Annotated in this window: 48 protein-coding genes (2 of these 48 running past the window's edge); 5 read left to right on the top strand and 43 right to left on the bottom strand. The window is 50.0% G+C overall.

Annotation, left to right across the window (positions count from 1 at the left end; all coding sequences use genetic code 11):
- The 15 genes from D3P09_RS00850 to D3P09_RS00920 form a co-directional block, all read right to left on the bottom strand.
- Positions 1-354, bottom strand: partial view of a GNAT family N-acetyltransferase gene (locus D3P09_RS00850; RefSeq protein WP_120106311.1) — the 5' portion only. Its footprint begins 96 nt before the window's first position; only the first 354 of its 450 coding nucleotides appear in the window; it begins with the start codon at positions 352-354; its stop codon lies beyond the left edge, outside the window.
- Between the two features lie 115 nt (positions 355-469).
- A complete protein-coding gene (locus D3P09_RS00855; protein WP_120106314.1) occupies positions 470-703 on the bottom strand; it encodes a hypothetical protein in 234 nt (77 codons plus the stop codon).
- Positions 681-1,100, bottom strand: coding sequence for a hypothetical protein (locus tag D3P09_RS00860; protein WP_120106317.1), 420 nt, complete (start codon positions 1,098-1,100; stop codon positions 681-683). Before D3P09_RS00860 ends, D3P09_RS00855 begins: the two co-directional genes overlap by 23 nt.
- A 63-nt stretch (positions 1,101-1,163) precedes the next feature.
- Positions 1,164-1,670 carry a hypothetical protein gene (locus D3P09_RS00865; protein ID WP_120106319.1) on the bottom strand — a complete coding sequence of 169 codons (507 nt, stop codon included), beginning with the start codon at positions 1,668-1,670 and terminating at the stop codon, positions 1,164-1,166.
- 758 nt (positions 1,671-2,428) lie between these two features.
- Positions 2,429-3,346, bottom strand: coding sequence for an ABC transporter permease (locus D3P09_RS00870; protein ID WP_120106322.1), 918 nt, complete (start codon positions 3,344-3,346; stop codon positions 2,429-2,431).
- Entirely contained in the window at positions 3,343-4,233 is an 891-nt protein-coding gene (locus tag D3P09_RS00875; protein ID WP_165867265.1) for an ABC transporter permease subunit, read from the bottom strand. Before D3P09_RS00875 ends, D3P09_RS00870 begins: the two co-directional genes overlap by 4 nt.
- Before the next feature lie 152 nt (positions 4,234-4,385).
- The gene (locus D3P09_RS00880) at positions 4,386-4,835 is read right to left on the bottom strand and encodes an acetyltransferase (RefSeq protein WP_120106328.1); all 450 of its coding nucleotides are present in this window, start codon (positions 4,833-4,835) and stop codon (positions 4,386-4,388) included.
- Positions 4,832-5,944 (bottom strand): DUF3626 domain-containing protein, encoded by a 1,113-nt coding sequence (locus D3P09_RS00885; RefSeq protein WP_120106331.1) that lies wholly within the window; start codon positions 5,942-5,944, stop codon positions 4,832-4,834. The genes D3P09_RS00880 and D3P09_RS00885 overlap by 4 nt, the downstream gene beginning before the upstream one ends.
- Before the next feature lie 210 nt (positions 5,945-6,154).
- A complete protein-coding gene (metE, locus tag D3P09_RS00890) occupies positions 6,155-8,440 on the bottom strand; it encodes a 5-methyltetrahydropteroyltriglutamate--homocysteine S-methyltransferase (protein ID WP_120106334.1) in 2,286 nt (761 codons plus the stop codon).
- 141 nt (positions 8,441-8,581) lie between these two features.
- Positions 8,582-9,484 carry a LysR family transcriptional regulator gene (locus D3P09_RS00895; RefSeq protein WP_120106337.1) on the bottom strand — a complete coding sequence of 301 codons (903 nt, stop codon included), beginning with the start codon at positions 9,482-9,484 and terminating at the stop codon, positions 8,582-8,584.
- 170 nt (positions 9,485-9,654) lie between these two features.
- Entirely contained in the window at positions 9,655-11,382 is a 1,728-nt protein-coding gene (locus D3P09_RS00900; protein ID WP_120106340.1) for a proline--tRNA ligase, read from the bottom strand.
- Positions 11,383-11,748: 366 nt separating this feature from the next.
- Complete coding sequence (locus D3P09_RS00905) at positions 11,749-12,819, bottom strand: undecaprenyldiphospho-muramoylpentapeptide beta-N-acetylglucosaminyltransferase (protein WP_120106342.1); 1,071 nt, start codon at positions 12,817-12,819, stop codon at positions 11,749-11,751.
- Between the two features lie 159 nt (positions 12,820-12,978).
- Positions 12,979-14,247, bottom strand: a complete 1,269-nt coding sequence (ligD, locus tag D3P09_RS00910) for a DNA ligase D (protein ID WP_120106345.1) — start codon at positions 14,245-14,247, stop codon at positions 12,979-12,981.
- Positions 14,248-14,380: 133 nt separating this feature from the next.
- Complete coding sequence (locus D3P09_RS00915; protein ID WP_120106348.1) at positions 14,381-15,160, bottom strand: GNAT family N-acetyltransferase; 780 nt, start codon at positions 15,158-15,160, stop codon at positions 14,381-14,383.
- Between the two features lie 201 nt (positions 15,161-15,361).
- On the bottom strand, positions 15,362-19,213 hold the full coding sequence (locus D3P09_RS00920) for a CARDB domain-containing protein (protein WP_120106351.1): 3,852 nt from the start codon (positions 19,211-19,213) through the stop codon (positions 15,362-15,364).
- Positions 19,214-19,626: 413 nt separating this feature from the next.
- Here D3P09_RS00920 and D3P09_RS00925 point away from each other — a divergent pair, with 413 nt between their 5' ends.
- Entirely contained in the window at positions 19,627-20,064 is a 438-nt protein-coding gene (locus D3P09_RS00925) for a CBS domain-containing protein (RefSeq protein ID WP_120106353.1), read from the top strand.
- Between the two features lie 85 nt (positions 20,065-20,149).
- Here the strand turns inward: D3P09_RS00925 and D3P09_RS00930 are convergent, their stop codons facing one another.
- The 16 genes from D3P09_RS00930 to D3P09_RS01005 all read right to left on the bottom strand — a co-directional run bounded on the left by D3P09_RS00930 (position 20,150) and on the right by D3P09_RS01005 (position 42,174).
- The gene (locus D3P09_RS00930) at positions 20,150-20,491 is read right to left on the bottom strand and encodes a hypothetical protein (RefSeq protein WP_133304952.1); all 342 of its coding nucleotides are present in this window, start codon (positions 20,489-20,491) and stop codon (positions 20,150-20,152) included.
- 154 nt (positions 20,492-20,645) lie between these two features.
- Positions 20,646-21,341, bottom strand: coding sequence for a rhomboid family intramembrane serine protease (locus D3P09_RS00935; protein ID WP_243643866.1), 696 nt, complete (start codon positions 21,339-21,341; stop codon positions 20,646-20,648).
- 192 nt (positions 21,342-21,533) lie between these two features.
- A complete protein-coding gene (locus tag D3P09_RS00940; RefSeq protein WP_133304953.1) occupies positions 21,534-25,145 on the bottom strand; it encodes a glycoside hydrolase family 78 protein in 3,612 nt (1,203 codons plus the stop codon).
- Between the two features lie 1,235 nt (positions 25,146-26,380).
- On the bottom strand, positions 26,381-28,594 hold the full coding sequence (locus D3P09_RS00945) for a hypothetical protein (RefSeq protein ID WP_133304954.1): 2,214 nt from the start codon (positions 28,592-28,594) through the stop codon (positions 26,381-26,383).
- 5 nt (positions 28,595-28,599) lie between these two features.
- Complete coding sequence (locus D3P09_RS00950) at positions 28,600-29,559, bottom strand: copper amine oxidase N-terminal domain-containing protein (RefSeq protein ID WP_120106364.1); 960 nt, start codon at positions 29,557-29,559, stop codon at positions 28,600-28,602.
- Between the two features lie 301 nt (positions 29,560-29,860).
- Entirely contained in the window at positions 29,861-30,364 is a 504-nt protein-coding gene (locus D3P09_RS00955) for a hypothetical protein (protein WP_133304955.1), read from the bottom strand.
- A gap of 126 nt (positions 30,365-30,490) precedes the next feature.
- On the bottom strand, positions 30,491-32,179 hold the full coding sequence (locus tag D3P09_RS00960) for a sigma-70 family RNA polymerase sigma factor (RefSeq protein WP_165867266.1): 1,689 nt from the start codon (positions 32,177-32,179) through the stop codon (positions 30,491-30,493).
- Between the two features lie 138 nt (positions 32,180-32,317).
- Positions 32,318-33,427, bottom strand: coding sequence for a ribosome small subunit-dependent GTPase A (gene rsgA, locus D3P09_RS00965; RefSeq protein ID WP_120106373.1), 1,110 nt, complete (start codon positions 33,425-33,427; stop codon positions 32,318-32,320).
- Positions 33,428-33,851: 424 nt separating this feature from the next.
- Positions 33,852-34,475 carry an FMN-dependent NADH-azoreductase gene (locus tag D3P09_RS00970; protein WP_120106375.1) on the bottom strand — a complete coding sequence of 208 codons (624 nt, stop codon included), beginning with the start codon at positions 34,473-34,475 and terminating at the stop codon, positions 33,852-33,854.
- A gap of 211 nt (positions 34,476-34,686) precedes the next feature.
- Positions 34,687-35,124, bottom strand: coding sequence for an RrF2 family transcriptional regulator (locus tag D3P09_RS00975; RefSeq protein WP_120106377.1), 438 nt, complete (start codon positions 35,122-35,124; stop codon positions 34,687-34,689).
- Positions 35,125-35,326: 202 nt separating this feature from the next.
- Complete coding sequence (locus D3P09_RS00980) at positions 35,327-36,412, bottom strand: efflux RND transporter periplasmic adaptor subunit (RefSeq protein WP_120106379.1); 1,086 nt, start codon at positions 36,410-36,412, stop codon at positions 35,327-35,329.
- Positions 36,413-36,456: 44 nt separating this feature from the next.
- Positions 36,457-37,803: an ABC transporter permease gene (locus tag D3P09_RS00985; protein WP_120106381.1), complete on the bottom strand. Its 1,347-nt coding sequence runs from the start codon at positions 37,801-37,803 to the stop codon at positions 36,457-36,459.
- A gap of 12 nt (positions 37,804-37,815) precedes the next feature.
- Positions 37,816-38,505 (bottom strand): ABC transporter ATP-binding protein, encoded by a 690-nt coding sequence (locus tag D3P09_RS00990; RefSeq protein ID WP_120106382.1) that lies wholly within the window; start codon positions 38,503-38,505, stop codon positions 37,816-37,818.
- 321 nt (positions 38,506-38,826) lie between these two features.
- Complete coding sequence (locus tag D3P09_RS00995; RefSeq protein WP_133304956.1) at positions 38,827-40,014, bottom strand: hypothetical protein; 1,188 nt, start codon at positions 40,012-40,014, stop codon at positions 38,827-38,829.
- Entirely contained in the window at positions 40,007-41,461 is a 1,455-nt protein-coding gene (locus D3P09_RS01000) for a sensor histidine kinase (RefSeq protein WP_120106386.1), read from the bottom strand. Before D3P09_RS01000 ends, D3P09_RS00995 begins: the two co-directional genes overlap by 8 nt.
- The gene (locus tag D3P09_RS01005) at positions 41,458-42,174 is read right to left on the bottom strand and encodes a response regulator transcription factor (RefSeq protein ID WP_120106388.1); all 717 of its coding nucleotides are present in this window, start codon (positions 42,172-42,174) and stop codon (positions 41,458-41,460) included. Before D3P09_RS01005 ends, D3P09_RS01000 begins: the two co-directional genes overlap by 4 nt.
- Before the next feature lie 163 nt (positions 42,175-42,337).
- On the opposite strand from D3P09_RS01005, the gene D3P09_RS01010 reads away from it, so the two are divergent.
- Positions 42,338-42,889 (top strand): RNA polymerase sigma factor, encoded by a 552-nt coding sequence (locus D3P09_RS01010; protein ID WP_165867267.1) that lies wholly within the window; start codon positions 42,338-42,340, stop codon positions 42,887-42,889.
- Positions 42,890-43,309: 420 nt separating this feature from the next.
- On the opposite strand, the gene fabI is transcribed toward D3P09_RS01010, so the two are convergent.
- The 3 genes from fabI to D3P09_RS01030 all read right to left on the bottom strand — a co-directional run bounded on the left by fabI (position 43,310) and on the right by D3P09_RS01030 (position 46,222).
- Positions 43,310-44,086 carry an enoyl-ACP reductase FabI gene (fabI, locus tag D3P09_RS01015; protein ID WP_120106392.1) on the bottom strand — a complete coding sequence of 259 codons (777 nt, stop codon included), beginning with the start codon at positions 44,084-44,086 and terminating at the stop codon, positions 43,310-43,312.
- 319 nt (positions 44,087-44,405) lie between these two features.
- Complete coding sequence (locus D3P09_RS01025) at positions 44,406-44,747, bottom strand: DUF2512 family protein (RefSeq protein WP_120106394.1); 342 nt, start codon at positions 44,745-44,747, stop codon at positions 44,406-44,408.
- A gap of 143 nt (positions 44,748-44,890) precedes the next feature.
- Entirely contained in the window at positions 44,891-46,222 is a 1,332-nt protein-coding gene (locus tag D3P09_RS01030) for a protoglobin domain-containing protein (protein WP_165867268.1), read from the bottom strand.
- On the opposite strand from D3P09_RS01030, the gene D3P09_RS27475 reads away from it, so the two are divergent.
- Together D3P09_RS27475 and D3P09_RS01035 are read left to right on the top strand one after the other, a co-directional pair.
- Positions 46,197-46,451: a hypothetical protein gene (locus tag D3P09_RS27475; protein WP_165867269.1), complete on the top strand. Its 255-nt coding sequence runs from the start codon at positions 46,197-46,199 to the stop codon at positions 46,449-46,451. The genes D3P09_RS01030 and D3P09_RS27475 overlap by 26 nt on opposite strands.
- An 83-nt stretch (positions 46,452-46,534) precedes the next feature.
- Positions 46,535-47,074, top strand: coding sequence for an AAA family ATPase (locus D3P09_RS01035; RefSeq protein WP_120106398.1), 540 nt, complete (start codon positions 46,535-46,537; stop codon positions 47,072-47,074).
- On the opposite strand, the gene D3P09_RS01040 is transcribed toward D3P09_RS01035, so the two are convergent.
- Complete coding sequence (locus D3P09_RS01040; RefSeq protein WP_243643867.1) at positions 47,071-48,216, bottom strand: MGDG synthase family glycosyltransferase; 1,146 nt, start codon at positions 48,214-48,216, stop codon at positions 47,071-47,073. The genes D3P09_RS01035 and D3P09_RS01040 overlap by 4 nt on opposite strands.
- A 199-nt stretch (positions 48,217-48,415) precedes the next feature.
- A complete protein-coding gene (locus D3P09_RS01045) occupies positions 48,416-49,039 on the bottom strand; it encodes a YqaA family protein (RefSeq protein WP_120106400.1) in 624 nt (207 codons plus the stop codon).
- Positions 49,040-49,335: 296 nt separating this feature from the next.
- Here D3P09_RS01045 and D3P09_RS01050 point away from each other — a divergent pair, with 296 nt between their 5' ends.
- Entirely contained in the window at positions 49,336-49,971 is a 636-nt protein-coding gene (locus D3P09_RS01050) for a DedA family protein (RefSeq protein ID WP_120106402.1), read from the top strand.
- Positions 49,972-50,225: 254 nt separating this feature from the next.
- On the opposite strand, the gene D3P09_RS01055 is transcribed toward D3P09_RS01050, so the two are convergent.
- The 7 genes from D3P09_RS01055 to D3P09_RS01085 all read right to left on the bottom strand — a co-directional run.
- Complete coding sequence (locus D3P09_RS01055; protein WP_120106404.1) at positions 50,226-51,302, bottom strand: ABC transporter permease; 1,077 nt, start codon at positions 51,300-51,302, stop codon at positions 50,226-50,228.
- 22 nt (positions 51,303-51,324) lie between these two features.
- A complete protein-coding gene (locus D3P09_RS01060; RefSeq protein ID WP_120106406.1) occupies positions 51,325-52,323 on the bottom strand; it encodes an ABC transporter permease in 999 nt (332 codons plus the stop codon).
- Positions 52,320-53,852, bottom strand: a complete 1,533-nt coding sequence (locus D3P09_RS01065; RefSeq protein ID WP_120106407.1) for a sugar ABC transporter ATP-binding protein — start codon at positions 53,850-53,852, stop codon at positions 52,320-52,322. Before D3P09_RS01065 ends, D3P09_RS01060 begins: the two co-directional genes overlap by 4 nt.
- 18 nt (positions 53,853-53,870) lie before the next feature.
- The gene (locus tag D3P09_RS01070; RefSeq protein WP_120106409.1) at positions 53,871-54,926 is read right to left on the bottom strand and encodes an autoinducer 2 ABC transporter substrate-binding protein; all 1,056 of its coding nucleotides are present in this window, start codon (positions 54,924-54,926) and stop codon (positions 53,871-53,873) included.
- A gap of 57 nt (positions 54,927-54,983) precedes the next feature.
- Positions 54,984-55,793: a BtpA/SgcQ family protein gene (locus D3P09_RS01075; protein WP_120106410.1), complete on the bottom strand. Its 810-nt coding sequence runs from the start codon at positions 55,791-55,793 to the stop codon at positions 54,984-54,986.
- A gap of 73 nt (positions 55,794-55,866) precedes the next feature.
- Complete coding sequence (locus D3P09_RS01080) at positions 55,867-56,967, bottom strand: M42 family metallopeptidase (protein ID WP_120106412.1); 1,101 nt, start codon at positions 56,965-56,967, stop codon at positions 55,867-55,869.
- A 54-nt stretch (positions 56,968-57,021) separates the two neighbouring features.
- Positions 57,022-57,671 carry the end of an FGGY-family carbohydrate kinase gene (locus tag D3P09_RS01085; protein WP_120106414.1) on the bottom strand. It continues 883 nt past the right edge of the window, so the window shows 650 of its 1,533 coding nt (coding positions 884-1,533); the start codon falls outside the window, past its right edge; the stop codon is at positions 57,022-57,024.

Below are 57,671 nucleotides of genomic sequence, written 5' to 3' on the forward strand. Positions count from 1 at the left end.
TACCATCTGGCAATTCTCTGCCCTTGCCAGCTCAATGGCTTCCTTTATCATTACTTGGCCGATGCCTTCCCCGCGATAAGCCCGGTCTACCCGGACAGACTCTATAATGGCCCGTCTCATGCCAAGTCTTCCAAGCCCGGGTATAAAAACAAGCTGGAGACAGCCCCGCACTGCATCCCCTTCCACAGCCAGCAATATCTGGTTGCCTCTCTGTGCTTCCATATCTGCAAACGCCTCATAATACACCTCAGGAAGCGGTTCTTCGTACCGTTCCCGAGCAGCTCCCAGCTCATCATCAGCCAGCATCCGCACAATCTCCCGCACATCTTCCTTCACAGCTTTGCGGAATATCATCGTCATCTCTCCTTCTTCTCGTTGCATATCCGTCTCGGTGACTTCTACTTGGAACTCTATCGTATCATAAAGGAGACGCTGCTGCCGCCATGCGTATCAATCGGCCACCTCTCGACTAATAAGCCGCAATCAAATAAAACGTATAGTGAGTCATGATATCCTCTTCAAAAAAAATTCTCAGAAATGGAAACCCTCCTTCAACAACCAGCGATATTTCTTTTCCAGCTTCGTATTCCGACACATACTCGGTTAATGCATACTCCAATGGATCATATTCATTCTCAATATCACCATAAATAAAGCCATGCGGATTTGATTTCCAATCCTTATCCTGAGGGAACTTGCTCAAAGGAGTCCCCCACACGCATCCCCCGCGGACCAGGAACTTCTCCAAAAACGTTGACCACTGCTGGAGTCAGCGTGTTGTACCAATCGAAGTAAATATAAGTCATGTCTTCATTGGAACAGGTCGTTTGATCACCATTCCCTTCCTTCTCCACCCCTTCCTCCTCCATATGTTCCTTGGTCCAATCCGCTCTGAGCAGGCCGAAATGAAACATCTCTACTTCAGTAAAAACGGGAAGTTCAGGCAAGTGGCTTGGCGATGGTGCAACTGATGCTAGAGGTGTCGTTATATGAGATGGAATAAGCGTGTCTTCTATTTCAATCTCCATTACTGGCTTAGGGTTCGAGCATCCTGCCAATAGAATACATAATAAAGGAATTAGCCATATATCCTTCTTCATCCCATCCTCTCCCTATACTCTCCGCCAGCCCTTGATAAGTTCCCGAGATTGAAATGCTGGACTTCAATGTATGACCACTGTATAGCTCTCTATGTTCTCCATGCCGCTCAAGTTATGAAGGTAATAGATAAGGCCGTCGTCGTTGTACATCATTTGAAGCTCCGGCTCAATGAGCTCCTCTCCTAGTTGAAGCGATAAGCTTTGCACGTCTCGAACAAATCCGTAACCCCCTGCAACGAGCGAAGCTCGGGGCACTCCTCCTGGCAAAATAGTTAAATATGGCGCTGTCAACATTATCGCTTGATTGCTCATATCCGACTTCTCATGCTTCAACTCCACATAACGCTGACCTGATTTTCCGATCAGCATAAGCCCCGTATGCTGCGCTTTTCTATGTAATACGGCACTGACATCAGCTTCGTTGATCGGATGTTGGAGAACGATCTGCTTCCCCGTAACACCTCGCGAGAACAGGAAACCGTTTAAGTTATATTGAAACAAGTAGACGCCAAACGCAATTACCATAATGAGTAATAAACCCATGCCTAACATTGCTTTTTTCCTATGCATAAATTCCTCCTGCATACTGATGATAAAAGGAGAACATCTCGAATATGGAAAAAGTTGCATTTTAAATTAACAAATTCCTAAATAGATATAAAAAGAGGCTGTCTCAAAGCCGAAACAGCAGTACCACCCGCAGCTAATTGCGCCTGAAAGACGGAATCACGTATTTAGTGTTGTGCAGCACCGTTACACGTTTGAATTCGCCCAAAAACCGATATAGCAACGCCACACACCGTTACACGCAAGAAAAGGACGGAATCACGTTTGTAGCGGTGTGCAGCACCGTTACACGCTGAGGTTCGCCCCATAAACCGATATAGCAACGCCACACACCGTTACACGCAAGAAAAGGGCGGAATCACGTTTGTAGCGGTGTGCAGCACCGTTACACGCTGAGGTTCGCCCCAAAAACCGATATAGCAACGCCACACACCGTTACACGCGAGAAAAGGGCGAAATCACGTTTATAGCGGTGTGCAGCACCGTTACACGTTTGGATTCGCCCCAAAAACCGATATAGCAACGCCACACACCGTTACACGCGAGAAAAGGGCGAAATCACGTTTATAGCGGTGTGCAGCACCGTTACACGTTTGGATTCACCCGAAGGTCATTTGCAACACAAAGCCACAGCCAGCCGCAACCCGATGCAGGAATAACACACTGACACAGCTATTTTGTCATTTCCCCCAGTTCATTCATCAAGCGAGATGTCTCCTCTTGTCAACTTGCTGTTGAGAGACTTCTTTGTCAAAAATCGATTACAGATGAGAAAACTTGGAGAACATCTTGCCATATCGTTTCTCAAGCCCTTTGGCTACGAGATGGAAGCCCAGAATCAATACAACATATGCAGCTAAAGGCACATAGAAAATCCACTGATTGACATAGAAGTTCATGCGGTTCTGCCCGATCAGCCCGCCCCATTCGTTCGTGCGGCTATAATATTCCGTAGGATCCGGATACATCGTCGTGCCGCCGACGAAGATATGGAAGATCGCCAGCTGTCCGAACAACGTCAGAATAAGAATAACCTCTTGTACCATAAGGATCAGAAAGCTTTCCTTCAAATGCGGCAGCAGATGGGAGCGGATAATCTTCCAGCCCCCTGCCCCAAGCGATTCTGATGCCTGCACGAATTGCTTCTCGCGAATGACCGCCGTCTTTTCTTTCACGGTCGAAGCCACGGATGGAATACCGATGACAAGCAGCACGATCGCTAGCAGCAGAGACATCATGAACGGTGATGCATTCGGATTAATGGAAATGCCAATCATGATAAGCCATACAATAAGAAAAATAGGGATGCCGTTCAGCATGCCCCAGAACGAATTGCCTTTCTTGTCCGTCCCCTGCTTGCCATAATAGCCCAGCATCAAACCGATTAATCCTCCGATAATAACTCGCGCGACCGCTATGCCGATCGCCAGAAAGATCGTATATTTGGCGCCATACAGCAGCTTCGTCAACAGATCATAGCCGTTCTTGTCCGTTCCCAGCGGATAATCAGCGCCTGGAGCAACCGGAGGAGCGATGACCGTGCCTTCCCCGTCCTCGCCCACAATATATTCAATCTTGATCTGGTCGTCCAGACTGTACGGAGCGAATAGCGGGCCAAATAAGGCGATGACAACCATCATGCCTGTAACGATCAGACCTGCCAGCAATGTCTTGTTCATCGTTGGAACACCTTCCCTAACGCGAATAAAAAGAGCCTGACCAAGCCGTATCCTAGTCCATACAGAATTAGGAACGACAGCAGTCCGTTGACTACGATGTCATATTGATATTCTCCGCCCACGAAAGCATGCGCGAAGATAAGAATCGATACGCCTTTGTTATTGAACAGATATTCCACAATAAACAGATTGCCCATTACGATTCCCATCAGCTTATGCAGATCGCCTTTCACATAAGGCAGCACATTCGGGAGGGCGTGATAAAAAATAATGTACAGCTTGCCCATGCCTTTCGCTTTGGCATTGCTGATGTAGTCCTCCGTCAGCGTCAGCTTCATCTGCATGGATACATTGCGGAGCATATAGTTCGCCGGAATAATAATCATCGCCAGTAGAGGAAGCACGACTGCCGGATCGTCTGCGCTTAAGGTTGCAACCTCGAACAGCACGACTCCGGTTTCTTTGGCAATCAGCACAATCATAAACTGCAAGAGCAATACAATTACAAAATCGGGAAGCGCTCCGATAAAATCAGCCACGCTTTTGGCCCAGCCCGCCTTTGATATCGCAAAATAGATCCCTATGAATATACCGATCGCCGAGCCTAGTATGCCTGCTGCCGTTACATAATAAAATGATGTTAGAAAGTAGATGCCGATGCGTTCCCAGAAGTGATGCAAGTTCTTGCCCGAATAATAAGTGAACGACTCCCCTGATCCAAGTCCCGCTATGTAGGCTTTCAAGCTTTGAAAGCCTTGCCCCCATGAGAATTGCAGCCCTCCGTCGCCGGGACCAAAGTGGAGCACCACCGGCATCATCGCGAATAAAAATACGAATAGCAGAATGCCAGGAATAATTAACGCCATCTGTGCCGATCTCGGCATCATGAATGTCCCTTCTCTCTCTTCTAGCATTTGGATGCATTCATTATAGCTGGAACGCCCGTCGTTTCATAAGTCCAAAATTTTACAAATATAAATAACCGCCTATGCTTAAGCGCATGCGGCGGCTATCTGACAAACCATTACGAAATTTCTCCTTAGCGGGAGCGCAGCTTCAGATGGAGCAGCGGATAAGGCTTGCCCGATCCGTCCAGCGGAGAGCGGCCGACTTGCTCGAAGCCGAATTTGAGATAAAACGCATGCGCGCCTTCATTCTGCTCGTTGACATCGACTTCTAGCTCGCTGCCTTTCAATTCAACGGCATACGCAAGCAAAGCCTTGCCGACTCCTTGCCCATGGCTCAGCGGATCGACGAACAGCATTTCGACTTTAGGGCCATCTAAGCCGATAAAGCCCAACGGCTTCCCTTCCTGGTCTGCGGCTGTCCAAATTTCCACACCGGCCAGCGCTCCTCCGCTCACCATCGAATAAAAGAACGCAATATCTTCTTCCGTCAGGAAATGATGCGTTGCGCGTACGGAACGGTGCCAAATGCCTACCAGTTGGTCGTGCATCTCGTCATTATAAGCTGCAATATGAAAAGTCATTTGTTGTTGCTCCTTAAGTTTATGTTGTAGGGTGTACCATAACGAACAAGTACATGCCACAGCAGCTTCAGCTCTTGCAGCATATCTTTGGCGCTTCCCCGATCGCTCCACGCATCGGGATTCCTCGCGACCTCCGCTGCAGCCGCTCCAATCGCATACGCATCGATTCTGCCGTTCACCGCAATCCTCCGGGCCAAAGATGGCATTGCCGGCCCCCGGAAATCGGACGGCACCTCGGCTGCATCCAGCGCGAACCCTGCATGCCAATACAATCGGATGTCATAGCGACGGCATAACTGCTCCAGCGCTTCCCCCGTCTTCGTCTCTTGGAAGGACGGATCGGCGACAAGCGCTTCTGTATCTTCTTTGAGCGACACTACGCTGTGTACCTGCGCTTCAATATAATGATTCAAATTACGCCTCACAAGCCGATCTGACGGGTCTTGCAACGGAAAGCTGAGCTTGCTGGTTAAATGCTTCATTAACTTGCCTGGCGTCAGCTCCCGCTCTCCTAGCGCATACTCGTTCTGAAAAGCGTCTTGCAGCAAGGCAGCCAGAACCAGGCTGAACTCTTCCAAAGTCCCTTTCTCTTCCGGCCCTTGATGAGAATCCATGTAGGTGAACGTGCAGCGGCTTGTCATGTGCGGCCGCAGCAGCAAATAACACGAGCCGAATCGCGGGGCAGGACCGTCCGGATGCAGCATAAGGTTTAGCGCCCCGTACTTAGGCCGCTCGGCATTCGTCGTACCCTCCGTCTGGTAAGCCCCGCCGAACAATTGCTCCTCCCATACGTCTCTTTGGCCGCCGGGATAGGCGGACACGCTGCCATTCGAGAGCAGAGTCTCGAACTGGCTCTTGTAGACGCCTTCCTCCAGCAGAGCTTCTGCGATGCTCTTCTTGGCGGAATTGAGACGATCTGGATGAAAATGCAAGGCGACCCTAGCATGATCGTTAATGCTCTTAATTGCTTGTCCCAGCGTAACGTCGGCTATATTGGACATCGCGAGAACTTCTTGTATGATCGACTCGGCGTCGTCTTTGCGAGCGCGAGCGTATGATCCAATATGCTGGATCGCAAGCTGTTGAGCATTCGTCAATGGATGGGACATGCTGGACTCTCCTTCTCTTTGGTCTGCCGCGTCATTTCCAAGAAATAGATTTCATCATCGTACCATATTCACTCATTCCATGTGAAGGTTGAGAATGGATTATAGCTATTTTCGGCTGGCGGAATGTAAAAGAGAGCAGAACGCCTAAGCGTCTGCCCTCTATATAAACCCTATCCAACGGTTATCTATTTATGTTGAATAGACGTTGTTTTACGCCTTGACGGCATATTTGTCGCGGGCGATCTTCGTCGCCTCTACCATGTTGCGCAAGGATGCGACGGTCTCTTCTTGGCCGCGTGTCTTCAGGCCGCAGTCCGGGTTGATCCAGAACAGCTTCGGATCCAGAACGCGGAGCGCGCGGTCGATCATATTCGTCATCTCGCCAACGCCAGGAACGCGCGGGCTGTGGATGTCGTATACGCCAAGGCCAATGCCCAGCTCATACGTATTCTCCTCGAAGCTGTGAATCAGCTCGCCGTGGCTCCGGGAAGTCTCGATGGAGATCACGTCCGCATCCATCGCTTCGATGGAACCGATCATGTCATGGAATTCGCAGTAGCACATATGCGTGTGAATTTGCGTTGTCGGCTGTACGGTAGCCGTCGTCAAGCGGAATGCCTTGACCGACCAGGCCAGGTATGAGGCTTGATCCTCTTCCTTCAGCGGCAACCCTTCACGGACAGCCGGCTCATCCACCTGGATCATGCCGATGCCTGCTTGCTCAAGCGCTTCTACTTCTTGTCTAAGGGCATAAGCCAGCTGATAAGCAATCTGCTCGCGGGAAATATCATCACGCACGAACGACCAGTTCATAATGGTAATCGGTCCTGTCAGCATGCCTTTCACCGGACGCGAAGTTTTGGATTGCGCATATTTGGTCTCTTCTACCGTCATGGCCTGCTCGAATGCCACGTCGCCGAAAATAACCGGCGGCTTCACGCAACGGGAGCCATACGATTGAACCCATCCGAATTGTGTAAATGCAAATCCTTCCAGCTTCTCGCCGAAAAATTCTACCATATCTGTACGCTCGAACTCGCCGTGTACAAGAACGTCGATGCCGATCTCTTCTTGAAGCTTGATCCACAGATCGATCTGCTCTTGGATGAAGGCTTCGTATTGGGCTTCGTTCCACTCGCCCTTGCGCCATAGCTGACGCGCTTTGCGCACCTCTGCCGATTGCGGGAAGCTGCCGATGGTTGTTGTCGGCAGGATCGGAAGCTGCCATTTCTCCTGCTGCGCCACATGACGCTCTGCGAATGGCAAGCGGCTTGGCTCGCCTGCGCTGATAGCAGCAACAGCTTGCTTCACGTCATTGCGGTTGCGTTGACTGGATTCGCTAAGAGCAAGTAGATCTTTGTCGCATTGTGCGATTTCCCCGGCAATTGAAGCTTCGCCGGAAGTCAGTGCTTTCGTCAGCAATACAAGCTCGGCAAGCTTCTCATCTGCAAATGCAAGCGCGCCTTTCAGCTCAGGCAGTAGCTTTGCTTCCTTGCTTACCGTTACCGGCACATGCAGCAGGCTGCAGGAGGATTGAACGATCAGGCGGTCTGGAGATACCAACCCGGCCAGCTCTTGCACCAGCGCCAGCTTCTCGCGCAGGGATGCTTTCCAAATGCCGCGGCCGTCGATGATGCCTGCGCCCAGCACCTTGTCCGACGGGAAACCGTACTTTTTGATTGCAGCAAGGTTGCCGTTCAGGCCGTGAACGAAGTCAAGGCCAATGCCTTGAACCGGAAGCTGCACAACAGCTTCATAGTTGTCGGCAGATTCAAAATACGTTTGCAGCAAGATGTTCAGGCCAGGAACAGCCTTGTTAAGAGTCTCATAGATGCTGCGCAGACGTTTCATATCCGCCTCGTCTACTTTTGTCACCAGAATCGGCTCATCGATCTGAACCCACTGGACGCCTTCTTGCGCCAGCTCTGTCAGCACTTGCACGTATAGCGGAACCAGACGGTCCAGCCATGCGTCTGTCTCGGACGCGTCATAGCCCTTGGACAGCTTCAGGAACGTAAGCGGACCGACAATAACCGGCTTGCCTTCGATGCCCAGCTTCTCCTTCGCTTCGCGGTAAGCGTTCAGCGGCTTGTTCTCTGTCAATGCAGGAGCAGCGCCGTCCAGCTCAGGCACAATATAGTGATAGTTCGTATTGAACCATTTTGTCATTTCGCTTGCTGTTGCTTCCTTCGTGCCGCGAGCCATGCCATAGTACACCGAAAGCGGAACAGCGCCGCCTTCATATGGGAACCGCTTGGGCACGATGCCGAACATAGCGGCAGTATCCAAGATTTGATCGTAATAGCTAAAGTCATTGACTGGAATCAAGTCGATGCCTTGCTCCTTCTGCTTGCGCAAATGATTCAGACGAATCTCTTGAAGCTGGCTCTCGAATGCCGACTCCTCCAGCTTGCCGCTCCAGAATGCCTCAAGCGCCTTCTTCCACTCGCGGTCCGCACCGATGCGCGGGTAACCCAATACACTGCTCTTCACCATTCTCGCAACACTCCTAAATGAATTGTTACAAGAAAGATAACACGGATTCGTGGATATAGCGTAACTGGATTATGCTATATCTAGTTATAGCCATTAGCTATACCCAAGCACAAAGGTGGGGACAGCCCGATAGACTGCCGGTTATTGCCCGATTGCTTGCTTCAACGCCTCGACATATGCCGCGCCAAGCTTGGACAAAGCTACGTTCTTATGTGAAATCCAGCCCACATTGATGCTTTCATTCACATCCAGAGGAACAGGAATAATCTCGTTGCCGTTCAGATCGGAGCTAAGCACGCCTGTAGAGATCGTATACCCGTTCAAGCCGATCAGCAGGTTGAACAGCGTTGCTCTGTCATTGACCCGTATGCTCTTCTTATGGATGAGGGTGCTTAGAATTTCTTCGGAAAAGTGGAACGAATTATACTCGCCTTGGTCGAACGATAAATTCGGATAGGGCTGCAAATCCTCAATCTTCACTCTGGATAGCTTGGCGAGCGGGTTTTTGATGCTGACAAATATATGCGGTTTAGCCGTGAACAAGCTGGTGAACTGGAGGCTGGCGGACTTCAGAAGTTTATTGATTACCTTCCCGTTGAACTCATTCAAGTACAGGATGCCGATCTCGCTTCGCATGCTTTTGACGTCTTCGATGATTTCATAGGTCTTGGTCTCGCGCAGCGCCAGCTCGTATTCATCCTGACCGTACTCCTGGACCAATGTGACGAATGCGTTAACCGCGAATGCATAATGCTGAGTCGATACCGAAAAATGCTGCGGAGAAGGCTTGGCATTCAAGTACCGGCTCTCCAGCAGCTCCGCTTGCTCTACCACTTGCCGCGCATAGCTGAGAAACTCCGCGCCTTCCTTGGAAAGCGAGATGCCTTTATTGGTACGTTCAAAGATCGAAATGCTCATCTCTTCTTCCAAATCCTTGATCGCATTGGACAAGCTCGGTTGCGAGATGAACAGCCGCTTGGCAGCCTCGTTGATGGAGCCGCGATTGGCCACCTCGATCACATATTTCAACTGTTGAAGCGTCAAAGAAAATGCCTCCTCCTCCGGTGCACTTGCGTAACTAGCATACATGTCTCTTATTATACCTAATAAATGCGGCGGCGGACGATTTCCTTTCCTATGCAACAGGAGAAACCGCGATCGCTCGCGGTTTCTCCCATTAATGGGCTTATCCATTATTTTGTTGCGAACAGCATCTAATTGGCATTCCCGCTGAATAGTGTGAAGCGTTGCCGTATACGCTCCAGCGCTTCTTCCGCTCGGATCGCCTCTTTGCGAAGCGTCCTCCGTTCCGTATATTCTACCGTGCCTTGCTCGGCATCCTTCCCGATGATTACTCTCACAGGTATGCCTATCAAATCGGCATCCTTGAATTTGACGCCTGGCCGCTCATCCCGGTCATCCAGCAGCACATCTATCCCCATCTTTTGCAGCTGTTCATACAAGTGCCGGGCCACCCCGGTTTGATGCTCGTTCTTGACCGAAATCGGAATCAGATGCACATGATACGGCGCGATCGCCTCCGGCCAAATGATGCCCGATTCATCATAATGCTGCTCAACAACGGCCGATAGAATGCGGGATACGCCAATGCCGTAACAACCCATCACGAATGGCTGCTCCTGACCTGACGGATTCAGGAACTTCGCTCCCAGCTTCTCGCTGTACTTGGTTCCCAGCTTGAATACATGACCCGTCTCTATCCCCCGGTGGAACGTCAAAGATCCCTCTGCGCATCGCGGACACGGCTCCCCTTCCGTCACATTGCGGAAATCACCGATTGTACAGCCTGCCAAATCCCGCTGCGGACTTACGTTGCGGATATGATAATCCGCTTCATTCCCCCCAGCGACAGCGGTCGCCATCTCCGCTGCTGCCCGATCGACGAACAGCGGTACTGACAGATTGACAGGACCGAGGAAACCGACGGGAACGCCGGAGGCGGACCGTATTTCATCCGGCTCTGCGAACGTTATCTCGCTTGCCTGTAGCGCATGCTTGACCTTCAGCTCATTAAGCTCATGATCGCCACGCAGAACAACAGCAACCAACTTCTGATCCGCCTTCAGCAGGAGGGTCTTCATCATTTCGTCCGGCCGTATGTTCAAGAAGGCTGTAAGCTCGTCGATCGTCCGGATGCCAGGCGTGTGCACCTTCTCTATGTCTGGAACCTCTGACAAAATGGATGGCGAATGCTTGGGCTGTCCTGAATCCGCCTTCTCCAGGTTGGCAGCGTAATCGCAGTGCGTACATACGGCAATGGTGTCCTCGCCGATCTCGGCAAGCGCCATAAATTCATGTGTCCCGCCTTCGCCGCCAATCGTTCCCGCGTCAGCTTCTACTGCGCGGAACCGGAGGCCGCATCTGCTGAATATCCGCTTATAGGCTTCGTACATCGCCCAATAAGATTGATCTAAGCCTTCCTCATCGATATCAAATGAGTAAGCATCCTTCATCAGAAACTCACGGCCGCGCAGCAAGCCGAATCGCGGACGGCGCTCATCGCGAAACTTCGTCTGAATCTGATAAAGGGTTACCGGCAGCCTCCGGTAGGAGTTGATCTCAGAACGAACAAGCGTCGTAATAACTTCTTCATGCGTTGGGCCCAGCGCAAACTCACGGTTATGCCGGTCCTGGAATCGGATCAGCTCGGGGCCATAAGCCGAATATCTCCCCGATTCCTGCCAGAGCTCTGCAGGCTGCATAGCCGGCATAAGCAGTTCTTGCGCCCCTGTCTGGTCCATCTCATCCCTAATGATGTGCTCAACCTTCCGCAACACTCTTCTGCCAAGCGGCATATACGTATAGATTCCCGCAGCCAGCTGGCGTATGAATCCTGCGCGCAGCATAAGCTGGTGGCTGACAGCTTCGGCATCGGCCGGCGCCTCTCTCCATGTCGTGGATACTAATCGGCTTTGACGCATAATCAGAACCTCCTTTAAATTGGCTGACAAACGCAAAAAGACACATTCGCCAGGGACGAATGTGTCGTGGTACCACCCTTAATTTGACCGCATGATTATCTCAGCGGTCCTTCTTCGTATAACGGCAAATGCCGGCAATCGTCCATGTACGGCACGATTGCAGCTCACAAGACAGGTCGGCGTTGCTTCGCGGATGGGATAACCTTTCAGCCTGCGGGTTTCCTCTCTGTACTGCGAATGGTTGGAACGCGTTGATCTTGATCTACGCTATTGGACTATTCTTAATTCACATTACTTTACATGAAAAGAGCATGCCCGTCAATCAGTTCGATAATGTTTCTAACCGCAAGAAGCCGTTCTGCACCGTTACCCCTTTGCAGTCTCCGTTATGATCCCATAAACGGCTGCAAGCGCGTCCTTGGCATCATATTCGTTCATGCTGCGAAGGTAGGCTTGCTTATTGCGCGTGAGGTCCTGAACGGAGGCGAGCAGCGACTTAGGCGTAAGATGCTCCTCATGCAGCACCTTGCAATAGCCGCTTCGCTCGAACGACGCGGCGTTCAGCAGCTGATCGCCCCTGCTCTGCTGTCTGGTAAGGGGAATAAGCAGCATTGGCTTCCTCAAGGATAAGAACTCAAAGATAGAATTAGAGCCTGCCCTCGAAATGATATAATCGCTCATGGCCAGCAAATCCGGCAGCTGCTCGTTCACATATTCATATTGACGGTAACCGGAATGCTCGATTCCTTGATCCAGTTGGCCCTTGCCGCACAGATGCACGATCTGATAAGACTTGCTCAGCTCCGGCAGAGCTTGCCGAACAGCTTCGTTGATCCGCCTTGCCCCCAGACTTCCGCCCATAATAAGAAGCACCGGCTTTCCGTTACTCGGCAGTCCAGTGAATGCTCGGCCTTGCGCTGGGTCGCCTTGCCCCAGATTCTCGCGAATCACTGCTCCTACGAACCGGCATTTCTTGTCGCCGATCGCCTGCGCTGTCTCAGGAAATGTCGTGCAGATAACAGTGGCGAACGGGCTTGCCAGCCGGTTAGCCAGTCCCGGAGTGATATCGGATTCATGAATAATAACGGGCACCCTGTTCATCCACGCAGCCATGACGACCGGAACAGATACAAAACCGCCCTTGGAAAAAACAACATCCGGCTTCTGCGTTCTGATGATCCGGTACGCTTGGAAGATGCCTTTCACAACACGGAAAGGGTCCTTCAGGTTTTGCCAAGAGAAGTACCGTCTAAGCTTGCCCGTCGAGATGGGATGATAGCTCACCTGACGAAGCTCGGAGACAAGCCCTCTCTCGATGCCGTCGCTAGAGCCGATATAGGTTGAAGTCCAGCCCTTCTCCGCAAGCTTCGGTATTAATGCGAGATTCACGGTTACGTGGCCCGCGGACCCGCCCCCTGTAAACACAATATTTTTCATACCGTCACCCGACTATCCGTTTTTTACCCATTATACTCGATAGGCGACCTTTGTTGCACAGAAGTCCAATTCTGACCGTAGCAAGCCATGCCAACAAAGCGCGATGCCCGCGGCTGATTGGCGGATTGGACAAAAAGTTGCAGGCGGCTCTGCCACGCTTCAAGCCCGAACTGAGCTTTGCTCCTTCAGCTTGGCAATGACCTGCTCAAGGCCCTTGTTCTCCTGCTTGAAGAAGTCGCTCATCGGACAAGCGACACGAGCCAGCCTCTCCAGCACGTACGGGATATTGAAGGTTTGAACAGTCAGCCGTTCATTCACTTCCTCCCAATAAAGCGGTGTAGCAACTGTAGCATCCTCGTTCCCTCGCGCCGAATACGGGCTGATGATCGTTTTGCCTGCCGCATGCTGAATATAATCAATGTACAGCCTGCCCCCGCGGTTTTTCTTCAATCTCTCGATCGTAAAATCATTTGGAAACTGCTCAACCAAATAATTGGCCAGGAATGATGTGAACACTCGGGCATCCTCGTAAGTCAAAGGGCTTTGCGAACCTATCGGAATATGGATCTGCAGCCCTTTGCCGCCCGAAATCTTGGGGTAGCTGACGATGCCGAAGGAGTCGAAGATTCGTTTCATCTCGATCGCCGCTTTCACTGCCAGCTGGAATTGCTCACGGCTCGGAGGATCCAGATCCAGCACGATTTCGAGCGGGCGGTCGGTTCTGATGAGCTGGAACGGAACGTGCAGCTCAATTGCCAGCTGATTGCCCAGCCAGCACAGCGTTGACAGATCGTTGCAGACGATATACGACTTGTCGCCTTCACTTTCAGTGGCAATGAACGATGGCGCATAGTCGGGACAGTCCTTCTGAAAAAACGACTCTCCAGGTATACCTTGCGGGCAACGGATAAGCGTCAATGCCCGATTACGCAGAAATGGCAGCATATAGGGCGAAATTTGAATGAGATAGGCGAGATAGCCCGCTTTGTCAATCTGGAGGCCCTTCCAAACCAGCTTCTCAGGATGCGTGATCCGCACATCAGGATGAAGGGCTGCATTGTCTCTAATGAGCCGATCCCAAGTGCATTCTGCAGCGGGTACAGCTAACTGAAACGAACCAAACGCCGGATCAGCCAATTCACGCCCTTCAATGGATTGGAAGGACAATTCGACGCAAATCGCTGGGGCGACCGCCACATACGATTGGTCGGAATGGATCTGATTATGCAGAATCGTCTGCCGAAGGGTCTCCCGATCTTTGACGTTCAACCCGCGTTGGAACGCGCCCATCCTTATGATTTCACCACGCTCATATACGCCTACTGCAAAGGAATCCAGCTCTGGATTCAGTCCCGTTATGAAAAAAACGCCTTTGTACCTCTCCCTTTGCCGCCGCTTGGGAAATGGTTGAAGAAGCCCGCTGCCCATCCCACCCCTCCGCCTTTCATCTGGGTTGTTTTGGCAATAGCATGTCCATTCCCGCAGCGATTATCCGGCTGGCCTTGTCAAAGAGGATGCCTATGGCATCGATATTGCAGTTGGTTGCAGCTTCGATAGAAGCCTATAGCTTAAACTGCAAGATATGTTGACGGCAGATCGTTTCGAATCCAAGCGACCGATACAACCGAATAGCGCTGGCATTATGCTCCACCACATTCAAATATACCTGATCGCTAATGGCATAACCGGACCGCGTCAGCTGTGCGCTGATTTTCCTTCCATAGCCCCGGTTCCGCCAGTCCGCATCCGTGCCGATATTGCCGAGCTCCACATACTCTTTCGAATAAATATGATAGCCGCCCAGCGCGACTAGCTCATTCTCTGCCCATATGCCATAGAACGGATTGTGCAGCTCTTCCTTGGAAAAAGCCATCATGTTCCACTCTGTCAGCCTGGACTTAATCCGTTGATAACTCTCCTGCTCAAGGCGAACGACTTGCGCATCAACGGGAGGAAGATTCGTCAAGGGCTGGTGCTTCATGAGCATAATGGGAATCGGCAGGCTATCCGTCTCCAGCTGCCGGACAAGCAAATCCTTGACTTCCGTATTCACCATACAGCTTCCGACGGCCCCTGTCGGCAGCGCCAGACATTCTTGCAGAAATCGTTGAACACGCTTCGCTTGGAAGCCCGTATGGATCGGATAGACTGAGAAAGCATGAAACGGCAGTCCCCGGCAATATGCCATCACACCCAGCAGCTCTCCGTCCGCAGTGAATTGCCCGGCATGTATGGTATGAGGCCGGCGTGAGGTCAAATAAGAGTAATAAAGAAAATGCCCCTCCCTCTCAATGGCAGACAAGAGGCCGTCCATTTCCTCCGTTTTTAATAAGCGAATCATTAGGGTTCTCCTTCTATGCTGCATCTAAAATAGGAACGCGCAGTGCTGCTTGTGGGTTTACACAGTTGCATGATGCATGATTGCCAGCACGGCCGCTTTCTCCATTTAACCATAGCGTGCATTCAGGGCAAATAGCTTTTTTTCGCAAAAAAGAAGAAGGGCTCCCGGGAGCCCTTCCTCTGCTGGTCTGACTTAACGTCATTACTGGATTGTAAGATTAAAGCCATTCTGAATAAAGTACAGGTTCGGATGTGCAATATCATTGGTTGTCAAATTATTGAAGGTGGCAGAACCGTTGCCTGTATACGTGTAGATCGCAGCGCCAGGATGCGGTGACGAGAAGCGTGAAGTCAGAACGCCGTCTTTGCCGGTGCCGTTAATGTTGATGTTGTTGAAGACGATATTTTCGAAGCCGCCGCCGTAGCCGAACTGAATGGCGCTCCGCTGCGTGTTGATGATATCGATATTGGTGAACGTGACGTTTTTGATCGGATCATTGGATGCTTCCAGATCGATCGCACCGCGCTCGCCGTTGTACAGATCTCGGCTGGTGCCGCTGTTAATGATCGTGGTATCCGAGAATACGATGCCGGTGTTGTTCTGGAAGTGGTAGCCTGGGAATACCGTGTTCATCCGGATTGCGGAGCCGCCGACCGTATCCACGATGAGATTATGCATCGCTTTGTGGCCGCTGCCGCCGAAGAAGGCGATGCCGGCTGCACGCCAGTTGTTCTCAATCGTATTGTAGGAGAACGTGTTGTTCACTCCTGCAGGAGCGCCATTCACGTTGCTGGTCCAGACAGCCAAGCCGTCGTCGCCGTTATTGCGGATGCTGCTGTTGCGTACTGTGGAGTTGCTCGTGCCTTGCGCGAAGTTGACACCGTCGGCAAGGTTGTTGCGGATCCGGCTGTTCTCAATGACAAGCCCGTTCGCAATAATGGCTGGCGTATGAGCATAGTCGCCTACCCAGAAGCCGCATTCGAAATGCTCCACCCATACATTGTGGACCTTGGAGTTAGTCCCGAAGTTATCCATAAACCCTTTGTACACAGCCTGCTCGCCATAGCGGGAGCGCAGGTTGGAATTCATGTAGATATGGCTGAAATCCAGCTGGCCCGTCACGCGGAACGAAATGCCGCCGGAAGCTTGATTCGGATTCGTAAACTGGATGTTGGTATGCCAGATGCCGGCACCCATAATGGTAATGTTGTTGATTTTGTTCGCTACGCTGCCGATTTTCCACATGTTGCCGAGGTGGAATGTGCCAGCTGGGATATACAAAATCTTGCCGGAGGAAACTGCCGCATTAACAGCTGCCTCGAACGCTGCAAGGTCGTCTTGGCCGTCATTCGCTACTGCCCCGAAATCGGTTACGGAGACCGAGTTCGCCGGACGCGCAATGGCGGCAGGCACAGCTTCAATCTCCAGGAAGTCTACGCCATATTCCAGGCTGTCGGCACCCGACTTCTGAATGCGGATCGTGTCTCCAGGCTGCAGCGGCGTATCCATCTTCCAGTGGACTTCGTCGAAGCGGAAGAGAGGACGTCCGCCAGCCGGCGTATCAGCCGGATGGTCGCTGGAGAAGTACTGCCAGCTGTAATAGGATGTAAGCGGCACGGTCTTGGCTTTTACTCCGTTGACATAGACATCAAGCGAGCCATTAAGGCCCATGCCATTAGCGGAATCCGGCATCGTGAATCTCATCGTCACACCGTCCCCGCCCTCACCCGGACGAATGGTCCATTGCGCGTAGGAGCCATTCGAAGGAAGCGCGATATAACGCTGTCCGGATGCTTCCGAAGCAGTCAGCGCTTGATCGAAGTTAGGCGCAGATTGCAGGGTAGCTCCGCCGCCTCTTGCAGCGTCATCCGTATCGTAGCGGGTATACGGCATGCTGGCTCCTCGCTGGGCATAGACAACCAGATTCGTATTGCTCACATTGTTGGACTGCTTGATCGGCAATTCGTTCCCATCCGCTGCGATCGTCGTCGTCAGCGTATAAGTGCCCGGCGAAGCCGTCCAAGTGCCCGGAAGCGTTACGTTGACCGAAGCTCCTGCGGCGAGTACGCCCGTGTATGAGCCGCTGAACGATTGGAGCGTGGAGCCTGCCGGATTTTTCAGAGCGACTGTTACACCGTGAGCGCCGCCCGCAGATGCGATATTGCCTTGGTTTTTCAAGTTAACTGTCAATGCGACTGCATTGCCCGCCACCGGATTGCTTGGCGTCCAGGATACAGTTCCGACGAGGTCGGAGCTGGACACAGCCGCAACAACAAGCGGCGTCGCATGGGTATAGCTGTTATTGGATTCATTCAATTCGATAACGGAATTGTTCTCATCCACTTTCGCGTTAACGGTATAAGAAGCTGCAGTTCGGGTACCTGCGTTCAGCGATACCGTAGTCGAAGCGCCCGCTGCCAGACCGTTGACAGGAGCGGAGCCCGCCAGCGTATTGTTCAGATAGAAGTTGACCGTTGTAGCGCCGGAAGGAGCAGTTCCGTTGTTTTTGACCGTGGCATTCAGCGTGATGGCATTGGTCTCGATTGGCGATGCCGGCGACCAAGACATATCTGTAATGATCAGATCCGGATTAGCAGAAGGCGTGCCGAATACTTGGAATTCCGCCACTTGTCCTGCCGATGCCCCGGAATTTGCCGTGAAGTTCAGCTGCAGGCGCTTCACCGTTGCGGTAACAGGAATTGTAACCGTATTGCCTGAAGCCGGATTGAAGGTATAGGACTGAGACGATACCAAATTGCTGAAGGTTGTCGTCGATTGGTTATGCCCCAATACTTGAATCGTCTGAGTGCGTGTGCTCCATGCCGTTGAAGGATTCAGCTTCAGCACAATGGATGTAACATCATGATTCGATCCCAAGTCAAGCGTCAGCGTGCTCGGATTGCCCCCGCCCTCCCAATAAGTGTCGGTGCTGTTGTCATTGGCGTTGGCCGCGACAAATGTGAAGGTGCTGGAGGATGCGGTGATCGGCTTGCCGACCGCAATATTGCTGCCCGGAGGCGGCGTTGGCGTCGCAGTCGGTGTTGGCGTTGGCGTTGGTGTTGGTGTTGGTGTTGGTGTTGGCGTGGATGTCGGAGTCGGTGTTGGAGTTGAACTAGCCGCCTCTACTGTAATTTGATCAAGATTAACGTTGCCGGAATCGCCTGGATCATATTTGTACGCAATGGTATTCGACCCAGCGTTCAAATTGACGGTTTCCGCTTTGTTGCCCCAAGTATCCCAGTTCGCTAGATTAGGCAAGTTCGTCTGCCGGAGCCTTGTACCGTTCACATAGAGGCTGAGCGTCTTGTCGCTTCCGCTCGCATTGGCATATTTCAGCGTCACATTATGATTGCCGCCCGCTTGCGCCTGTACAGTAAAGGTTGTAGCCGCGCCTTGAGTCCAATAGCCGTCCACGAAGCCTGTGCCGGCGTAGCCGCTATGATCGGTATTGACTTTGGCTCCGCCGGAGAGGGCAGCCGCTTCCGCTTGATACGTGCCTGACGGCTGCGGAGTCGCAGAAGGCGTCGGCGTCGGGCCGCTTGCGCCATAGATCTCGAATTCGGAAAGCTGCGCAGCCGGCCAGCCTGTATTGTTCGTCACTTGAAGTCGGACGTAGCGCGTGCTCGTCGGATCAAAGCTGATCGTCACGGAGTTGCCCGCTACAGCCGGATTGAATACATAATTCGCCGATCCGACGATCGTCGAATACGTCGATCCGTTCGAGCTGCCTTGAACGGTAAGCGTCTGCGTCCGAGTCTCCCAGTTCGCAGGAAGCTTCAATACAATTTGATCGATGCTGGTGCTTGCACCCAGATCTGCTTGAATCCATTGCGGAAAAGCGTTATTCGTGCTCTCCCAGTAAGTGCCTTGATTGCTGTCCTTTACATTATTCGGACTGTAGGTTTGGGATTGGCCGCTTGCCGTTATGGTTTTGCCTAATGTCAGATTTGGCCCTCCTGCCGCCTCTACCGGTTCACCCGGTCCAACTGACTGGAACAATGTGGTTATTAGCAGGGCTGCTATTAGCGACCATGCAACATACTTGGTGCGCATTTTATTCCTCCTCCATCTTTTTAGGTGCGAGAGAATGGTGAAGCCTAAATCGTCATACTGGAAGCGATTACATTTCGCCCTAGTTCAAAGTCGTCATATCCTCATCTTCCTTCTCCTCTCATCGACAGATTTTTGACATCTTCTTACTTGCCATACAATTTCATTATAGAAATGGATTCCTCTAAGCTATAGAAGCATTTCTACGGAAAATGTATGCGTTTCCAAGATGATCGTCTTTTCATTTCCTATGTTTGGAATTAATGTTTGTACATCTCAATAAGAACGGTTAGCAATCCCATGAATCCCGTCTGCTGTGCCTCGAAGGATAATTTGGACTTATCTGACACACGCTATTGCCGTTGGGAAATGGATGAGTGACCCAACAGAACATGCGAAATAAAGGAGCCAAGTTCATGAAAGCTGTAAGAGAATTGATGTCCACCGATTGCAAAACGGTTACACTGAAGGACAATGTCCATGAAATTGCCGTCTTAATGGCTGAAAATGATACTGGATTCGTACCAGTAGTCGAGGCAGATAACCAAGGCAAAGTGATCGGGGTCGTTACAGACCGTGATTTGGTCATTCGGGGATATGCGCAGAAACGTCCGGGCTCCTGTCCGGTGCAGGATGTCATGAGTGATCAATTGATCACGATCTCGCCGGAGCAAGATGCAGAAGAAGCAGCCGATCTGATGGCAAAGCATCAGATTCGCCGGCTTCCAGTAGTGGACAACGGAAAGCTGGTAGGCATCATTTCGCTTGGCGATCTGTCGCTAGGCAGCACAACCGGCCGTGATGCCGGAATCGCCTTGAGCGAAATCTCCGAGGATCATCATTATTTGCAATAGCATAAGCCGCAAGACATAAACAAGGAGCTCCCTTGCGCATCCGTGCTTGGAGCTCCTTGTTTTTGATCATGAGCCTTTCAGTTGTCTATTCAAAAACAGCTTGCATAGAGGTAATTGCCGTATAAGCGGACGGATACGCCGTCACGTTGTAGACGCCGCTTGGCAAGGTAAAATAAGAATATCCGATCGACCCTCCATTGGCTTGCTCCAATAAATATTGACCGCTTGCCGTGCGAACAACAACAGACCAGCTTGGATTGCCGCCATCTTCGGTTGCGCTTGCGACTGCATGTACCGTTACCTTCAGGGTTCCGCTGCCTGATACAGTTCGCGTCAACGAGCCAATCGTTGCCGATGCCGACAGAACCGGCAGCAAAGCCATCATGATGGCGCTAAGCAGCATGATGGACATCATCCTTTTTTTCATCCCAACACATCCCTTAATTTTAATGGAATACTTTCGATGTAATGGCACCTCCCTACTTGAAAAATATATACTCGCCTATTTAAAAGTTATTAATAATTGCACGCATCGCAAACATCTTTAACGGATCTATATATGTGTATGAGAGGGATATTTCCTATTCGAATTGCATACAAAAAGAACCGCATGATTGCGGTTCTCCCTGAATAATTGTGCAGGATCCCTTGCTAGTTACACACCATAACGTCTCGCTCTTCTTTTGATAATCGTACTTAGAATCGCCATGAACAAAAATCCGCTCGACGAATCCTCCCAAATGGGCGTACAAATCCACATTCGGTACGATGATGGAGTATACAATACCGATAATGAGAATGATCGTGATGGTTTTGGAGCTATCCGCATCGAGCACATCTTTCCTGAAGAGCGATAAGAACAAGTACGCCCCATATACGCCGTAGATTCCGCCCGATGCCCCCGCCCCGATATACAGATCATGGTGCAGGAAATAACTGAAGATGTTGCCTGTGATACCGGAAGCCAAATAAAGCACGGCAAATTTCCACATGCCCAGCATTCTTTCCAGCGGTGCTGCAAATACGTATAGCGAGAAGCTGTTCATGAGCAGATGCATAAAGCCAATGTGGAGAAACATGGAGGCAACGAAGCGCCAAAACTCAGGTTCAATTGCCCCTCCTCCGAACATGGCGCCAAATCGGTACAGCGTCTCCACTTGAGTCGAGCCTCCCGACAACTCCAATACGCCAAACATAACCAAATTGATAACAATAATAATGCTGATCACCGGATACAGCCTTATATACTCCCGCAAGCTTTCTCTTCGTAGAAACATAAGTTAACCGTCCTCTTCTCGCTCTTAAATGCGTATGATGTTGACTTACCCATGCTGCATGGTCATTAGATCAGGTATGTAATGTCCATTATAGTTCAAACGGAATAAACTGTTCAAATCCGCTCAAGCAAAATAAACCATTCTGATGACAATGAGACCCGTTGTTCAGACGGGTTAATACTTATACGCACGTCATTTTACACGGTGAACTTGGAGATAGCTGTTCATATTGCCGGAGATTAGGACTTCAATCTCCTCTTTCTTCACCGTTCCATTGCTGTAATGCGCTGTAAAGACGAAGGTTTGCGTACCAGCTGGCAAGCTTTCGAAAGTTGAATCCCACAGCTCGCCCGTCCATCGGGTGTTCATTATCCCCGATACCTTTAGCTCTGTCCGAAATGCGCCCAAAGTTACCTCCACCCGCTCCGCTCTTGCAGCTGTTCCAGTAACAGTCGTATCCGCTTCAAGCATGAACCTCTCTCCAGCCCAAAAGACGTTGTAGCCTCGCGGCGACTCCCTGTTGCCGGACTTCTTCATATTATAAGCTTGGCGGTGCGCATTCCACAGATCCGTATGCTTCACCATCCCAGCAACACTTAACGGCAATACTTGCAACGTTTTTGTAAGGGAAACTGGAGCCGATTTTCCATCGCTTACCGTAAGCTTCATCGTCCATGTCCCAAGCTGGGTTAATCGTATACTAGGTCCGGTCGAAGGATATGGATGATCAAAGGTGTAGCTGTATGGAAGCTTGGTCCCAGCAGGACTGATGAGCTCGAACTGAATGGACAACACATCCATGTCTTCATCGTTAACGTTGGTTGTGAAGGTTACGGTATCCCCTTCATAGACAGGCTGAGGCGACCAGGTAAAATTGGCAGCCGGCGGTCGATTCAGCACGATATAGAAGTACTTGGGCGCTGAATAAGGGCTCCAATCATAGCCGTCATATACTTGCACCTCAGCTCGGTATCTAGCGTTCTCCACAAGCCCGGCGCTCCTCGGCACATCTTGATAATTCCTTGACGAGGCAACCGAATTGCTGTCATAGACAAGCGCGCCATTATCACGCCTGATCTGCATCCTGTACCGCTGCCCGGCGTGTCCGTCAGGATCGCTCATTTGCCAAATGATACGCGGCGTTAATGTATGGAATTCCGTAGCCGTCGCACTCGTGGTACCGCTTGGCGATGTAATCACAACGCTTGGCGGTCGGTTATGAACCAATAAGCTCTGCGTAACCTCGGCAGTCGCTCCATCATTGTCAGTGACAATTTGCCGGATTTGCCATCGTCCAATGGCAGCAAAGCTGCGTTCAAAGTCTGCCAGCTGTGTATAACGGTTCTGTGTACCGTTAGGCGGCGTTATAAAGTACAGATGCTTCTCGATATAGCCGTCCATATCAGTAGCCGTGCTAATGACCTTTACAATTGTGTCGATAAACGCTGGGTTAGGTAAGGTCGTGAAACCAGGAATCGGCCTTTGGTTGACGATATTAATTTCTCTCGTATCAATTTCACTCGCCGCTCCGAGCTGATCGGCTGCCCAATTCTCTAATCGATACTTGCCTTTCTGCTCAAAGGTGATGGATATGGCGGGCGTATCAAACGTCCGAATCTGGCCGTCTGGCGCCGTGAGCTTCCAAAAGGATTGCAAGCTGGCCACGTCTTCCGTATCCTTGTCAGTACGGGTTGACGTGTACGTGTAAGGCTCATAGATGTAGCCTGTCCAAGTTCCGTTCGTAATGGACGATACCGGCACATGATTCAGCACATCAAAAGTATGGGTTTCGTATGTTGTAGCTCCATGCGGATCGGAAGCTTTGAGCTGCAGCATCCATGTGCCGACCGCCGCTTTGCCAAGTCCGAGGTCGCGTATCCGAAATGACAAATCCTTTGTCGTGCCCATTGCAAACTCCTTAGAACCGTATATGAGCGTCCATTGATAGCTGACAGGATCTCCGTCTTGATCCGGACTCACGGTTCGGTTAATGACCGTGTTCAGATCATCACGGTAAGTCGGCTCCAGCGGATCAAAATGCGCAATTGGCGGATAGTTGACGACATTCAAGAAATCCGTATACACATTAGACCACAAAGGCTCTGCTATAAGCGGTTTATCCTGTACGCGAAGCGATATGCTGTACATGCCAAGAACCGGTAGTCCTAGCTGCGCTGTATACTGTTTGATGAGTGCGCCAGATGGTTTATTGGCTCCTTGATAGAGCTGCACATTGCCCTTCCTCACCGTCCACATCCTTTGCCCAATTGGATCGTTATCGGGGTCATAGGATTGATCAGTGAACGTCGCCTCGCCGTTTAGGGATATCGTCTTATTGTCGATGGCAAAGAGCGCCACTGGCGGCCTATTGAATGGATTCGTGGATACGAATCGAATCGCTTCCGGCGACCATGCGCCGTCCAGATCCTTAACCCTTAAAGCAATGAGATAGTCGGTATTCGGCTCAAGCACATGAGGCGCTTGGCCGTCCGTCCAACTGCTATCTTCTACGCGCTTCCATTTCCATACCTTTTGAATGACGCCCCGCTCGGGATAGGAATAACGATCAAGGTCATAGGATAGATCGGTGACCGTCAGCTTGCGGGTTGAATCGACGATTGCTTTGAAATCTGCTACTGGCGCTCGATGCACGTATACGACCATTCTCGAAAGGGAATCTCTGCTCCACTGGCGATATTCATCAAATTGCGACTTTACCGATGGATTGTCTTGTGCTTGAGCCACAATCTCATACATGCCGACTTTTGTAAAATTCTTAATAGGCTCCTGCGCATATTGGCCTGTCCCTGCCAGCATCCCCATATTGTTTTCGTAGATTTCGGGGTCATGTTTGGTTCGCCAACGCTCCGTCTGCTTAGGATCGGATTCGGCATCCTCGTAATACGTTTGAATAGAAACCTCCGATGAATACTCCCCTGTCGCCGGATCGGCGTTCAGCAGGATATAGTTCGTCAGTTTTTTGACATTCGCAATCGCCGTGTCTTTCATATAGTTCATTGTGTTTATGGTGGCAGACGTTAGGTCGAGATTATCATAGAAAGCACCCAAGCTATTGTTGGAAGCTGCAATATTATTTAATGTGATGCGGTTCGTCGTGCTTCCAAGTCCTATGAAGTGTGCACTGTATTCTTTCAGCATTACAATCGTGTCATCATACACCAGTTCATCGTCCAGCTCTGGCATCAACCGGTCATGGACGTAGACAATGTAGTTGTTCTTGTTGTAATCCCAATGCGCCAGATATAGCAGCTCTTGCAAGCTCTTCTTATCCGCTTTGATCACCTGCATGTTCACGCGGATGTTTGCAGACCGGAGCTCTCTAAGCAACGGATTGAATTGGTCGCGGATTTCTTGCTCAGTGTAGGACGTGTCACCGATCATCAGATGCATATTGACTTCTCTCCGATCGGTGATGAAGCTGCTGAGATCAGAAAACGCCGTTTTCAAATTCCCGTTACTTATGAAGGTTCCATTATAGCTGAGATTCTCCAGCAGCCTGTAGATTTGCTCCTGATTGGCGGATGTGCCTAGTCCGATGAAGGACATATTGTGCTGCGCGAGCAATGCCGCAATCTCACCCATGCCATCAGGTCTGGTAATAGCGTTCATAGCAATATCGTCTATCCGAACGTATATTTTCTCGGCATCAGGGCGTAATGGTGCTGCTGCGATAATATCCTTAATCGTGCGCGTGCTCGGATTGTACCAGTGAGGGTATCTTAAAACATTCAAAGGTTTAAAGTCAGCAATTAGCTTGTCTTCGCCTGTGTCTATATTGAACATTCTGAAGCTATCATTTTGACGATAAAGAATATTTGAGCCTTGGGTATGGTAAAGAGTAGTTGAATTTTTGGCTTTAGAATCTGCTAAGATAGGAGCTGATATTGGACGAAGAGAGTTGGGGTCAAAAACATCGTCCATAATAAAATATTTTCTGTCATAGGCAGGAGGTTCAGCCGTCATTAATAGTAGACGACCATCCTCCAGCGCTCGAAAATCATAGCCCGCAGGCAATTTAGGTAAAATCAAAGTCCTTGAATCATCCTCTTGGTTGTACACATATATATCGTATGTGGATGTGCCCCACACCGGCGTTTTAACCGAATAAAAAAATAAACCATCTCGGGATAGTTCCATGGCCTTATGGATGTCTGTTCCCAAATAAATATACTTTTGATTGGGCAACCTGTAGTTTTTTGTGACCGATAATCTAGTCGTAGTTCCCCCATAGAAAATACGCTCATAAAAATGATTATCTTTGCCCATAATCAAATGCTTACTAGCTGTCATCGGGGCTTCCGTTGAAATCCGCTCTTTATCTGGAAAATTCACATGTACAGAAGCATTAGGATCAATGACAGGGTTCTGCCAATTTATACGATATGTTCCATGCCAGAAATAGTGGCCGCCAGCAAAGACGTAGAGATTGCCATCCGGTGCCACTACCCAATCCCCATTAGATTCATGCGTATTGTTTATACCAGAATTTAGCTTGGTTTGAAGATCGAGTACTCCCGCAGCAGCACCAGTCCGATAAATGATCAGATCATTTGGTAAAACATAATGAATAGAACTATTGTGGATGAGGGCTTTTTTCACTAGCGTCACGTCTTCAGTGATCATATCGTATTGATATAAATCATAAGGATGACCGCCGGGTTGCCCATTGTCGCCAGAAAAGTAAATCGCATTATGCCCTTCATTAGACTCGTCGACTATGACATTGTAGTCCACACCGGAAGCCTGCAGCGCTGGAATCAGAAACTCGTTAACCCGATTCTGTACCTCGTTCTTCTTATACTTGGTGTTGCCTACGTCAACGATTACATCAACTTTCTTCTTGGCCTTCACTTCAAAGTCTACGAGCGGGGCCAGGTTCTTAACCTCTGTATCTACAGGGCTTGCGCTAACTGGCGGCCTGCTGAGGATTAGGATCAGAAGAAATATGAGCGTAAAAGAAAAGAGCCTGCTTTTAAACAGACCCTCGTGGTCATTCAGTTTAAACATATTAATCACCTTCATTCCCAGGTTTGGCTTCGGCGACGATCACTCGCTGTCACAAAAGCCGGAATCGTCTCTTGACCAAACTCTTCTATCGTTTCTTTATGAAATTGATATTTGCCAACATGATCGGCATAGTAAATAACCTCTTTTGCCTCGCCTTCATCAATGAGTCTTCGTTGTTCACTGAATATTCCGTCATTATTGGCGTCAAAGATGACATACCATCTTCCCCATGCAAGGATGTCTCCATCTGGAGAATAAGAATTGTCCTTGAGGACAAATTTTGCTTTGTTCATATGTTTCGGATCGCGGTATTCAATCATAGATTCAGCCGATATGGCTGTAACAGGCGGCAAGTCAGGCTTGATTGTCACGATGCGGGAAGTGGTATCCCTAAATCCCGCCGTATTTTCGACGCTTAGAGTCACGATGTAATCTCCTGGCTGCTTAAATAGCACATCAAAGCGGTCCTTGCCATCTAAGCTGCCCTCATACTTGATCATGCTCTGAGGAATATCGTCGTATAGCGCTTTAACCGTCCATTGATTTTTACTTTGGATGACTGGATAACGCGAAGAGGTAAACGAGAATTCCGAGAAGGTGACTTTACGATTTTCTTTTAGCGTTCCCGATTGGTAGATGTTTGCCTGTATATATGGTTCTGTCACAACCAGGCTATGCAGTGCACAATCTCGCTCACCGTCATTATCCCTAACACATAACTGCACTTTTTGCGGGCCAAGCTTGTTGTAATAGACTTCTCCTGCAGGAAGATTCCCTATGCTGCCGATTGCATTCGGTGTTTGCCATGTATACGTTTCAATCGTACCGTCCGGATCGTACGAGTCTGTACCATCCAGCGTAATATCGTCACCAAGCATGACTTCGAAAGGGGCATGAATTATGGCGACTGGCCCCAGTCCCTTAGCAGGCGGATCAGGCGCTTTTGCTTTGTATACGTTGGTTGAAGCATGAATTTTGCCTGTGTCCATGCACTTACCATATACAGGATCAACATAATACGAACTTGGCTTATAACAAGCTCTTACGCGTCCCACAAACACTTCGTCATGTGAATCTTTGTTTGTCATTCTAGATGCCGGTATGACAAAATCAAATGTCCTGCTGATTTTCATATTTCGATTTGCTGGAATGGCCTTATCTTCAAACTTTTGATCACCAAGCTCGTTGTTCAAATACACATCGTAGTGAGAAATGGCTCCCGGGTCTTTAATGTCTGCTATCTCAGCATTTATTGTGACCCTAACTTTAACATCCTTGTTCTCGAAGCGAGCACTATTTGGCTCAGGCATTATTTCTCCAGTGATATAAGCTGTAGCAGTCTTGGCGTAATTAAAAGTAATAGTGCCTCCATAGGTATACGTCTCGTATTCTGCTTCTGCTTGGAGGTAATACTGCAAATTGAACGGATAACCGTAACATTGAGCATGTCCTGTGTAGAAAGCGGGATTGGATGCTGGGATTTGGTTTTTCTCTGAGAATCCATAGAATTCTGCTTTGTACTGCAATGCTAATCTTGGATTTTTCGGGTCATAATCTTTCAGTCCTAGAGCAGTATGTTTATTCATCTTTGATGTATGTGTTTTTGGTGGAATAATAATCGTATTTTTCTTTACAAATTTTGCATCAACAATTTCTCCCTTACTATTCAGCCATACGGCCGGATGATTATTAAGGTCTATATTCATATAGCCCACTATTTCAGCCATTTGTGCATAGGGTGGGTAATACGTTGGTAGGGAAGCTGCTGCCTCTCGGAAATAATCTTTTCTAAATTGAGAATGCGTGTCGGTACTGAAACTGTTTACCTGCCATTTCCTACCGTCACTATATCGACAAAATGCATTGCCTGGTGTTTTTTCAAATACTGTTCCTTTTCCATTAAATGCAGATTCAAAGCCGTTGACTGTTTCTTTACGCAACTTTTTTTCTCCAGCTATCACGACTTTTACTGTTCTAGTATTTGCATCTGATTTAAATGAAACTATGCTGCCTTTACCTCTAAAAGAATAGCTGCTTGATATAATTGACCCGGCTTCTTTCGGCCAGTCTATTTTAAGTTCAATTTGAGTCTCTTTATCAGATGTTGAATCAGCTATAAAATAAGTACTTTGCAGAGTTGTATTAGCATTTACAGTAGTATTAGCTAATAAGAGAAGTGACGATACAACACTAAATAGTATGATCAGAGATAATGTCTTTCTCAATTCACTTATTCCTTTCCAACTGCAATTAATTCGTTCGATGTTGCATTGTTATAAGATAAAAAGACTCCAATCGTATCAAATGGCTTTTCACTTAAATAGTCAATCTGGACGTTGGTGCTTGTAATAGATTCGCTTGGTTTAAGTATCCAACCATCTAAAACTTCAGTGTTATTCATGGTCCCATAAGTAATAGAATTAGAGTTAAGTAAACGTCCATGAGTTTCACTCGTAGCTGTAAACCACCCAACTTTTTCATTTAAATCTAAACCATCATATCTAATAACTTTTTTTGATGTATTTTCTAAGGTTATTTTGCTCCAAACAACATATTTAGCACGAGAGAAATACTGAAGATTATATTTATTATTCAAATTCTTAGCCTCCGCTGAGTCTGCTTTATACAAATAAACATCATGCACCGTCAGCTTTAAACCTCCAGCTTCTAGTACAATTGGAAAGTTCGTAACCACTTTTAATTCTTTAAAATTGCCGAGATTATGCTTCCCCACCGAAGGATCATCCGACGTAATCAACACCGTCCTAGTCTTATCATCAAAATCAATTTGCGCCCCAAGAGACTCCGCAATAAAACGCAACGGAATAAAGACACGTCCGTTCTTCAGCTCTGCAACGGTATCCATCGGGACCGTCCTGCCATTGACGCTAAGATCCTGCTGTCCCACTGTCATAATGATAATCGTCTTGTTCTTCTCCATCGTCACTGTACGGGCTTTAGCATCCCATTCAATGTTATCATCTAGCACGCCCAACGCATTGCCTACCATACGAACCGAGCCCATTGTACGATAATCCTTATTAATATAAGGCTGAGGCTCACCAGCAGGTGTCACAAATAGGGTTCCGTTAATCTTAATCTGCGGCACCTTGCCTGCTGCTCCTGCAGCGGGAACCATCAGTACGCTCATTAATAGAAAGAATGCTGCTACATAAATCATTTTCTTCATGTCATACACTCCAATCTCTAAAATAATGAAGCGCAACAACTTCACTTGTTCGCGCTAATTGAAAAACGCTGATTCCTTTATATCGACATAATGTTCCATCATTGTAAATATAAAGAGTAAATTCCATCAAAATCACTCCCGTCAAGTCTTACAAACAGCTACATCTAGACGCAAAAAAGCACCAAACACATAGAGAAATAAATCTCTATCCGCTCGGTGCTTCCGAATTCGACTTAGTAGATATCCATTGGCGATATCATAACACTTATGGATAAATTTGTCGATAGTGAATCGACAATTTTTATTTGAATGTGGTAGAGCTTTTTACAAGTACAGAATCATATTGATTGTAATCCATTCTTCTCTCAAACACTTTTGCGCTATTTAAAGTAAAGCTATCCATACGCAGCCCCTTCCCTTCCTCCAGCAACACGATGGCTTTGTGGGAACCCCGGTTCTCAATCCAAAACTTAAGCTTGCCACTCAAATAATTGTTATATAAAAAATAAGTGTCATCCCCGCGCTTAACGACAAGCTGCCAATGATGGCGTTCATTCCACAAATATTGGCCCGGCTTGCTCTGATCCTCGACAGGTGCCGGGTCAATATACATGCGAATTTGCTCCAGCTCGCCGTCTCCGTCCAAGTCCTGATGCATACTGTCAGCCAGGAATGCGCCTTCATTAATCGGCGCTGACTCCGCTTTTATTTTCACAAGATCATTGGCAGAATTAGAGGCCGTACATCCGGCGCTTATGACAAAAACAAGCAGCAGCAACGCCAGCCTGGTCACGATTTTCATCATCTCCCCCCCATCTGCTATTCAAGTCAGGTGCAGAAATTCATCGTATGTAATATCTAAATCTATTGTATCTGATCAGAGAGCTCATTAGAAGAAACACGTTGAAAAAAATCCCATATCATCAATGCTTCAACTCTTCAACCTATCCCGCCATTTCTCCAAAGCGATTAACCCTTCCTGCTCCGCTTCCTTGGCTTGCCGAAGCAAGGAAATAGCTTTCTCGACAGCCTGCTCATTCTTGGGATCACCGCCCATAGGGAATGGGAATAACCTCGACAGCTCGTACAATGCATTGGCCGTTGTCTTGTAGCAATTCCAAGCAACCTCTAACCATACACGATCCCGTTCATATTCTGAGTCATCCAACAAGCCAAATAGGAAATCCCTGGCGTAGCCGCGAAGCTCTGCATATACAACTGCGTTATAAGCATTGAAGAACGGGATAATCCGGTCACCTCGAAAAGCATCCATCCATGCGTCATAGGCGGCAAGTCCGCGTACTAGCTCGCCATCGCCCGTGTTACGACTCTCCGCATCGATGCCATGCTCCATGACGGAATCTAGCAGACTCAGCAGTGCCGATTTTCGATCGATTGGAAATTCCTCTTGGATGGCAATAAGCCCGATCTCCGATGTTTTCCCCTTTCCAATCTGATCATATGGCACTTCGCTTTCCTGCAGCTTATCGAGCGCATTCAGCTTTTGCGTATCATCATCGTAGCCATAGACTATGCCATATTCCGCATGGAACAGATCCCACACGATAACCGGAAGTCCACGATCAATGGAACTGTGAGCCGTATGAATGACATCAGTGACGGTATTCGGCTTTGCAGGCAGATAAGTCAGCACCTTAAATTTAAATCCTAAATTGGAGAGCAGTTGATTAAACGAGGCTTCTCCGGCAAGCGTGAAGGGACCTCCGATATGTACCGTTTCCTTTATGATGTGGATACTGAACGCTTGACCCGTCAAAGCATTCACTTCTGCAAGCGATAGATTCCTTTGATTGGTATACTGCAGCATTCCCCATAAGCAATAAGTTACCGATGGCCTCGATCCAAGGAAATGACTGTCGCCAATTCGCTGAGTGTAGATATTGGGTCGTTCAAGTATTTTAGAGGAAGAGGCATTCTCGTCTCTCCTTCTCATCAAATGCTCCTGTATGAACACACGGATTCTCTCTTGCTGAAGCTTCTGCCGCGTTCTGGCCAGTGATTTGTAGACGCTGCCCATTGTCATATTGAACAAAGCCGCAATTTCCTGTGGAGAATGCTGCCGGAAAAAATAAGCTTCAAAAATCCCGCGTTCCCGGGGCTTGAGGCAGGTAAATAAGTTTAGAATCGTCTCCATTGTTTCCTTGCGAACGATTTGCTCCTCCGGATTAGAGACCGAGCCTGCCTCTTGCATCCTAATGCTCATCATATAAGTCATGATGCTCTCCACATCTTCCCAGTCCACTTGATCTGCAGAAATTCGCCTCGCCAAGCTAGTAAAGGGCTGTTCATGACGATAGGGACCGCCACGCCTCAACTTCATCATCGCCTGGTTGCGCACAATTCGGTGAAGCCAAGGAAGAAAACGCGTCACATCCACTAATGTACCTAGATGCACAAATGCTTTCATCAGCGCTTCCTGCACAATATCTTCAGCAAGATACGGATCTTGGGCAAAGCCATTCGCCCAGTGATGGGCTTTCGCACGATGGCGGCGAACCAGCTCGCTGAAGGCGTCATGATCGCCGCTCTGCGCCCGCCCGATTAGTTCGCTTTCGTTGTCTTCTGTGTGAAAGGACTTACCGATTACAATTTCCTTCATGGTCATGCCACTCCTCAGCAAAGATGATTTGGCCGATCTATCTGATTGATGCCATGAGTGTAATCAATTGGACATAACCAACTTATTTACCAGCTATATTCGTCTTTTTCTCCCAAAAATCCTTTATCGCCAAGCCAATTACTCTCCCCAATCCTCCATCGATCTCCGTTTATGGCCGCGTGACCGGGAGTTTTTTGACGCCGCTTGCTTCTTATCCCGCTGCCGCAGAGTGGAGTTCTCTTTCCGCGCCAGCCTTGCCAGCTCCCGCTCCGTCTTCTTGTAATTGCTGTATCTGCCTCCATCCAATTCGCCGCTGTGAATTGCCGCCTGCACCGCACAGCCCGCTTCCCCTTCATGCTTGCAATCCCGGAACCGGCATCGGCCCGCCAAATCCTCAATATCTGAGAAAGCTTGCTGCCAGCCCTCTTCGGAATCCCAAAGCTGAAGCTCACGCATACCCGGAGTATCCATCATCAATGCGCCGCTTGGAAGCAGGAACAGCTCGCGATGTGTCGTTGTATGCCTGCCTCTTGCGTCGCTTTCCCGGATTCCTGAAGTTGATTGCCATTCATCCTCCGCCAGCCAGTTCAGAAGCGTCGACTTGCCTACTCCCGAAGAACCCGTGACTGCAACCGTCCTGCCCGGCTTCAAATAACTCAGAAGCGCATCCTTCCCCTGATTCTCCAAAGCGCTGACCATATGCACATGAACACCTGGAGCAATATCCTCCACCTCTGCTATATAACGCTCGGGATCCTCGCATAGATCTGACTTCGTTAGCAGGACGACAGGCGTCGCTCCGCTTTCCCAAGCGGCGATCAGATACCGCTCCAGCTTTCGTACATTAAAGTCGCCATTCATTGCTAATGTAATGAACAAAAAATCCATATTGGCGCCGATAATCTGCTCATCCGGGATCGATCCGGCAACCTTGCGCGCCATCGATGACTGACGGGGCAATACAGCTTGAATCACAGCCCGAGGCGGAGATTCATCCAGCATATCGGCCATTACCCAGTCGCCAACAGCAGGAAAATCGCCTTTGCCTGCAGCTTGAAATTCGAACCGTCCAGATACATTCGCCAATCGTTCCCCGCTCGAAGACATGACCTTGTAGGCATGGGAGTACTGGGCGATAACCCTTGCCGGCGCTGCCTTTCCGAGCTTTTCAGAGCAGGCGTCGCTTTTATTGCTCCATTGTTCATTCCAACCATAAGCTTGCAAATAATCTGTAAGTTGAGTTGTCATTTCGTTTCTCCTTTTATTTAAAAATAAACACGAAAAAACCGCAGGAAATTTTCCTGCGGCAGCATCAAAAAAACCGCAGAAAGCCAAACTCGGCTCACCTGCGGCGTTAGCATAAAGATTGATAAATTCCATTGCTCATGATGGATAAGAGCAACAAACTACATTCTTTTTTAGCTAATAGAATGCACAGTTCTATAGGGGCCGAAGCATATGGAGTTTCTGAATCGAACGATCGTCATGTTCAAGTTTCTCATATTCAACAGCCTCCTCGTGTTTTGTTGATTTTTATTATAGATCTGCAACCATCTGATGTCTAACAACAACACAGTTATAGTTATTCTTTACCACAGCACAACAAAAAAACCGCGATAAACGCGGTTTTTTCTCGATGCTGATGAATATATAAGTCCGTAGGTTCAGGCAATTAGAACGCTGCTGCAACCTTAGCTGTCTCAGCCAATCCGTCGGCAATAATTTGAGCCGATTTGTCTTGGAACTGGTTATGGCCTTCAATAACAACGACTTCCGGCTTGATGCCGAACAATCCGAAAGCGCCTAGAAGCGGTCTAACCGCAGCTTCCACCTCAGCCATTGGGCCGGAGGAGTAAACGCCGCCGCGTGCGTTCAGCAGAGCTACTTTTTTGTCGCCGACAAGTCCTACCGGGCCTTCAGCCGTGTACTTGAACGTTTTGCCTGCTTGCGCAATGTAGGACATGTAGCTCGTAAGCGGTGCTGGAGCAACATAGTTCCACAGCGGGAATGCAATGACAACTTTGTCCGACGCCAGGAATTGATCCAGAATACGGTTCGCTGTCTCAGCTGCCGCTTGCTCGCTTGGCGTCAGGTCAAAACCTTGGTTCTGCTTGAAGGTTCCTGTAATCGCCTCGTTGCCGTAGTAAGGCAGATTCTCCTGGAATAGATCCAGCTCAGTGATTGTATCGGAAGGGTTAGCCTCCTTATACGATTTAAGGAATGCGTCATACATCTGAACACTTACTGCTTGCTCGCTCGGCCGGTTGTTGGCCTTAATAAAAAGAACGTTTGCCATGGTTATCTGCCCCTTCATCCAAAATTCATTTTTATATTGTGCCTTTCTAAAGCACAGTATAAAACATCGATTTTCTAATTGCAACTGGTGTAAGCACACTAATTTAAGGAAAGTAGCTTTTTTATCGTTATTAACCGAGTTTTTGTCACATTTTCATCACATTTCCCCTGAAAAGCAAAAAAACGCATCTGCCGCTGGGGCAAATGCGTTCTCAAAGCGTACAATGATCAATTCGTTTGGCTACATCTTCGATTGTATATTTCCGCAAATAACTAATGGTTTGCTGTTCGGTTTCGAACAGGATTTTTTCAAGCTCAATATCCAATTGCTCTCCCGCATCGCCGCATTGCATCTCAAATTCCGGCTCCGGCACTTCTTGATTGACGGCATAATAGATATCGCCGAGTGTAATTTGGTTTGGGCATTTGAGCAGAACGTAGCCTCCCTCTCGGCCGCCCTTGGACTCGACAATGCCGGCTGCAGCAAGCGATTGCAGCACTCTGCGCATAAAGGTCGCATGCGATTTGACCAAGCATGCAATTCTGGCGCTGGATAACACGCCTCCGCTCTTGGCAAGCCAAATGACCGCATGAACGGCTATCTTGAATCGTGGCGGTCCAATATGGATTCCGCGGTTCGTAATACTCATTCCACTACGCTCCTTTGTCACGCATATGCACCTGATGGCATGCCATTAGTTCTTAGTCCCTATTATATAATGAAATGACTATGTAATCATAGAAGTATTCAAAGAACAATTTAATAACAACTGTGTTGCTTTCTTTTTACGACAACAGCATTAATTTATTGGTTGATATTACCAAAAATCACCTCTTCATGATACTACGTGTTTATGGCAAAACAACGGTCTCCCCGGCGCGAAGTCCCATCAACACCTCTGTCTTGTCGTCAACTTCCAGCCCGGTCTTAATAATTCGCCGCTTAGGTTGGCCGATACTGTCGTTTATCATCACATACGGCTGCTCCTGATCTCGCATGACGGCCAGAGTCGGTACAACGATCGCATTCTCCTTGCGCTGCGTCTCAATCTGTCCCTCCAGTGTCAGACCGCCAATGAGCCAATCACTGGATTCCAGTTCAATCACAACCTCAAATTGCGAAGCTTGAGAGCCATCTGTGGCTGAGGCTTGCTTGGGGAACAGGGAGACCTGAGTGATCGCGCCTGTAGATGTTTTATCTTTTTGTCCGCTCATGTTGACTTGGACCTGCATGCCCTCCTTGATTTTAAAAATGTCCTGCTCCGAAACGTTTGTGACAAACTGCAGCTTCTCAGTGTTGACGATCTTGCCGAACAGTTGTCCCTCGGTCAGCGCACGCGTCTTCGGATTCGTATCGGTGAATAAGAATACGCCAGTAGTCGGGGCGTAGACCGTAGCCGTCGCCAGCATAGCCCTCTTGTCCTTCAATTCTTCTTCACGCAGCGCCAGCACTTCCTCATTCAGTTTTTCAGTCAGCTTCTTGCTCTCTCTGTCGATAAATGCTTTTTTCCGTTCCTCGCCTGTTGTCATGTTGCCGACGGCTTCGGTTTCCACGGACTGCTGCAGGTTGATCTGCTGCAAATTCGCTTCTATGCGAGATTTCTTAATCTCAGCCTCCAGATTTTTTATTTCTTTCATCAACGCCTTCGTGTCAAGCGACATCAGCACCTCCCCTTTCTTGACCCGCTGCCCATGCTTGACATTCCAACTCTGCACATTTACTGACAGCGGCGCAAACACATCGGTCTCCTCAGTATAAGCGGCCTTACCCTTCACTGTCAGTTTCTCGGCTAACGTCTCCTGAGTAGTCTCGAAGGTTATGGAAGGTTCTGGTTCGGATTCTATAATTTCTATTGACGTATTATTTTTTTCATAAATAAAGTAGCCTGCGCCCAGCATGACAACTGCAACTGCAATCCATGTAATCCATTTCTTCATAACTTTTGATCCTCTCAATGTGATTTGTCCATTGTCCTGTATGTTTAACCGTTCTTGATGACCTCAAGCGCATTGGTTCGAGAGGCGCTGATGGCTGGATAGATGCCGGTGAAAATGCCTGTCAGAAGCGCAAATCCAATACCGACCGGCAACACGGACAGCGATATGCTGACTTCCTTCACATTCAGCGTCAGTAATCCCGTTGCGACCGCCCGGTTCAGTCCCGCTACGGCGAGATAGGCTATCGCAATCCCGGCGATGCCGCCCATCAGCCCCAGTACTGCCGCCTCCCCCACGAATAGCTGGCGAATCTGCCACAGATTGGCTCCCAATATTTTCATGACGCCAATCTGCCTGCGACGTTGATGCGTGGACATCGTCATCGCGACGAAAATTGAAAGCGAAGCGAGCATCAGGATGAAAATGCCGATGCCGAGCGTTGTCTTCTTGAAAGTGGCAAACTTCTCTTGAATGACTTTCTCTTGAAACAGGTTGCTCTGTGTATTCAAATACAACTTGCCGATCAACCTCTCTACCTGTGCAACATAACGCTTGTCTTCCACCTTGACTGTCAACGAGTCAAGCTTGAGCTTTGCGACGGTACCGCTGTTGTCGCCGAACCGCTCCTTGAGTAGTATTGCCGTGTCCAGTGAGACATAGAGCTGTTTGTCATAGATGGAATATTCCTCGCTGCTGCCGTCCTTGACCTGTAGAACGCCTCGAATGCGCAGCGGCAAGCTGGATTTGACGACATTGGCGTTGTTGATATTCATGGTCTGACGAAAATGAATTTGCTGTTGAAACAGTTTAGTATGTTTACGACCTAACTCATCATACTTCATGTAAAGCTCGTCATTATAGGGATCGGAAGAAAGCTTTTCAATCAAGTCCTTTTTCGTCTTCGGATCCATTAAGCCGAAGGAAGCGCCATAGTTCGCAACGACTGTATCTGGCATCGTGGACACACCACCTTCGGCAAACGCGTAGCCGAATCGGGAGAGCATCGTCAGATCGGTGCCGATGACCTGTACATCAACGCTTTTGTCCTCCATAGTGTACATCTCCAACAGCGGCACATTCACTTGCGGCAGAACGGCTGTCACATGCGGCAGCCGTTTAATGACATCCAGCTTCTGCATCGTCATTGCGCCGCGGTCGAATGCAGAGCCGGAGTTACGGCCTCCTACTGTTTTAGCCGAAACAGTAATCTCATCCATTTTGTAAGTCCGGTTCATCTCGGCGATGCTCTGTGCCTGCGCTGAACTGCTGATGCTGATCGCCAGGATGATCGCAGCGCAACCGACGGACAGACCGATCATGCATAGCAGCGTAACAACCTTTCTTCGGCTAATTTGTCCCCAAGCCATCCGCAGCAAGTCATTCGGTCTCAAGCTGCTTCCTCCTCACATTGCAATCGGGGATTGGCGATTGTCCACCAGATGCCCCTGCTGCAGCGTAATCGTGCGACCCATTTGCGCCGCAACCTCTGCTTCGTGCGTTACGATGATAAAAGTGGTTCTCAGATCAGTGTTCAGCCGATGCAGTATAGCCAACACTTCTTCCTCGGTGCTTGTATCCAGATTGCCCGTCGGCTCATCGGCGAAGATGACGGACGGCTCTGTTATGAGAGCGCGCGCGATGCTCACCCGCTGCTGCTGTCCGCCGGACAACTGGGATGGAAACAGGCCGGATTTGTCGGTCAACCCTACCTGCGCCAACAGTTCCATTGCCTTCTTCTTGCGTTTAGATGGAGAGACGCGAAGGAACAACAAAGGCAGTTCTACATTTTCACGTATCGTCAGGTTTGGAATTAGCTCATAGGATTGGAAAATGTATCCGATATGGAAGCGACGGTACTCGGCGAGCTGATTCTCGCTCAGCTTGACAATATCTTGTCCGGCGATTCGAATGCTGCCGGTGTCCGGCTTCATGAATCCAGCCATCAAATGGAGCAGCGTTGACTTGCCGGAGCCGGAACTGCCGAGAAGTGCCACCATCTCGCCTGCGCTTACCGTTAAATTGATATCCTTTAGTACAGGTATTACACCGCCTGCATTGCGAAACGAATGCGACACCTGTTCAACTTGCAGCATTAACATCATTCCTTTCTGAATAAAAAAAGCGATATCGTACAGATAGAAATTTCTGGACAATTCAAGGGAATGTACATATGGCGAGAATACCGACGATAGCGAAACTTTAGGGTCCGGCGCATCGGCCCAAGAGTTAAATTCTGTCTTAATTATACGAGCCAGATGTATCGGTTGCTGACAAGGTTGTATCCAATTTGTAACATATGAAAGGATGAAATGACGTAGCAGACAAAAAAACGCTTGTCGGAAGTATCAGCTCCCTGACAAGCGTGAATGGTGAAGGTGAAGACGTACCTGATTTTTGGCGCTTGCAACATGTGGTTACCAGCCGCTCAAGGTGAAGCGGTACAATTCAGTCTGGTTAATGGCGTAGCTGGTAGCGAACAGATATTTGTCATACCAGGAAAGCATGAACAGATTGTCGATATTGCGATAAATAACCGTGTCGGATACGAGCACTTCGTCCTCAAGGTAAGCGACATGAAGCTCATTATTCCGGTTATCCTTCCCTGTCAAGTAAGCGATGCGAGAGTATCCATCGTCGATGGCATAATTCCAGATGTCTCCTTCCTTCAGCAGCTTATAGGAGCGGTCTTCCAGGTTAAAGCTATACAGGCCGGTGGTGTCGCCGATGGTACCTTGCAACAGCATACTTGTGTCACCGTAAAAGTTAAACTGCTGCAGATAGGTGCTGACGATGATCTCTTCTACCTGCTTCTCGTCGCCGCTGACATGAAAACGATAGATGCCAGAGCGCTCGCCAACCTGAGCCAATACATAGAATCCGCTCTGCGACGATCCTTCCGGGTCGACTGCTGTCATATCAATCATAATGAAGATTTCATCCGGCGAGATTTGCTCGCTGATGTCTGCGATCATACTTACCATCTCATCATAACCATACGTCTGCTGCAAGGTAGCAGACGAGCTGCCGTTTGTCTCAAATAATGTAAAGTTGTTGCCGTTGAAGCCTATTAGTTGATTTTTCCCGGCATATACAAGCGGCTCGTTGGGAAAATGGTGCGTTTCAATGATATGTTTGTCCTTCAACTGGTACATGTAATTATGCTGGTTATCCGAATCCTTGTCATACTGGGTATAGAGTAATTGATTGCGATCCGGCGACAACACAACGCCAAATTCCACATTGTCCGCAATATCCGCCAGTTCGTTGTCCTCCACCTGCAGCCTGGACAGCTTGATTCCGCTGAACGCGCTGGAAGGGCGATTCAAAATGACGGTGCGCTCATCCGCTACATCGAAGGCGTACACCGGGTAATCGAGATACAGCCGAACGACCGAATCAATCCGAAACGTATTGTTCGGCATTGCCTGCAGCTGATTCTCCACTTCCTCTTTGGAAATGGTAGTTAATTGCGAGCCATCCTTGCCTTGTTGGTACAAGTCGCCGATGCAGTAAATGCCGCCGACAAATATGAGCAGAATAAAGCCAAGCAGCAACAGATCACGCTGGCTGCGCCACAACCGTGAACGTACGGGACTATTCATGACGCACCTCCGGGAAGCGAACGGTAACTGTAGATCCTTCCTTCAAGCGGCTGTTCATGCTGATCGTCCCGCCGTGCTGCTTGACAATGCTCTGCACAATCGACAAGCCGAGCCCTGAGCTGCCCTTCTCATTGCGTACCGCGTCATCGCTTCGGTAGAAGGGTTCGAACACATGCTCCAGTGCCTCCGGCGCAATGCCCTCGCCCCGATCGACGACTGACAGGATGTATTCTCCGGCAACGCGGCAAGCGGTGACGGTGATGACCGAGTCGACATGGCCGTATTTGATCGAATTGTCGAGCAGATTTAGCAGTACCTCCTTCAGTTTGTCTCTGTCCCCTTGCATGATGAGCATATCCTGCAACTCATAATTGATGGAGATGTTGTATTTAGCCCCTTTTACCAGCATATCCTCACACGCCTCTCGAACCACGTCGGCCAGATCGACGATATCCATGCGGTATTCATATTCGGGAGGCGCTGCAGTCGACAACTCCAAAATATCAACGACAAGCCGGTTAAGCCGATTGCTCTCCTTTATGATATGCTCCAGACCTTTATTGAAAAAAGCCGGATCGTTAAATCCGTTGTCTTTCACAATCTGCGCATATCCCAAAATCGTTGTGAGTGGCGTCTTCAACTCGTGTGTTACATTGTCGAAGAATGCCTTGCTGCGAACCTGAACGTACCTCACCTCATCACGTTCCCGCTCGATTACATCAATCTGCGCTCGAATTCGATCCATCATCACCTTGAAGCTGACAGCCAGTTCGCCAATCTCATCTCTGGTGGAAGGATCGATTACGACATTCAGATTGCCTTGTGCAACCTCGGCAGAACGCCTGGTAAGCTGGCGGATCGGTTGTGTAAGCGCGCGCGCCATAATTGCCGCTGCGATGGTGATGAAGACGAATATTGCTGCGGCGAATCCTTTGATCGTCTCCTGAAACCGTAAATTGCGCAGATAGAGGTGTGTATATTCCTTCTGGTATCTGACGATGCCGAGGATACTACCACCTGTCTCCAATGGAAAGGAGAGCGTCACCACCACACGTTTGTTCTTTATTGAGGTGTTGTACGCGATCTGGTTGTTCATTGCAGCGTTCAAGTCGAGTGCATCAGCAGGCATTGCTCTTGCGGTGCTGCTAAGCGGTTTGCCGTCCGGGCTGTAGAAAGCGAGACTGCCGTCGACGACTGAACCGACCTCCCGAGCCAGCCGATTCTTCTCGGCATCAAGCGAAGCTTCGCTTATCCGTTTGTTGCGCACCAAAAAATACTGATTGATGGCGATGTCCAGGTTCTTCTTGACATCTAGCATGTTATCGTGAATCAAGCGATGCATATTTTGCTCCGCTACATTATAAGAGATAATAAGCAAAGTGGAGAGGCCGACAAACACGATTGCAGAGAAGATCGACACCAGCTTGAACTGGATCGTCCATTTCACAGTCGCACCTCGGCATCAAGTCGGTAACCGACTCCGAATACCGTCTCGATCACAGAGCCTGCAGCGCCCGAGCCGGCATCCAGCTTTTTGCGGATACGCTGCACATGAAGATCGACCGTACGTGTATCGCCTGGAAATTCGAACCCCCACACCTTGTCCAGCAGTTCGCCGCGGGTGAACACTTTACGACTGTGTTCAGACAGGTACAGCAGCAGTTCGAATTCTTTGTTGGTTAGTTCGACTTTCACGCCACGGCTCCACACCTCCCGTTCGTCCTTGCGAATCTCAACATGTGCACCCAGATGCAGCACCTTCCCGGAATGGCTCACCATGCTCTGGCTAATTTGCTCAATGCGTCGGAAAATCGCACGAATCCGGGCGATTACCTCCCGAATATCAAACGGCTTTGTAATATAATCGTCAGCTCCCAATTCCATACCCAGCACCTTGTCGACCATTTCCGACTTGGCTGTAATCATAATGACCGGAATCTTCCTTTCGGCGGACAGCCTGCGGCACAGATCAAAGCCACTGACGTCAGGCAGCATCAAGTCGAGCAGCACCAGATCGGGGCGCTCCACTTCCGCAGCCTTCAGCCCTTCAGCGCCGGTGGCGGCGCATCTTATGATGAACCCCTCCTTAGCCAATGAATAATTCAATAGATCTCGGATGGCGTCCTCGTCTTCAATAATAAGCAATTGTTTCGGTCTCAATTCCCGTCACTCTCCCAAATAGCCAAGTCAGTAAACATGTTACATCTACGATACAAGTTACACTACGATCGATACAAATTTCGAATACAATAGAGTTATTAATTGGAGTTGCACATAAATGCTGTCGAATAGAACTGATATCTCAAAGAGGTGTAAACCAGCAATGTTGGACGAGAATGTATTTCGAGACGCATATGCCAACTATAAAACAGATATTACCCGATATCTAGTAAAAATCACTGAAAATCTCCATGATGCCGAAGATCTGGCTCAAGAGTGTTACATTCGACTGCTGAAAACGGCTAACAGCGTGCCGGAGGAAAATTTGTTTCTTTACTTACGCGTAATCGCCCGCAATCTGGCGATTGATTCGCTGCGCAAGGGAATGCGCACCAAGGTGAAACTACAGCAGGCTGAGCTCAAAGTTCAGCACAACGATGTGTATGAGTTGGAAGTGCTCGAGGGGATTGAGGAAATCGTTTCGCTGGTGGTTAACCGCGCACATCGCCAAATATTGGAGCTGCGATTGCTCCATGGTTACTCGATCAAAGAGACCGCCACCTTGGTAAACAAGAGCGAGAGTTTGGTGCGCATGTCGCTATTTCACGCTGTTAAGCGTATTCGTAGTCATAGCGGCTGGTACAGGAACCGTATGGGGTTGGCGAATCGAAGGCTGCATCAGCCGATCAAGCGTCCCATCGTTGAGCAGCGCTGAGATGTGTATGAATTGAAAGAATTGACTCCCTCACTTCGCTTAATGGATACGGATAACTAAACCAAATTATGAAAGGCCACCTTCATTGTTAAATCCGAAGGCGGCCTTTCAAGCCAATTTATTACTGATTCCCGTTTTATTGGAATTACCTATTAAAATTGAATGCCAACTTGTTGACAGCTATATTTGATCCGGATTTCTATACTTCGAAGTATGCAACTGCTCGATCAGGGAGCAGCCATTTATGAAACTCTGGATAATAGGGCTGCTGGAACGGTCCGGTCGTAACCACGACCTGATTCGCTGAGGATACAGCGCGCATCCAAAACAGATATAAGAGTATGATGAAGCAGAGTTTGATTGCTAGTCGACATAAAGGAGCAGCTTACTCTCTATAAAAAACAAAGGAGGCAGCTTCAGCTACATCCCCATAATATGATAGCCAGCATCGACATGCAGCACTTCCCCGGTAACGCCGCGCGCTAAGTCGCTTAGCAGGAATAGAGTGGCGTCCCCTACTTCATCCTGGTCGATATTGCGTCGAAGCGGCGCCTTCTCCTCTATGGTCGTCATAATATCGTTAAAGCCGGATACGCCTTTGGCAGACAAAGTGCGGATCGGTCCTGCCGACACCGTATTAACGCGGATGCCAAGCTTCCCTAAATCCTCTGCCAAATATCTGACGCTTGCTTCGAGCGCCGCTTTGGCGACACCCATCACGTTATAATTTTTGACGACGCGCTCGGCGCCGATGTAGGACTGGGTAACGATGCTTCCGCCTTCTGTCATCAGCGGACTCGCCGCTCTTGCTGCGGCAACCAGCGAATATGCACTGGAATGCTGAGCCAGCGTATAGCCCTCCCGCGTCGTGTCGATGTAGCCGCCTTTCAAATCCTCCCTGTCCGCAAATGCGATAGAATGCACAAGGCCGTGGATAATGCCGGATTTTTTCTTGATTTCCTGGAATGCGCCTTCGATGCTTCCATCATCGTTCGCATCGCAGGCCACGCACATCAGCGGTTCTATATTGTTCTCCTGCAGCAGCTCCTGCAGCTTCAGATAGGAACGCTCTTTCCTATACGTAAATATAAGCTTTGCGCCTTGTGAATGCAGCGCTTTCGCTACGCCCCAAGCCAAGCTTCGGCTATTGGCCACGCCCATCACAACAATCGTTTTGCCATTCATTAATCCGTGCATGCTGTACCTCCTCTGATCCATTGATCAGAACTCTTTTAGTACCTAGTACTAATTTTATCGTAATCGTTTTTAAGCCACGTGTCAATTCGATGCTTCATCATGAAAAAAACCGCTGCCACTGGGCAACGGGTTGCTTCAAATTATCGGTACATATCCGCCAAGCCAGGGCTATGTTCATTCGGCATTTCAGGCATTTGCGGTACAGGAAATCCAGCAGGCGGCTGCCGGGTCCGGCTGATCCGGCTTGATGACGTTAATCAATTCCTCTTTGTAATAATACTTATACCCTAGCTCCTTTGTAGTCAAGATATCAAATTAATTAAGCAGGCGCTTCAAGTTCTTCATTAAATACGTAACGATGAAGGTACCATTCAGCAATTGACAGAATCAACGAAATCGTAACAATTTCACCCATGCTTAAAGTCCAATTGAACAGATAAGCAACAGCATATAGATATACGGCTGCCAACACAAAATCCGATATCGTAGCGAACAAATTATTGGTCGCGCGAAGCAGCAGCTGGTCGCCTGCAACATAAGCAATGACTGTTAACGCCGTTGCAGCGCACAAAGCGCCCCACAACGTCGCTTGGGAATAATATAGCAGCAGCGTAACAACAATGGCCCCGTTAATAATCCACTTTAATAAAAAATTGGCCATTCTTATTCCTCCTTTCACTTTTTCCCCTTCCCAGAATACACTTGCATAGCGTCCCACCTTTCAGCAGCTTTCATCCTTATCCGATTGACGACACAAAAAAGAAGCCTTAAAAAAAGGCTTCTTGCTTCGAACAAAGATTTTCATTATGCTTGCTGCGCCGCTTGATGAAGCGTCGCCGCCGAGTCCACAACCTTATCGGTCGCTTGTCCAATCTCTTCAATCGTCTGCACAAGCGCCTTCATCCCCTGCTCAACCGTCTCGACAGTGGCGAGGCTGCTCGACATGGACTGCACAATATGCTGAAAGGCAACCTCTGTCGCCTCCGACTCCGACTTGCTGTCTTGAACGATGCTGTGAACCTCAGTGATGGATGCGGCCACCTTCTCCGAATACTCGCGCGTTTGCACGATGTAAGCATGAATCTGGGTGACGGACTGCTTCGTCTGATCTGACAGCTTGCGCACCTCTTGGGCCACTACCGCAAATCCGCGTCCGTGCTCTCCCGCTCTAGCTGCTTCAATGGCAGAGTTGAGCGCCAGCAGGTTCGTCTGAACCGCAATATCCTGCACCAAGCTGACGACTTGCCCGATTTCCTGAACCGATTGGTTCAGCTGCTTCACGACCTCGTCCATTGAGCTTGTTCGCATCAGAATAGACGCGATGCTTGCCTCCAATGCGGCAAGCTTGGTTTGGCCTTCCGCCGCAAGCGCCTGAGTATGTCTGGACGCCTCCGCACCGCGATGCACGGAGCCGTTGACATCGGCGCTGCTGGCAACCAGATGCTGGACAGACGCTCTCGTCTGCTCGGCAATAACCGTCATGTCTTCGCTCACAACCGTTATCTTATGCTTGAGCTCCTCCTTCACCCGTTCATATTGGAGCTCTCGTTGACGCACATTTTCCTTCTCGTAGGCCTCAAGCACAATTTGCTGCTCGAAATTGAGAATTTTCGTAATCACAGTGCTGATGCGGATAAGCTGCTCACGATCCTCGACATGGCGGTATACCAAATTCAGAAGCGTATCCTGCAAGTTTTGAAAAGCGCCCATATACCACTTCGGCTCGAGGCCGATCCGGTAGTGCACGCTGGCTACACGCTGCCGCTTCTTCAGGAAATCCTCGTCGATATGGCCGCTGAACATCTCAATCAAATGGGCTTTCAACGTGAATTGGAGCCGCTCGATGGTGCTGTTCTCCACAATAATGTCTTTCAGTTGATCCACATTCGTAATGGTCTGATAGAAGGTATCGACAATCGTATCGATATGGCGCTCAATCAATGCTTGTAGCGATTTTGCAAGCCGGATGTCATCCAGCGTCAATTCAATCATCTCCAGCTGCTTCACGATAACCGGATCGTCGATACAAATGACCGCATCAAGCGACGGCTCAGACTCCTTCCAATCGGGCAGCCCGAGCGTATTCTTCCTTCCCATCAGCTGGCTTGAAATGGCCGAAAACGGGCATTTTTTCATATATTCCCCTACTCCTATGCTCATTGGTGATGTACGTACAGAAACGGGCGTTGGCGCAGCTTTCTTCGATCATGATAAGACCTCTATCATTGTAATGGATTTTATTGGTGCTCGTTTGACATGCAAAGCCATAATATGTGAAGATTTAAAGAACTTCTTAAGCCGCGCCCTGCCTGAAAAGAAGGCATTCCATCAGATGTCACCAGTTCTGTTTGCGGATTACTTTTAATGGGAGTACTGAACCATGGAAGGATCAGGGTGAAGGGAATGCTCATGTTAAAATTGAGGCATGTGTGAAATGGAGGAAAAAAGATGTCAGCTGGCATTTATATGATCACCGGAGTGATGGCAAGCGGAAAGTCGACTGTAGCTGAACTGCTGGCTCAGAGGTTTGACCGGTCCGTACACTTGCGCGGTGATTTATTTCGAAGAATGATTGTGAGGGGCCGGGAGGAAATGCTGCCCGAGCCGTCTAATGAAGCGCTTAGTCAGCTCGATCTGCGTTACCGCCTTACAGCGGCGGCGGCAGACGGCTATAGCGCGGCAGGTTTCGCCGTGATCGTACAAGACGTTATCGTTGGACCTGCTCTCTCGCAGTTTGTTTCCTATATAAAGAACAGGCCGCTTTATCTGGTCGTATTGGCACCGAGTGAAGAAACAATTCTCCGCAGGGAAGCTGAGCGCAGCAAAAAAGGCTACGGCCTCTGGTCCGTAGCTGGTTTGAACCGCCTATTGCAGCAAGACACGCCCAAATTGGGGTTATGGCTGGATACGTCCAGCCTATCGCCCCAGCAGACGGCGGATGAAATATGGAATCGCGTCCATACGGAGGGCTTGCTGTTCGAAGCTTAGACATATCCGTACTTCACTGCAGGCGCGGATTGGCTCATAATCTGTCTGACCGCATGGATAGCGGCATGCTGCTGCCTGCTTCTGCCCGCCTTCTCTCTCATGGCTTGCAGCATGGCTGGATTATCCATCAATCGCTGGAGCTGCTCAGGCAGTCGATCTTCCTCGCACCATACTGCAACGCCCTTGCTCGTCAAATAATTCGCATTATCCAGCTCCTGGCCAAGCGTTGACTCGAACAGCATCATTGGCAGCTGCAGCGCCTGCGCCTCGGAAGTTGTAAGGCCGCCCGGCTTCGTAATAAGCACATCCGCACAAGCCATCCAATCTTGAATGCCATCGATATACCCTTTCAGCAGGACATTACGACGTCCCTCAAGCGCTTCGCTCATCCGGTGCAGCAGCTTCACATTGCGGCCGCAGACGAATACGAACTGCACATGGGGCGGGAATTGATTGGATTTCAACTGCTCGATGAATGTACCCTTAATCATCCCGAAGCCTCCGCCCATGACCATCACGACAAAAGCGGAAGGATCCAGGCCCAGCTTCTCGCGCAGCTGCTTCTTGCAGCTAGGCTTATTATTATAGGAAGGACGCACGGGAATGCCCGTTACGACGATTTTATGAAGCGGAACATTCTTCTTCAGCAGTGCCTCCCCAACCTCCTGCGAACCAACCAGGTACAAATCCGTATGAGGGTGAATCCAGTAGCTGTGATCCGAATGGTCGGTAATGATCGTCACGGCAGTGAGCGATGTCATCTTCTTTTCCTTCAACACCGACAGTGCTGCGGATGCGGGCGGGAACGTGCTCACAAGCACGGTAGGCCGTTCCTGCTGAATCAGCTCCAGCAGCCGATGAAGGCTGGATTGCCGGAATTTCTTGAGCAACGCGGTGAGCGGGGTCGCCTCGCGCGTTTTCTGGTACAGAAATCCGTATAGCGACGGCAGATGCTTCACCCCTTGCAGGAAACAATAACGTTCAATAACATGCATCCGCGGATGAATCCATTCCATAAGATCAATAACCTTGACCGACATTCCCGGCTTGCATATCTCCGACGCCTCTACAATGGCCTTCGCCGCTTGCATATGTCCGTCGCCCAGCGTCCCGGACAAAATCAATATTTTCTCTTGCTTCATGATCTTTCGTCCTCCTAATAAGTGATGAGACGCTGCCAACGCGGACGCATCTTGGAGCCGGGCGCCGTCTTCCATCCGAATCTGAATCGCTCTTACTCTATCAATATGGCTATTATAGCCCTTCCATGATGAACTCTTAACCGGCTGAGGTATTGTTTTGTTCTCCGACCTGAGGCGGAGCGCCTCCGCTCCTTGCGGCTTATGAGCCCATTTCCTGTCCGAGCTGCTCTTGCTGTCCATCTTGAGCGGATGCGGCTTGCTCAGCTTTTCTTTTTTTGCGCTTGCGAATAAAAATAATGATAAGAACAATTGGCACGATTCCGGCAAGCAGATACAACGAAACATCCTTGACCATTCCCTCGGCAGACCGCCCGTAGATATAGAACAGAGAGCCTACGATGTAGAATTTGGCCGCCCGCCCGATGGCAGCATAAGCCATCAGACGCCATAAAGGGAAGTTCAGACAGCCGGACAAAATCGTAAATACTTTAAACGGAATCGGCGTGAATGAGCCGATCAGAATGGCCGCTTCCCCATTCCTCTGAATCAGACCGCTTGCGGCGTCTACCCAGGATTTCTTCAGCATCCGGTTCATAACGGAATGCCCCAGTCCCTTCCCGATCCAATAACCGAGCGGCGTCCCAAGCAAACAGGCGATGAAGCCGGCTGTCGCCAGCCACAGCGCATTGGACGGATCGAGCAGACTTAATGAAACTTGCGTAAATAACGCTGGCACCGGAAAAATCACCGCATCGGCGAAAGAATGAATAACCAAGCCCCAGACGCCATAATTCAGTACATAATTGATCATATTCTCTAACAAATGCCCGTACTCCCATCCCGCAGTCCGTCGGAAACTCTATTTTTGACCTGCGTACAACGCCATTCATACGTCTACTGTAATCCTATCGAGAATATGGCCATCCAACAATTGGTGGAGGTCCAGTTTCCTTCCCCGACTTAAGGCTAGTCTCGATCCCAACGCAGGACGGTTATCAGACTGGCAGCGCTTAAGGTAAGCTAGCTTTGGCAGAGCTTGCTGCTGCCCATTGCAAGCGGCTATCTAACAGAAGTCGCATAACCAAAGCAGCCCGGGTACATATAAAGGAGTTTTGGCAGTTGAAGCTACTTGAGATCGTTGAACAATTATTTGCACAATACGGATATTTGGTCCTTCTTATTGGCCTTCCGCTGGACGCCATCGCGCTTCCTATACCGCCAGGGAATACGACACTGACGTACACCGGCTATCTGGCTTACAAAGGCGTGCTGCACTGGCTGCCGGCTGTACTGTCGGCTTATGCCGGCGCGATCATCGGCATGACCGTTACTTATTGGATTGGATACAAATTCGGGCAGCCTCTGTTTGACCGATACGGCGAACGATTATTGCTAAAGCCGGTACATATGGAGAGAACCAAGCAAGCGTATCAAAAACACGGCAACAAGCTGCTCCTGTTTTCATTCTTAATGCCGGGCGTCCGGCAGTTTATCGGTTACGCGACCGGAATCATTCGCGTGCCCTTCCGCACGTTCGCTCTTTACGCCTATACGGGAGCGGCCATTTGGGTCTTCCTTTTCACCGGCATCGGCTTCCTCTTCGGCGAGCAGTGGAAGCATGTGCTGATATGGGTGGAGCAATCCTTGCTGTACATTACCATCGGACTCGGGGCAGCGCTCGCCATTCTCGTATACGTGAAGTGGCGCAAATATGTGCTGCAAAAGAAAGCAACAGCTAGAGCAATCGACCGTTAATACCTCGGCTGGCTATCAAAGCCGGCCCAACCCTGCATACGCGGAGTGGAGCTGGTTTTTTTCATGATGGCAGTGGAAGAATTAGCTGTCTTTAATCCAGATGACGTCCATCCTCCTTCATTCTAACAAACAATTCCGCGGGACAACCTTCATTTACATGAACAGCATATTTTTATTATGAAAAAGAAAACCGGTCCAACTCAGCGATAACTGAATCGGACCGGATCATAATTTGCTAGCTTTGCAGTTACGAGCTACGATGACGTTTTGGAAGACCCTGCCGCCCTTCGCTTCCACTTCAGCCGCGGACTAACCGCGTTGATTACCATCACAAGAATCAATACGATCCCCCAAATAAAGTCTTTGAAGAAGTTGCCCACATGAAGCGCATTTAGGCCGCTGGACAGGAATTGCAGAGTCAAGACAGCCATGACTACGCCTGCGATCTTGCCGAAGCCGCCGTTCGGATTGACTCCGCCAAGCACCACAACTAGAATCGCCTGCAGAATATAAGATGTGCCATAGTCGGCTTTGGCCGAATTGGTCAGCGCGATCATGACAAGGCCGGCAATAGAAGCAAGCAGTCCGCTTAACGCATAGGTCTTCAGCAGCACCACTGTATTGTTGATGCCGCCGTAACGCGATGCCGTCGGGTTGCTGCCAAGCAACTGAAGCTTCATGCCGTACGGGCGGCGATTGAGCAGCACATATACGGCGGCAACGCATAGCGCAAATATAATGAGCGGTACAGGAATGCCAATGTGGCTGCCGTTGCCGATCGAGGAGAATTGCTCCGGCAAGCCGACAATCGCCTGCCCTTTCGTAATGACGATGGCAAGGCCCATGAACAGCTGCATGCTGCCAAGCGTCACAAGAATCGGAGGTATGCCGATCTTCGCGACAGCAAATCCGTTAAGCAAGCCGCATAACACGCCTGCTATTATCGCGCATACGATTCCAAGCAGCATATACATAAAGCTCGTTCCGGCGGAAGCTCCTTCGGGCACCAGCCGGACCATTACCATAGCGGCGAGAATCGACGTCAAGTTGGCAATGCCGACAATCGATAGATCGATGCCGCCGGACACCATCGTCAGCATCATCGCAAGCGACAGGATGCCGAGAACAGGGAATTGAAACGCCATGGAGCTGAAGCTGTCCAGCGTCAGAAAAGTGCGCGGGCTTAAAACCGTCATCGTAACGAACACTACAACCATAATGACGAACAGCCGGGTCAGGTTTCCGTCCGAGGACAGCCAGCGCTTCAAGGAGAATGAGGGATCGTCATAGGACGCATCCGGTCCCGTACGTTTTGCAGCTTGATTGGTCATAAGTGCCTCCTAAAGACTGTCGTCAAGTCAAAATGGATGATTGCTTCGCTGATGAGCGTTTGATTTGATAAGCCGCCACGCCGGTGCCGATCAGAATCAGCGCGCCGATAACGAAGCGCTGCCAGTAAGACGGAATGCCGACCAGAATGAGGCTGTTCTGAATGGTTACGATCAGCAGCAAGCCAAGCAATGCGCCGGTAACGGTGCCGTGTCCGCCTGTAATTCTGACGCCGCCGAGGACGACCGCCGCAATAATCAATAGCTCTGTGCCAAGCAGGTCAACGGGATTGGAGCTTCGCATCATCGTCGTCTGGATCATACCGGCGATGCCCGCCAGGAAACCGACGAAGCCATACACGAAGCATTGCAGGAACCTCGTGTTGAAGCCGATCCGCTCTGCTGATACAGGATCGCCGCCCAGCGTGTAGATGCCTCGGCCGATCATCGTATATTTCATCATAATGGCTACCAGAATAACTACCGCTGCCGTTATGAGAACGGACATGGGCAAGCCCACTGTTATGCCCGCATCCGTTGTGAACTTGATGACCTGCGTCTTGCCGAACTGCTCCAGCGGAGCCGGCAGATTGCTGATTTGGCGGCTGCCGACAAAGGTGAGCAGGAACCCGCTGAACATGGAGGAGGTGCCCAAGGTAACGATGAGCGTGGGCAGCTTAAAAAAAGCGATCAGCAAGCCGTTGATCAACCCCAGCCCCAAACCGATGATGCCCGCCAGCAGGAACGCGGCGAATACAGGAACATCGAAGTCCAGCATGAGGATGATTTTCGTAGCCGAGAACATGCTGAATGTCGCAATGGCCGGGAATGATACATCAATGCCGCCCGATATAATGACCATCATGGTACAAATCACAAAGATGCCCGGAACGATGCTGCTCCGAATCAGGTCGAACATATTGGCGGAGCTGAAGAAGGCGCCGTTCTGGCTGCCAATGGCTGCGAACAGGACCAATATGATGATCGCTACATAAAACTCGCTTGTTTTTGTCCATTTTCTCATGCAGTATTCCCCCTGCGTTCTACGGGACCGGCATCGTCATCGCGAGCATCGTGCAGCTCTGACCATACTTCCTGCGTGAACGACTTCCCTTCCGCTTCTCCGATAATTCGCCCTCGCTTCATGACCAGCACGCGATTGCAGCTTTGCCTCAGCTCCGGCAGATCGTCCGAGATCATCAGAACGCCTAAGCCTTGCCCCGCCAGCTCCCGGATAACCTGGTGAATATCTTCCTTGGAGCCGATATCGACGCCGACGGACGGACCGTTCAGAATCAGCACCTTCGGGCTCGCGGCAAGCCATCTGGCAAGCACGACACGCTGCTGATTGCCGCCAGAGAGCGTCTTCACCGGAGCGAGCGGCGAATGCGCGGCTATGCCCAGCTTCTGAATCCAGCTCCGAACGGCCGATTTCACCTTGCGTCTGTCGATCATGCCCCACTTGTCCTTCTGCTCGTCAATCACGCTGACGACCATGTTCCGCTCGATTGATTGCTCCAGGAACAGCCCCTCTGTAAGCCGGTCCTCCGGCACATAAGCGATTCCGTGCGTCTCAGCGTCCTGGACAGACCGGATGCTGACGGGCTCGCCATCGCGGAAGATCTCTCCCGAGGTTGCCGGCGTCAGTCCGAACAGCGCCTCCGCCAGCTCCGTTCTGCCGGAGCCAAGCAGTCCGGTCAGTCCGACGATCTCGCCGGGATGAATGCTGAGCGATATATGTTCAAAGCAGCCCTTGAGCGACAAGTTGTCTGTTCTGAGCAGCGGCGTGCCTGATTGCTTTCCGATCTCATAATAGCTTTCGTCAATTTGTCGGCCGGTCATGTAATATACCAGCTTCTCGCGGTTCAATTGATCCGCGCGTTCGGAGATGACGTTTTTTCCATTACGCATAATCGTAATCCGCTCCGAGAGCTCAAACACTTCTTCCAGCTTGTGGCTTACGAACAAAATCGAGATGCCGTCCCGCTTCAATCCCTCGATAACACGAAATAAAGCGCGTACCTCCTTCTGAGTCAGCGCGGTAGTCGGTTCATCCATCACGATCAGCTTCGCTTCATGCATCAGCGCCCGCGAGATCGCAATCAGTTGCTTGTCGGCCACCGACAAATGCTCCACCTTCGCATTCAAATCAAGATCAACGCCGACTTTATCCAAAGCTTGCTTCGCCGTTTGGCGCATCTTGCTCCAGTTAATCCATTTCTTCCTTGCAGCAAGCTCGCCGTTCAGGGCGATATTTTCGGCTACCGTCAGATTGGGGAATATAGAGAAATCCTGATAGATCACTTGAATGCCGGAGTTGATCGCTTCAATCGGATTCAGGCCGCTGCGCAGTTGTCCATCGATTCTTATCTCGCCATGGTCCGGCGCGTGAACGCCGGACATGACTTTGATCAGAGTGGATTTCCCGCAGCCGTTCTCCCCAGCCAGACAATGGACTTCGCCATATTCGATCCGCAGCGATACATCCTTCAAGGCATGGACGCCTGCGAACGATTTGTTGATATGGTTCAGCTCAATCAGGGCTTTAGGCATGTTCGGGTCACCCTCTCATTAGAAATCGTAATCGGTTACATTTTCTTTCGTAACGCCTACCCATGCGGCGCCGTACAAATATTTGCCGTCCTTCACAATCAGCTTCTCATAACCCGGCACGCCGAGATCATAGCCTTCCGTTATTTCATTCGCTTTGCCTTCCAGCACCTTCACCGCCAGCGTATTCATCGCTTTCGCCGCTTCGGCCGGATCCCAGAATCCGATCATCGACATGGCGCCGCTCTCCAGATACTTCTGCGAGACGGACGGAACGCTGGTGCCGACTACGTTCACCTTGCCGATCAGGCCGGACTCTTCAATCGCCAGTGCCGCACCTGCCGCGTCGTTGCCGGACGCGCCTTGGAAGCCTTTCAGATTGGGGAATGCCTTGAACGTCTCACGCAGCTTCTCGCTGGCAATCTTCTGGTCGTCATTCGTCTCCAGCTGGCGGGCAACCGCTTTCATATTGGGATATTTTTCCTGCTGGCGCTTATATGCACCTTCTTCCCACTGCATGTGGGACTTGGTCGTCAAGCTGCCTACCGTTGTCATATATTCGCCTTCCTCGCCCATAGCCTTCGCCAGGTTATCCATGAGGAACGCGCCGTACTCCAAGTTGTCGAATGCTTCGATATTAAAGTCCGTATTCACCATACCGTCCGCTTCATGCGTAATGACGACGATGCCTTTGTCGCGGGCTTTCTTCAGCACAGGCTCAAGCGCCTCCGCGGAGAACGGAACCACCGTAATCGCATCAACCTTCTGGGCAATCAAGTCTTCGATAATTTGGACCTGCAATGCCGCATCCGCCTTCTGAGGCCCTTGCATGAACGTGTCGTGCCCGGTCGTCTTGCCGAATTCCTTCACGCCTTCCTCCATCCGGTCGAACCAGGCTACGCCTGTTAGCTTAACAACGGTTGCAATTTTATACTTTTTGCCGCCTTCATTGCCGCCGTTGTTCGTCCCACCGCTTTCATTGTCGCTTCCCGAATTGCTTCCGCCGCAAGCGGTGAGGATAACCATGCAAAAGATAAGTAACATAGCAACTGCAGACATCGAACGTTTCTTGACCATTGATTGCTTCCCCCTAAAGATGATTTTAAATTTATGTCAAAACGTCCAGCAGCGGAATTACCGCTGCCTGAACGCCTTCACATCATCCATAAAAGCTTTCACTCTGGACTGGTCCACATGATTTTCGAATTTTCCGTCTATTTTGAAGGCAGTTCCGACTACGGCGCCGTCGGCAATGGACAGCTGCTCCACCAGGTTCTCCCGGCGAACGCCGGTGTTGGCAAGCACAACCGTCTCCGGCACGGAATCTTTAACCCGCTTCAAAATTTGCGAATCTGTCTGCGCGCCTGCAGTCAGACCGGATACGCATAGCGCATCGGGACGGTTGTTGAATACGGTAGATTTGGCGACGCTTTCGATATCGCGGTCCGCGACATATTTGGCCGCTTCAGGCACGATGTTGAACAACAGCTTGACATTGCCCGCCCCTATTCGCTGCTGATGGCGCACCGTCTCGCCAACATTCGTATTCCAGAGGCCGAAGTCGCTGGCGTATACACCCGTGAAAATTTCTCTGATGAAGAGAGCCCCGGTCGCCGCTGCCAGATCAAGCGACTTCTTGGCATCCCAGAGGACGTTCACACCAAAAGGAATTTGAATATCCGGCTTCAATTCGCCGACAATACGCGCCATAGCCGCCACCGTCTCCGTCTTCACCTCCGTCAAATACGGCAGGCTGAATTCGTTGGAGAACATAACTGCGTCCACCCCCCCGTCCTGCAGCGCCTTCAAGTCTTTCCTCGCCATCTCAACGACGTAGTCCATGCCCCTCTCGCTATCGAAGTATGGATCTCCGGGCAAAGCCATCAAGTGGCACATCGCAATTACCGCTTTCTCCGTACCGAGTACATCCTTCAACCATGTCATAACGTTCATCCTCCCCAGAATGTCTATCTCATCTTGTTGATTATTCAGTTGCTATCAGAGCATATCGCCCGTCTTATCCCCTGCTGAAATCCACATTGCCGTCAAGCGTATGCACCAATTGCTCCAGAAGCTCGATCAGCTTGCTCACATCGTCCAGATCGACGGATTCCACCGGCGCATGCGTATATCGCGCAGGGTAGCCGAGGTCGACCATCGGCAAGCCGTCGTTCTCGAGCTGGCTGAACGAAGCGTCCGTCAAGATGCCCATGAATACGGCAGGCTGCAGCGGTATATCGCGGCTTGCAGCCACTTGCTTAATATGCCTCACCAGCTTCGGATTCGGAATCAGGCCGCCAAGCGTGCCTCTGCCGTGGAATGTATACATCCCGATGCTGGGGCCGCCGCCAAGCGTAATATCGCCCTTCGATTTCAAATCCGGCGTATCCGTAGCAATCGTAATGTCGAGCGTGATCGCCAGATGCGGGTCGATGCGTCTCACAGCTGGCAGCACTCCGCGCAAATTGAATTCCTCCTGTACCGAAAAGACGAGATAGAGCTCGCATGGAAGCTCGCTTCCCTTCATGCGGTCTGCCAATTCCAGCAGAGCCAGGCACCCGACGCGATTATCGAGCGCATTGGAGAATACGCGCGAGCCGTTATCGAAGTATTGGCGTGCATACATGACCGGCATGCCGACCTCAAGCCCCGCCTCCTCCGCTTCCTTCCGCGACCGGAATCCGAAGTCAACGAACACTTCACTCACCGGCAGCACGCGGTACTTCTCCTCCGAAGGCGTCACATGATGCGCTTTTGTCCCGATGATGCCCTGCCATACACGGCCGCCCGCTTCTGCGATGACCGTCTGGCCCGCCAGGCTTTTCTCCGGAATGCCCCCAAGCCTCTCCACCCGCAGAACCCCGCTGTCCTCGATCTTGTTCACGACCAGCCCAAGCTCATCCATATGGGCGAAGATCATGACGCGGTAAGGCTCTTTGCCTTCAATCTTGTTCATGCGGACCGTCACATTGCCAAGCGCGTCGACCCCAATGTCTTCCCCTGTTTCCTTCAACTGCTCCGTCACATACCGGATGACTGGATCTTCATAACCGGATACTGCCGCAAGCGATGTCAATTCCTGCAGTCTCTTCTTCATGTATGCCATCTGCTCTTCCATTCGCTAGCCTCCCAAGCTGATCTGTCTGACTTTCGTTTGATTCCGTTCTGACTACTACAAGCCTTTCATTAAGTCCTTTGTCCGCTCGTACAAGCGGTGGTAGATCGCGTAATGCCGTTCATATACATCCAGGTGCTCTGAGCCGGGCTCAATATAGCGGATAATGTTCACCCATTCATCGATTTCTTCCAGCCGGTCATGCCAGCCTAAAGCCAATCCACAAATGAAAGCGTTTCCATAAGCGGCGCCAACGGTAACCTCAGGAATCGCTTGGCGAACCTGACAGATATCGCTTACGCTTTGCAGCCATAGCTTGTTTTTGACGCCGCCTCCTACAGATACAATTCGCTGTACCGATGCGCCCAGCCCCTTCATCGCATCCAGGTTATGGCGTATCGAGAACGAGATGCCTTCAAGCAGCGAGCGGTACATATCCGCTGCGGTATGATTCAGCGACAGACCGAACATCATGCCTTTGGCCGAGGCGTCATGAATCGGCGTACGCTCACCGCTAAAGAACGGCAGCGTTATTAATCCATTCGATCCGGGAGGACTTAATGCCGCTTGTTCAGCCATATGGATGTATGCCTGTTCAACTGACCAGCCCGACGTCTCGCCTCCGTCCGTGCCGCGTCCCATGCATTGATCGACAAACCACCTTGTCAGCGATCCCGCCGTTGCCGTACCGCCTGTCAGCGTATGGG

It is taken from the genome of Paenibacillus pinisoli, assembly GCF_003605435.1.
GTDB classification, from domain to species: Bacteria; Bacillota; Bacilli; order Paenibacillales; family Paenibacillaceae; genus Pristimantibacillus; species Pristimantibacillus pinisoli.

Excerpts from the sequence above, each read along its gene's own strand:
- D3P09_RS00970 (WP_120106375.1), bottom strand. The coding sequence starts at position 34,475 with ATGGCAAACGTTCTTTTTATTAAGGCCAACAACCGGCCGAGCGAGCAA.
- D3P09_RS00885 (WP_120106331.1), bottom strand. The coding sequence starts at position 5,944 with ATGTCCCATCCATTGACGAATGCTCAACAGCTTGCGATCCAGCATATT.
- D3P09_RS00960 (WP_165867266.1), bottom strand. The coding sequence starts at position 32,179 with ATGAAGGAAATTGTAATCGGTAAGTCCTTTCACACAGAAGACAACGAA.
- D3P09_RS01070 (WP_120106409.1), bottom strand. The coding sequence starts at position 54,926 with ATGGTCAAGAAACGTTCGATGTCTGCAGTTGCTATGTTACTTATCTTT.
- D3P09_RS27475 (WP_165867269.1), top strand. The coding sequence starts at position 46,197 with ATGGCCGAAAACGGGCATTTTTTCATATATTCCCCTACTCCTATGCTC.
- D3P09_RS01080 (WP_120106412.1), bottom strand. The coding sequence starts at position 56,967 with ATGGAAGAGCAGATGGCATACATGAAGAAGAGACTGCAGGAATTGACA.
- metE (WP_120106334.1), bottom strand. The coding sequence starts at position 8,440 with ATGGTGAAGAGCAGTGTATTGGGTTACCCGCGCATCGGTGCGGACCGC.
- D3P09_RS00980 (WP_120106379.1), bottom strand. The coding sequence starts at position 36,412 with ATGAAGAAATGGATTACATGGATTGCAGTTGCAGTTGTCATGCTGGGC.
- ligD (WP_120106345.1), bottom strand. The coding sequence starts at position 14,247 with ATGGGCAGCGGGCTTCTTCAACCATTTCCCAAGCGGCGGCAAAGGGAG.
- D3P09_RS01060 (WP_120106406.1), bottom strand. The coding sequence starts at position 52,323 with ATGAGAAAATGGACAAAAACAAGCGAGTTTTATGTAGCGATCATCATA.
- D3P09_RS01010 (WP_165867267.1), top strand. The coding sequence starts at position 42,338 with ATGTTGGACGAGAATGTATTTCGAGACGCATATGCCAACTATAAAACA.
- D3P09_RS00880 (WP_120106328.1), bottom strand. The coding sequence starts at position 4,835 with ATGACTTTTCATATTGCAGCTTATAATGACGAGATGCACGACCAACTG.
- D3P09_RS00935 (WP_243643866.1), bottom strand. The coding sequence starts at position 21,341 with ATGTTTCTACGAAGAGAAAGCTTGCGGGAGTATATAAGGCTGTATCCG.
- D3P09_RS00920 (WP_120106351.1), bottom strand. The coding sequence starts at position 19,213 with ATGCGCACCAAGTATGTTGCATGGTCGCTAATAGCAGCCCTGCTAATA.
- D3P09_RS00995 (WP_133304956.1), bottom strand. The coding sequence starts at position 40,014 with ATGAATAGTCCCGTACGTTCACGGTTGTGGCGCAGCCAGCGTGATCTG.
- D3P09_RS00905 (WP_120106342.1), bottom strand. The coding sequence starts at position 12,819 with ATGAAAAATATTGTGTTTACAGGGGGCGGGTCCGCGGGCCACGTAACC.
- D3P09_RS00925 (WP_120106353.1), top strand. The coding sequence starts at position 19,627 with ATGAAAGCTGTAAGAGAATTGATGTCCACCGATTGCAAAACGGTTACA.
- D3P09_RS01025 (WP_120106394.1), bottom strand. The coding sequence starts at position 44,747 with ATGGCCAATTTTTTATTAAAGTGGATTATTAACGGGGCCATTGTTGTT.
- rsgA (WP_120106373.1), bottom strand. The coding sequence starts at position 33,427 with ATGACAACTCAACTTACAGATTATTTGCAAGCTTATGGTTGGAATGAA.
- D3P09_RS01065 (WP_120106407.1), bottom strand. The coding sequence starts at position 53,852 with ATGCCTAAAGCCCTGATTGAGCTGAACCATATCAACAAATCGTTCGCA.
- D3P09_RS00940 (WP_133304953.1), bottom strand. The coding sequence starts at position 25,145 with ATGTTCAATATAGACACAGGCGAAGACAAGCTAATTGCTGACTTTAAA.
- D3P09_RS00950 (WP_120106364.1), bottom strand. The coding sequence starts at position 29,559 with ATGAAGAAAATGATTTATGTAGCAGCATTCTTTCTATTAATGAGCGTA.
- D3P09_RS00990 (WP_120106382.1), bottom strand. The coding sequence starts at position 38,505 with ATGCTGCAAGTTGAACAGGTGTCGCATTCGTTTCGCAATGCAGGCGGT.
- D3P09_RS01040 (WP_243643867.1), bottom strand. The coding sequence starts at position 48,216 with ATGAAGCAAGAGAAAATATTGATTTTGTCCGGGACGCTGGGCGACGGA.
- D3P09_RS00860 (WP_120106317.1), bottom strand. The coding sequence starts at position 1,100 with ATGAAGAAGGATATATGGCTAATTCCTTTATTATGTATTCTATTGGCA.
- fabI (WP_120106392.1), bottom strand. The coding sequence starts at position 44,086 with ATGCACGGATTAATGAATGGCAAAACGATTGTTGTGATGGGCGTGGCC.
- D3P09_RS00955 (WP_133304955.1), bottom strand. The coding sequence starts at position 30,364 with ATGATGAAAATCGTGACCAGGCTGGCGTTGCTGCTGCTTGTTTTTGTC.
- D3P09_RS00915 (WP_120106348.1), bottom strand. The coding sequence starts at position 15,160 with ATGATTCGCTTATTAAAAACGGAGGAAATGGACGGCCTCTTGTCTGCC.
- D3P09_RS01030 (WP_165867268.1), bottom strand. The coding sequence starts at position 46,222 with ATGAAAAAATGCCCGTTTTCGGCCATTTCAAGCCAGCTGATGGGAAGG.
- D3P09_RS00875 (WP_165867265.1), bottom strand. The coding sequence starts at position 4,233 with ATGATGCCGAGATCGGCACAGATGGCGTTAATTATTCCTGGCATTCTG.
- D3P09_RS01075 (WP_120106410.1), bottom strand. The coding sequence starts at position 55,793 with ATGACATGGTTGAAGGATGTACTCGGTACGGAGAAAGCGGTAATTGCG.
- D3P09_RS00930 (WP_133304952.1), bottom strand. The coding sequence starts at position 20,491 with ATGAAAAAAAGGATGATGTCCATCATGCTGCTTAGCGCCATCATGATG.
- D3P09_RS00870 (WP_120106322.1), bottom strand. The coding sequence starts at position 3,346 with ATGAACAAGACATTGCTGGCAGGTCTGATCGTTACAGGCATGATGGTT.
- D3P09_RS00900 (WP_120106340.1), bottom strand. The coding sequence starts at position 11,382 with ATGCGTCAAAGCCGATTAGTATCCACGACATGGAGAGAGGCGCCGGCC.
- D3P09_RS01055 (WP_120106404.1), bottom strand. The coding sequence starts at position 51,302 with ATGACCAATCAAGCTGCAAAACGTACGGGACCGGATGCGTCCTATGAC.
- D3P09_RS00975 (WP_120106377.1), bottom strand. The coding sequence starts at position 35,124 with ATGAGTATTACGAACCGCGGAATCCATATTGGACCGCCACGATTCAAG.
- D3P09_RS01035 (WP_120106398.1), top strand. The coding sequence starts at position 46,535 with ATGTCAGCTGGCATTTATATGATCACCGGAGTGATGGCAAGCGGAAAG.
- D3P09_RS00865 (WP_120106319.1), bottom strand. The coding sequence starts at position 1,670 with ATGCATAGGAAAAAAGCAATGTTAGGCATGGGTTTATTACTCATTATG.